50 protein-coding genes and 1 rRNA gene (1 of these 51 running past the window's edge) are annotated in these 57,671 nt (G+C 43.1%); 33 read left to right on the top strand and 18 right to left on the bottom strand.

The genetic code is table 11. From position 1 onward, the window contains the following. From BAE46_RS11700 to BAE46_RS11640, 13 genes are all read left to right on the top strand, one after another. Window positions 1-103 carry the final stretch of a TonB-dependent receptor gene (locus tag BAE46_RS11700; RefSeq protein WP_070112956.1) on the top strand. The gene continues 2,357 nt to the left of window position 1, outside the view, so only the last 103 of its 2,460 coding nucleotides appear in the window; its start codon lies beyond the left edge, outside the window; the stop codon is at window positions 101-103. Between the two features lie 160 nt (window positions 104-263). Beyond that, window positions 264-845 carry a gamma-glutamylcyclotransferase gene (locus tag BAE46_RS11695; RefSeq protein ID WP_006006030.1) on the top strand — a complete coding sequence of 194 codons (582 nt, stop codon included), beginning with the start codon at window positions 264-266 and terminating at the stop codon, window positions 843-845. 138 nt (window positions 846-983) lie between these two features. After that, window positions 984-3,881 carry a coiled-coil domain-containing protein gene (locus BAE46_RS11690; RefSeq protein ID WP_006006028.1) on the top strand — a complete coding sequence of 966 codons (2,898 nt, stop codon included), beginning with the start codon at window positions 984-986 and terminating at the stop codon, window positions 3,879-3,881. Window positions 3,882-3,883: 2 nt separating this feature from the next. After that, window positions 3,884-5,371 carry a hypothetical protein gene (locus BAE46_RS11685; protein ID WP_006006026.1) on the top strand — a complete coding sequence of 496 codons (1,488 nt, stop codon included), beginning with the start codon at window positions 3,884-3,886 and terminating at the stop codon, window positions 5,369-5,371. Next, window positions 5,364-6,002: a condensin complex protein MksE gene (locus BAE46_RS11680; RefSeq protein WP_006006023.1), complete on the top strand. Its 639-nt coding sequence runs from the start codon at window positions 5,364-5,366 to the stop codon at window positions 6,000-6,002. The genes BAE46_RS11685 and BAE46_RS11680 overlap by 8 nt, the downstream gene beginning before the upstream one ends. Window positions 6,003-6,053: 51 nt before the next feature. Continuing rightward, entirely contained in the window at window positions 6,054-7,196 is a 1,143-nt protein-coding gene (locus BAE46_RS11675) for an exonuclease SbcCD subunit D (protein WP_006006021.1), read from the top strand. Further along, window positions 7,193-10,252, top strand: coding sequence for an AAA family ATPase (locus tag BAE46_RS11670; RefSeq protein ID WP_070112912.1), 3,060 nt, complete (start codon window positions 7,193-7,195; stop codon window positions 10,250-10,252). The genes BAE46_RS11675 and BAE46_RS11670 overlap by 4 nt, the downstream gene beginning before the upstream one ends. A 542-nt stretch (window positions 10,253-10,794) precedes the next feature. Then, window positions 10,795-11,691, top strand: a complete 897-nt coding sequence (locus tag BAE46_RS11665) for a bacteriorhodopsin-like (protein WP_238528966.1) — start codon at window positions 10,795-10,797, stop codon at window positions 11,689-11,691. 83 nt (window positions 11,692-11,774) lie between these two features. After that, on the top strand, window positions 11,775-12,632 hold the full coding sequence (locus BAE46_RS11660; protein WP_006006013.1) for a polyprenyl synthetase family protein: 858 nt from the start codon (window positions 11,775-11,777) through the stop codon (window positions 12,630-12,632). Then, on the top strand, window positions 12,625-14,100 hold the full coding sequence (gene crtI / locus BAE46_RS11655) for a phytoene desaturase family protein (RefSeq protein WP_006006011.1): 1,476 nt from the start codon (window positions 12,625-12,627) through the stop codon (window positions 14,098-14,100). Before BAE46_RS11660 ends, crtI begins: the two co-directional genes overlap by 8 nt. Window positions 14,101-14,103: 3 nt before the next feature. Then, window positions 14,104-15,030: a phytoene/squalene synthase family protein gene (locus BAE46_RS11650; RefSeq protein WP_006006009.1), complete on the top strand. Its 927-nt coding sequence runs from the start codon at window positions 14,104-14,106 to the stop codon at window positions 15,028-15,030. Further along, window positions 15,027-16,223, top strand: a complete 1,197-nt coding sequence (locus BAE46_RS11645) for a lycopene cyclase family protein (RefSeq protein WP_070112910.1) — start codon at window positions 15,027-15,029, stop codon at window positions 16,221-16,223. Before BAE46_RS11650 ends, BAE46_RS11645 begins: the two co-directional genes overlap by 4 nt. A gap of 51 nt (window positions 16,224-16,274) precedes the next feature. Then, window positions 16,275-17,168: a Brp/Blh family beta-carotene 15,15'-dioxygenase gene (locus BAE46_RS11640; RefSeq protein WP_006006005.1), complete on the top strand. Its 894-nt coding sequence runs from the start codon at window positions 16,275-16,277 to the stop codon at window positions 17,166-17,168. An 8-nt stretch (window positions 17,169-17,176) separates the two neighbouring features. Here BAE46_RS11640 and idi read toward each other — a convergent pair whose 3' ends face one another. Further along, window positions 17,177-17,740, bottom strand: coding sequence for an isopentenyl-diphosphate Delta-isomerase (gene idi, locus BAE46_RS11635; RefSeq protein ID WP_070112908.1), 564 nt, complete (start codon window positions 17,738-17,740; stop codon window positions 17,177-17,179). A 338-nt stretch (window positions 17,741-18,078) separates the two neighbouring features. Here idi and BAE46_RS11630 point away from each other — a divergent pair, with 338 nt between their 5' ends. Next, window positions 18,079-18,435: a c-type cytochrome gene (locus BAE46_RS11630; RefSeq protein ID WP_238528970.1), complete on the top strand. Its 357-nt coding sequence runs from the start codon at window positions 18,079-18,081 to the stop codon at window positions 18,433-18,435. An 11-nt stretch (window positions 18,436-18,446) separates the two neighbouring features. Here BAE46_RS11630 and rep read toward each other — a convergent pair whose 3' ends face one another. Then, window positions 18,447-20,465: a DNA helicase Rep gene (rep, locus tag BAE46_RS11625; RefSeq protein ID WP_006005999.1), complete on the bottom strand. Its 2,019-nt coding sequence runs from the start codon at window positions 20,463-20,465 to the stop codon at window positions 18,447-18,449. 122 nt (window positions 20,466-20,587) lie between these two features. Between rep and ubiK the strand changes: the two genes are divergently transcribed. Further along, complete coding sequence (gene ubiK / locus BAE46_RS11620) at window positions 20,588-20,848, top strand: ubiquinone biosynthesis accessory factor UbiK (RefSeq protein ID WP_006005997.1); 261 nt, start codon at window positions 20,588-20,590, stop codon at window positions 20,846-20,848. A 60-nt stretch (window positions 20,849-20,908) separates the two neighbouring features. On the opposite strand, the gene BAE46_RS11615 is transcribed toward ubiK, so the two are convergent. Beyond that, on the bottom strand, window positions 20,909-22,264 hold the full coding sequence (locus BAE46_RS11615; RefSeq protein ID WP_070112905.1) for an amidohydrolase: 1,356 nt from the start codon (window positions 22,262-22,264) through the stop codon (window positions 20,909-20,911). Window positions 22,265-22,680: 416 nt separating this feature from the next. Here BAE46_RS11615 and BAE46_RS11610 point away from each other — a divergent pair, with 416 nt between their 5' ends. Then, complete coding sequence (locus tag BAE46_RS11610) at window positions 22,681-23,046, top strand: DUF4870 domain-containing protein (RefSeq protein WP_006005991.1); 366 nt, start codon at window positions 22,681-22,683, stop codon at window positions 23,044-23,046. 99 nt (window positions 23,047-23,145) lie between these two features. After that, window positions 23,146-23,856, top strand: a complete 711-nt coding sequence (locus BAE46_RS11605) for an SGNH/GDSL hydrolase family protein (protein ID WP_006005989.1) — start codon at window positions 23,146-23,148, stop codon at window positions 23,854-23,856. Window positions 23,857-23,949: 93 nt separating this feature from the next. Here the strand turns inward: BAE46_RS11605 and BAE46_RS11600 are convergent, their stop codons facing one another. The 8 genes from BAE46_RS11600 to BAE46_RS11565 form a co-directional block, all read right to left on the bottom strand. Next, window positions 23,950-24,711, bottom strand: coding sequence for a DnaJ domain-containing protein (locus tag BAE46_RS11600; protein ID WP_070112903.1), 762 nt, complete (start codon window positions 24,709-24,711; stop codon window positions 23,950-23,952). A 113-nt stretch (window positions 24,712-24,824) separates the two neighbouring features. After that, on the bottom strand, window positions 24,825-25,523 hold the full coding sequence (locus tag BAE46_RS11595; RefSeq protein ID WP_006005986.1) for a hypothetical protein: 699 nt from the start codon (window positions 25,521-25,523) through the stop codon (window positions 24,825-24,827). Between the two features lie 14 nt (window positions 25,524-25,537). Next, a complete protein-coding gene (locus BAE46_RS11590; protein WP_006005984.1) occupies window positions 25,538-25,804 on the bottom strand; it encodes an alternative oxidase in 267 nt (88 codons plus the stop codon). A gap of 358 nt (window positions 25,805-26,162) precedes the next feature. Continuing rightward, window positions 26,163-27,035 (bottom strand): 4-hydroxybenzoate octaprenyltransferase, encoded by an 873-nt coding sequence (gene ubiA / locus BAE46_RS11585; RefSeq protein ID WP_070112901.1) that lies wholly within the window; start codon window positions 27,033-27,035, stop codon window positions 26,163-26,165. 4 nt (window positions 27,036-27,039) lie between these two features. Next, a complete protein-coding gene (locus tag BAE46_RS11580) occupies window positions 27,040-27,636 on the bottom strand; it encodes a chorismate--pyruvate lyase family protein (protein WP_244885014.1) in 597 nt (198 codons plus the stop codon). Between the two features lie 169 nt (window positions 27,637-27,805). Continuing rightward, window positions 27,806-28,126 (bottom strand): thiosulfate sulfurtransferase GlpE, encoded by a 321-nt coding sequence (gene glpE / locus BAE46_RS11575; RefSeq protein ID WP_006005977.1) that lies wholly within the window; start codon window positions 28,124-28,126, stop codon window positions 27,806-27,808. Window positions 28,127-28,148: 22 nt separating this feature from the next. Continuing rightward, entirely contained in the window at window positions 28,149-29,177 is a 1,029-nt protein-coding gene (tdh, locus tag BAE46_RS11570) for an L-threonine 3-dehydrogenase (protein ID WP_006005976.1), read from the bottom strand. Beyond that, a complete protein-coding gene (locus BAE46_RS11565) occupies window positions 29,174-30,391 on the bottom strand; it encodes a glycine C-acetyltransferase (RefSeq protein ID WP_006005974.1) in 1,218 nt (405 codons plus the stop codon). The genes tdh and BAE46_RS11565 overlap by 4 nt, the downstream gene beginning before the upstream one ends. Before the next feature lie 436 nt (window positions 30,392-30,827). Here BAE46_RS11565 and BAE46_RS11560 point away from each other — a divergent pair, with 436 nt between their 5' ends. Together BAE46_RS11560 and coaD are read left to right on the top strand one after the other, a co-directional pair. Then, window positions 30,828-31,550, top strand: a complete 723-nt coding sequence (locus tag BAE46_RS11560; protein WP_158309270.1) for a 3-deoxy-D-manno-octulosonic acid kinase — start codon at window positions 30,828-30,830, stop codon at window positions 31,548-31,550. Between the two features lie 89 nt (window positions 31,551-31,639). After that, a complete protein-coding gene (coaD, locus tag BAE46_RS11555) occupies window positions 31,640-32,128 on the top strand; it encodes a pantetheine-phosphate adenylyltransferase (RefSeq protein WP_006005971.1) in 489 nt (162 codons plus the stop codon). A gap of 146 nt (window positions 32,129-32,274) precedes the next feature. On the opposite strand, the gene mutM is transcribed toward coaD, so the two are convergent. The 4 genes from mutM to radC all read right to left on the bottom strand — a co-directional run bounded on the left by mutM (window position 32,275) and on the right by radC (window position 34,701). Beyond that, complete coding sequence (mutM, locus tag BAE46_RS11550; protein WP_006005969.1) at window positions 32,275-33,090, bottom strand: bifunctional DNA-formamidopyrimidine glycosylase/DNA-(apurinic or apyrimidinic site) lyase; 816 nt, start codon at window positions 33,088-33,090, stop codon at window positions 32,275-32,277. A 392-nt stretch (window positions 33,091-33,482) separates the two neighbouring features. After that, on the bottom strand, window positions 33,483-33,638 hold the full coding sequence (gene rpmG, locus BAE46_RS11545; RefSeq protein ID WP_006005966.1) for a 50S ribosomal protein L33: 156 nt from the start codon (window positions 33,636-33,638) through the stop codon (window positions 33,483-33,485). 11 nt (window positions 33,639-33,649) lie between these two features. Further along, window positions 33,650-33,886, bottom strand: coding sequence for a 50S ribosomal protein L28 (rpmB, locus tag BAE46_RS11540; RefSeq protein ID WP_006005964.1), 237 nt, complete (start codon window positions 33,884-33,886; stop codon window positions 33,650-33,652). Window positions 33,887-34,026: 140 nt separating this feature from the next. Next, window positions 34,027-34,701 carry a RadC family protein gene (radC, locus tag BAE46_RS11535; protein ID WP_006005962.1) on the bottom strand — a complete coding sequence of 225 codons (675 nt, stop codon included), beginning with the start codon at window positions 34,699-34,701 and terminating at the stop codon, window positions 34,027-34,029. A gap of 74 nt (window positions 34,702-34,775) precedes the next feature. Between radC and coaBC the strand changes: the two genes are divergently transcribed. The 3 genes from coaBC to BAE46_RS11520 all read left to right on the top strand — a co-directional run bounded on the left by coaBC (window position 34,776) and on the right by BAE46_RS11520 (window position 37,124). Then, window positions 34,776-35,987: a bifunctional phosphopantothenoylcysteine decarboxylase/phosphopantothenate--cysteine ligase CoaBC gene (gene coaBC / locus BAE46_RS11530; protein ID WP_070112900.1), complete on the top strand. Its 1,212-nt coding sequence runs from the start codon at window positions 34,776-34,778 to the stop codon at window positions 35,985-35,987. 88 nt (window positions 35,988-36,075) lie between these two features. Beyond that, entirely contained in the window at window positions 36,076-36,666 is a 591-nt protein-coding gene (slmA, locus tag BAE46_RS11525) for a nucleoid occlusion factor SlmA (RefSeq protein ID WP_006005957.1), read from the top strand. 107 nt (window positions 36,667-36,773) lie between these two features. After that, window positions 36,774-37,124, top strand: a complete 351-nt coding sequence (locus BAE46_RS11520) for a hypothetical protein (RefSeq protein ID WP_006005956.1) — start codon at window positions 36,774-36,776, stop codon at window positions 37,122-37,124. 39 nt (window positions 37,125-37,163) lie between these two features. Here the strand turns inward: BAE46_RS11520 and BAE46_RS11515 are convergent, their stop codons facing one another. After that, entirely contained in the window at window positions 37,164-38,096 is a 933-nt protein-coding gene (locus BAE46_RS11515; RefSeq protein ID WP_006005954.1) for an ABC transporter substrate-binding protein, read from the bottom strand. Window positions 38,097-38,635: 539 nt separating this feature from the next. On the opposite strand from BAE46_RS11515, the gene cysD reads away from it, so the two are divergent. The 7 genes from cysD to BAE46_RS11480 all read left to right on the top strand — a co-directional run bounded on the left by cysD (window position 38,636) and on the right by BAE46_RS11480 (window position 49,640). Then, the gene (cysD, locus tag BAE46_RS11510; RefSeq protein WP_006005953.1) at window positions 38,636-39,547 is read left to right on the top strand and encodes a sulfate adenylyltransferase subunit CysD; all 912 of its coding nucleotides are present in this window, start codon (window positions 38,636-38,638) and stop codon (window positions 39,545-39,547) included. A gap of 293 nt (window positions 39,548-39,840) precedes the next feature. Continuing rightward, entirely contained in the window at window positions 39,841-40,173 is a 333-nt protein-coding gene (locus BAE46_RS11505; RefSeq protein ID WP_006005951.1) for a DUF1820 family protein, read from the top strand. A 76-nt stretch (window positions 40,174-40,249) separates the two neighbouring features. After that, complete coding sequence (locus tag BAE46_RS11500; RefSeq protein WP_006005949.1) at window positions 40,250-42,094, top strand: DUF885 domain-containing protein; 1,845 nt, start codon at window positions 40,250-40,252, stop codon at window positions 42,092-42,094. A 166-nt stretch (window positions 42,095-42,260) separates the two neighbouring features. Then, complete coding sequence (locus BAE46_RS11495) at window positions 42,261-43,673, top strand: DUF945 family protein (protein WP_006005945.1); 1,413 nt, start codon at window positions 42,261-42,263, stop codon at window positions 43,671-43,673. Between the two features lie 440 nt (window positions 43,674-44,113). Beyond that, window positions 44,114-44,866: a hypothetical protein gene (locus BAE46_RS11490; protein ID WP_006005941.1), complete on the top strand. Its 753-nt coding sequence runs from the start codon at window positions 44,114-44,116 to the stop codon at window positions 44,864-44,866. A gap of 3 nt (window positions 44,867-44,869) precedes the next feature. Beyond that, window positions 44,870-46,420 (top strand): Y-family DNA polymerase, encoded by a 1,551-nt coding sequence (locus BAE46_RS11485; RefSeq protein ID WP_006005940.1) that lies wholly within the window; start codon window positions 44,870-44,872, stop codon window positions 46,418-46,420. Then, complete coding sequence (locus BAE46_RS11480) at window positions 46,404-49,640, top strand: error-prone DNA polymerase (protein ID WP_006005938.1); 3,237 nt, start codon at window positions 46,404-46,406, stop codon at window positions 49,638-49,640. Before BAE46_RS11485 ends, BAE46_RS11480 begins: the two co-directional genes overlap by 17 nt. Window positions 49,641-49,648: 8 nt before the next feature. Here BAE46_RS11480 and BAE46_RS11475 read toward each other — a convergent pair whose 3' ends face one another. Next, window positions 49,649-51,907, bottom strand: a complete 2,259-nt coding sequence (locus tag BAE46_RS11475) for a winged helix-turn-helix domain-containing protein (RefSeq protein WP_070112898.1) — start codon at window positions 51,905-51,907, stop codon at window positions 49,649-49,651. A gap of 275 nt (window positions 51,908-52,182) precedes the next feature. Here BAE46_RS11475 and BAE46_RS11470 point away from each other — a divergent pair, with 275 nt between their 5' ends. From BAE46_RS11470 to BAE46_RS11455, 4 genes are all read left to right on the top strand, one after another. Further along, entirely contained in the window at window positions 52,183-52,779 is a 597-nt protein-coding gene (locus BAE46_RS11470; RefSeq protein ID WP_244885013.1) for a rhomboid family intramembrane serine protease, read from the top strand. 3 nt (window positions 52,780-52,782) lie between these two features. Continuing rightward, window positions 52,783-53,481, top strand: a complete 699-nt coding sequence (locus BAE46_RS11465; RefSeq protein WP_006005933.1) for an ABC transporter ATP-binding protein — start codon at window positions 52,783-52,785, stop codon at window positions 53,479-53,481. A 76-nt stretch (window positions 53,482-53,557) separates the two neighbouring features. Beyond that, window positions 53,558-56,077 (top strand): FtsX-like permease family protein, encoded by a 2,520-nt coding sequence (locus BAE46_RS11460; RefSeq protein WP_141567268.1) that lies wholly within the window; start codon window positions 53,558-53,560, stop codon window positions 56,075-56,077. Continuing rightward, window positions 56,065-57,231: a lipocalin-like domain-containing protein gene (locus BAE46_RS11455; RefSeq protein ID WP_070112896.1), complete on the top strand. Its 1,167-nt coding sequence runs from the start codon at window positions 56,065-56,067 to the stop codon at window positions 57,229-57,231. Before BAE46_RS11460 ends, BAE46_RS11455 begins: the two co-directional genes overlap by 13 nt. 254 nt (window positions 57,232-57,485) lie before the next feature. Here the strand turns inward: BAE46_RS11455 and rrf are convergent. Beyond that, window positions 57,486-57,601, bottom strand: a 5S ribosomal RNA gene (gene rrf, locus BAE46_RS11450). Between the last annotated feature and the right edge of the window lie 70 nt (window positions 57,602-57,671).

Raw genomic sequence — 57,671 nt, 5'->3', positions numbered from 1 at the left:
ATATTTCGTATCGGGATTCCCACCGCCCATTCAAACCGGTAGCTTCAATGGCTACCCTAATCAACCTAGAACCTTTGGTGCGTCTATTTCATATTCATTCTAAAACTAGGTACAGCACTTAAAAAAGGCAGCTCAATAAAGAGCTGCCTTTTTTCATATATCAATAATAAACTCCTCAATTGGGCCGCATTTTGCCGCGCACTTAGGTGTCTAAGTTTGTTCGCTAATGATAACGTTACGTGTCTAAATGCGGAATTAGGAGCATGACAAGCATAGTGTTTGATACACAGGCGATAAATAAACAAAGACAAAACTTAGCTGACTTTGACGAAATTTGGGTGTTCGGCTACGGTTCGCTTATTTACAAGGTCGATTTTAAGTTTATTGAGTGCGAAAACGCGCATATTAGTGGCTTTGAGCGCCGTTTTTGGCAGGGGAGTCACGACCATCGAGGCACCGTAGCACATCCTGGCAGAGTGCTTACACTTTCATCCATAGAAAATACCAGATGCTTTGGCAAAGCATTTAAGGTTAACCCAAGCGTGTTTGATCATTTAGATCACAGGGAGAAAAATGGCTACTTACGTCATAAGGTAACCATTAGCTTGGCTGACACGCGCACTGTGCAAGGCTTAGTGTATATTGCAAGTCCTGATAATGAAGCATATTTAGGCGAAGCAAGCACGCAAGACATTGCTAAGCAAATCTTTGATTCATCGGGGCCTAGCGGGCCTAATCGCGATTACGTTTACATGCTCGCCGATGCGCTAAGGCATTACGATGAAATAGACCAACATGTATTTCAAATAGAGCATGCGCTTAATCAGCTTTCAAAGCCACTTTAAGAGATAGTAAAGCGCTAGGTGTTTGAAACAGGTTTCAACGAATCTGATCCCTTGGTTTCAAATTTAGCAGTCCTTAGCAATAGCAAATTGCCGGATCAAAACGTAATATAGACTCCCACAAACAGGAAAGGAACATTCATGAGCAAGCTGTTTATTGGCGTGAAACGTATCATTGCCGTAGATTCAAGTGAATTTGCCTACGCCGAGCTCGACGTAGACGCTCACTGTATGCTGGTTGCAGAGGGAAATGTGGGTAAATCTAGCTTAATTAACGCTATTAGGCTGTTCTTTTTGCCAGAGTGTTCTATGGCTAAGCAAGCCATTAACTTTGGTTTTTGCGACAGCAACGGTGATACTTACGCGTCTGAAACAACTTTTAATCACTACTTTCCCAGTAAGTTTAGCTTTCTTATATTAGAGTATGAAAAACGCGTATACGACGGCCCGCACTGCTGCCAAATTTTAAGCGCTGCCAACAATGGCCGCTTAAAGTTTGAACGTATGTTCACCCAACTCCCTTTTGACAAACTGCGCCATTTGTTTTGGCAGCAAGGTAATGACCCCGACGGTATTGGTGAGCGCGTGAGCAATTTAAGCAAGCAGCGAGTATACGATTATATTCAAACCCATGACAATACCTGCGTACTGGCTAAAGAGCCCTCAAAAGTGGCGGCTTTGCTATATGAAAGCGATTTACAGTCGACCCGCTACACCCTATTTCCACTGAAGAACCAAGAGCCACAAACGATTAACTCACTGCGCGCGCTAATAAAGCTTTTGTTTGTTGCCTCAAGTAAGAATAGAAGGCCTTTTACCGATGCTATTGCGAATATTATTGAAGGCAGTAAAAAAAGTACCCAAGACCATTTGCGCTTTAGTATTTCTGAGTTTAAAGAACAGCACGAAAACTTAAAAGCGCAAGAACTGCAGCTAACCGCGGTTGTGAATCAAACATCACTTTACGATAAGCTACTAAAGCACAAAGCCAGTTTTGAAGAATACTTGACCGCGCTTGAACAAGTGAAACCGTCTATTGCATGGCTTAACGCCAGTAGCGCAAACTTAAGTATAGAGCTACAAGAGCTCGCTAGCAAAAATACCCTTGCCAAAGACAAACACGATAAACAGCAGCGGGTGCTGTCTGAGCTTAAAGAGAAAACCGCGCTAGAAAAACGCGCCTTAAAAGAAAAAGAAAAGGAACAAAAGCAGCATCAGGAGACACTGGATAGCTTTCGCCGCCTGCAAACCGAATATTCAGGGCAAACAAGTGAAGTCATACAGGCGTTCCTGCAAGACGATTTAGACGAAAAAGAAACGCAGCTAGGGGTGCAAACAGGTAATATTAGCCGCGCCGAAGCTCTGTCGAAACTCGAAGTTAAATTAGATATTCTCAAAAGCGAGCAGGCAAATTTTCAGCACGCTATTAACAATAAGCAGTTTGACTTAGAACAACAGATACCAAAAAAGCAGCTAGACTGGCTGCACAGCGTTAACCCATCGCTTGCTAATGCTAACGCAGGCCAAGCGCTTTCACAATCTCAGCAAGAAGCACTGCTAGGTTTTGCAGCACTGTTTGATACACAGGCAAGTCACTATCAGTTTTTCGACACGAAACTGCAGTTTAGGCCTTACAGCAAGACTAATCATAAAGCCCTACTTGAAAAAAACCTGCAGGAAATTCAAGCTTTAGAAAAGCAGAAGAACAACATTGACTCGCAGCAAGGCAATGCTTTGCACGCACAGCAATCCTTAAAACAGCTTCAGCGTGATATTGCACTGGCCCAAAACGATATTCAGGTCTTGGAAAACGTGCACTACGCCAGCAAGCGCAGCGACATTTTGTTAGGCGAAATAGACACTGCGCAAATCAATATAACAGCCTTTGACAAGACTACAGATAGCACGCAGCGCACATTAATAGATGCGACCACTCGCCAATTTAAAACGAAAAGCGACTATGACGACTGCCAACAGGGTATCACCCAAAACAAGCACTACTCACAGCAATTAACCCGCTTTACTAATCTTCACAGCAAATGGCTTAACATGCTTGATGACAACATAGAATTTGCTGGCTATTTAAACGACGACCATATTCAAATGTTCTCGCAATGCGCTCGTAATTTAGAGCAGCTACAATTTGACCTTATAAGTGGACTGCGCGATTTTATCGATCGCAAAATTATATCAGACAAACACGGCATAAAAGACGACACCCCGTTTTGGCCTGAAATAGTCGCCTGCTTTGACGATATTGGCGAAGTGTACGCCAATATCGACACCCAGCGAGAATTGCTAGGCAAGCAAATAGAAGAGCACAACCAAACCATCGGCAATAAAAAAGAAATTATTGTGCAAAACTACCGTGTGATTAAATCTTTTGAAAAAGATATTAATCAGGCCTTTGGCGGACTGAGCATTAACAATGTGGCGTCGGTAGAATTTGAAGTCGGTATAAACAAACAGTTTGAAACCTTGGTAAACGAGTTTGCTGAAACCAATTTATACAGCAGGCAAATGCAGTCTGATGATTTTTACGTGCGCTTAGTGGCCTTCGCCGAGCGCTTTTTCGATCAAGACGACAACTTTACCTTAACCATGAGCCAGGTAATAGAATCGTTCGAACCACGCGTTCAGATAAGCGGTAAAGCCGGTAAAGAAGATAAAAAGCAAAGCAATTCAACCAACGCCTTAATCAAAATTAAGCTAGTACAACTGCTACTTAAACGCCTAATTGACCATAACTGCGAAACCTCATTCCCCATTGTACACGATGAAATAGCCAATATAGACATAGGCCAGTTTGATTGGTGGTTGGCCGATTTAGCGCAAAACGGGTTTAATTTAATGGCCGCAGGCACGCACTCTACCAGCCCTGAATTACAGGCTAAAATAGGCAGAAGGCATGTTATGGACGCGCTGATTACCGCGCTACCTTATCATAACGAACGCCATCGTGTTTATTGGCAGGGCAGCGAGGAGTTTACACATAGCTTTGCAGGTGAAACCAATCAAGCACAAGAAAAGCTGATATAAATATGAAAGTAAGTACTTACAAGGGCAGTGTTGACTACAAGGCATTAGGCACAGTAGAAACGTTGAACGTGCTGCTTGAGCACCGTAAAATAATGTCGCAGTGCATTAGAGAGATGGACGCTGCCGCCATTAATTATATTCCCGAGTACGCTATCTTCACACGGGTCAAAAAATACACCGAAGATGTTAAGTCAGATACCCGAAAGCGCATAAACATCGCTTTTTCAACGAGTAATTTGCTGCAGGCACATATTGTGATGGACGTTGACAATAGCCAAGGCGAGAATAGGTTATATTTTCAAGATTCCGTACTTGCAGTAGTGAGACTGTGCGACGTCTCTCTATTTAAGAAACTCACTGATATACAGCTTAAAACCCATCTTCAAATACTTAATAAAGCACATCTGGGCATAGTAAGCGGTCACTATAATTTTGTAGACGACGATGATGATTTTGCTGAGTTCATTGATAACTTGTTTTTGCACATAGGCAGGTTGCTCAGCGATGTGCGTCAAAATATCGTTAAAATGCAGTCACTCAGTAAAGACTTAGAGGCCTTAACGTCCTCTAGTGCAAAAAGTAGCCTAACAAGCGCACAGTATGTAGAAGCTAAACAGCAGTGGCTGCAGCAAATAGTGAAGCTTTATGAGCGCCACATTATGCCGCTGCTGGTATTCCTAAATCCTGATACCACTTATCAAGACTTTGAAGGCCTGCATGGCGTTGTTTCAAAAATTCATGATGCTTTGCTTGCGCACAACAAAACTCAGATAGCGAATAATATTCAAAGCTATGCCTTGAGTTTTTTAAACTACTATCAGCCTATTGAGGCCACCGCCAGTACCATAAACCGCTTTATTCATAAGGAGCGTGATAGCATAAAGCGCTTTAACGCTATTGAGCATTTTTATCAGAATAAGCTAGTGCCAGAACTGCAAAGCACCCTAAGCGACAATTTAAACAAGCGTAGAATAGGCAGCGCAGCGATTATCTTACCTTCCTTTTCACCTAATATACTGGCGTTTGTGCGGCCCATTGGCTATGGTTTTAACGATTCCCCCGCTTACTTTAAAAATTTATTTAACGAACTTCAAGGGCGCACGCTAGATGTGTCCCATTTTAATGAGTTGTTAGGGGTTTTAGGAAAAGCGAGTACTAACCAACGTGCATTGCAGAGAATGCAAAGGCATAAGCGCCTGGTAGATGTATTAGAAAAGGTAACGCTGCGCGACACAGACGACTTAGTGAATATGCTGCACATGCGCCTGCAAGACAAGTTTAACGATTATCATTTGTATGACTTAATCTCAAGCATAGGTTTTATAAAAGGCAGTAGGCGCGGTTTCACAATAAAGCATACCAATTTATTTGGCTGGGTTAGCCATAACACTATAAAAGACACCTCTCAAATGCACGAAAACTATCGCTATCGTAAAGTTCGCTGTATTGCCAATCAATCACCGCTAAAGGCGCAAGACCCACATGACTGACAGCAACCAACATAATGACAGTGCTAACGCGACAAACAAGCCCGCTAGTCACGTGAATACAGCACACGGCGCCATGGATGAACTCAACCACAACATTAGCGCACGCATCTACCAGCGTTTTACCCAAGGTAGAGTTATCACCAAATTAAGCTATAACAAGTTGAAATCACAGCATGTTGAAGACAAAGACTACACGTATCTATTCAGATACGTAGACGCCTTCACCCTGCTGTACAAATTGATTGGCAAAGAGCTTGAATATAACGCGAAGGGTGAATTTTTTTACATCAACAACTTTGCTGACAGCGAAATTGACGAAGCCGATGAACACGCGCTAAGAACCCAATCCATATTGCTTATTTTAGGGCGTTACTTTGAAATGAGTGGCCGCAACATCGATAGCTTAAGCCTCGATTCATTAGGCTTCAATAACAAAGACATTGAAGCCCTTGGTGAAAGCGACGAATACAAAAGCATTTGCAGAGCCTTAAAATTCGCCAATTGGCAAAAAGCCATAGAGTATTTGGTCAACCGCGGTTTTGCCTTTGATACCAGCAGCAATCATTACTTTTTATCATCCGCGGGCAAAACGTTCTTAGACGCGGTCATTCAGGCGCACGAAAACCTGTAGCACTGCCCTTTATCTGTAAACAGGCTAAGCGCAAAAAAGGACAAAAAACACATGAAGTTTATTCATACCTCCGACTGGCACATAGGCCGTCAATTTCACAATGTGTCTTTACTTGAAGACCAGCGCCATGTGCTAAACCAGTTGCTAGATTACATCAAAACAGAAAAAGTAGACGCGGTGATCATAGCGGGCGATATTTACGACCGCTCTATACCGCCAGCAAGTGCCGTTGATTTACTTGACCAAGTGCTCACCGCAATAACCATGGATTTGGGCGTCCCCGTCATTCTTATTCCGGGTAACCACGACAGTGCCCAGCGCGTGCGCTTTGGCTCCAGGCAGCTAAAAAAATCAGGCTTACATATAATGGGGGATTTATCGGCAATTACAGAGCCTGTAGTAATTGCGTCGTCAACCGGTGACGTTGCTTTTTACGGTATTCCTTATACCGATCCTGAAACGGTGCGTAACGTGTGGAGCGAAGATGTAAAAAGCTTTGACGAAGCGCACACTTTTTTAGTCAATAAAATTAGCAAGGCCACCCTAGCTAATCAAGCAAATGTGTTAATTAGCCACTGTTTTATAGACGGCGCGCAAACATCAGACTCAGAAAGGCCCCTTTCTATTGGCGGCTCTGACCGAGTAAGTTATCAACCCTGTGAAGATTTTAACTATGTAGCGCTTGGCCACCTGCATGCGCCGCAGCAAAAAGGCGCCCCGCATATTCGATATTCAGGCTCTATTTTAAAATATAGCTTTTCTGAACAGCATCAGAAAAAAGGCATAACCTTAGTCGAACTAGACAAAGACGGCAGAGCCTCATTTACCCACCTGCCATTAGCGCCGCTGCGAAATATGCGCGTTATTGAAGGGGAATTTGCCACTATTATTGAACAAGGTAAATTAGACCCTCACAAGCAAGATTATGTGCTGATAAGAATGACCGATCGCCATGCCATACTAGAGCCCATGGCAAAGCTGCGTGAGGTATATCCAAATGTGCTGATGCTAGAAAAACCCGGCATGTTAATAACAGGCGATCAGGCAATGAACCGCGAAAAGCTCAAGCGAGGCGAACTAGAGATGTTTAGCGATTTTTTTGAACAGGTGTCAGGCCAAGCAATGAGCACAGATCAACAAAAGGCGGTAAAAGAAACCATCGTTTCGCTTATCAAACAGGAACAGCAAGCATGACGCCGCTTAAACTACGCCTGCAAGCCTTTGGACCGTTTGCTGGCAAAGAAGAGATTGATTTTACCGCTTTAGGCAGCAACCCGCTGTTCTTGATCAACGGCCCCACCGGCGCTGGTAAAAGCGCCATCTTAGACGCTATCTGCTTTGCCTTATATGGACAAACCGCAGGAGCAGATCGCGATCCCCAGCAAATGCGCTGCGATCACGCCAGTGAAGAGGTATTATGTGAAGTTAGTCTAGAATTTATGTTGGGCAATAAACGCTATGCTATTTGGCGATCTCCTATACAAGAACGCCCAAGAACCAGAGGTGAAGGCGTCACCATCAAAAGAGCTGAAGCTAAGCTTTGGTACTTAGACGGCTCTGATGAAGGCGTTTTATGGGTATCGAAAAGCGTTAACGACGCTACCAACCACATTAATACATTATTAGGCATTGGGGTTGAACAGTTCAGACAGGTCATGATATTGCCGCAGGATAAATTTCGTGAACTGTTAATGGCCGACTCAAAAGACCGAGAGAGCATTTTTAGCCAACTGTTCGAAACCCATATCTATAAGCAAATTGAAAACAAGCTCAAGGAACAAGCTTCAGGCATAAAACAGGCGGTCGAGCTTCATCAAAGCAAAGTGCGCGGCATATTAGAAGGTGCAAATCTAGACTGTCGTGAGCAGCTTAACATCGAAATTGAGAGCTTAATCCCTGCGCTTTTTCAGGCCAAATCTGAAAAAGATCAAGCGCATGGCGAAGTGCAAAAACAGCAAAGTGAAATAGATAAAGCCAAAACGATAAATCGGCAGTTTGATGAGTTAGACGCGAAGCGCACTGACTTGTCTTTAATAAATAAGCAAAATAATGATATTGAAGTAAAGAAAGCACTATTAAGCCAAGCACTTAGTGCACAAAAAATTTACCATTTATATACAAATAATGTGGAATGCCAGGCCGCCTATGTGAGTGCGAGTAAATATCATGAGCAAGCAAAATTAGCGGTTTCAAATGCGCGTTCTCAGCATAGACAAGCGTTAAGCAGGGTAGAAACAGCCAAATTAAATGCCGGTGCTCTAGATGATTTTAAAACGCAACAAATTGAATTAAAACGCTTTTCTCATCAGCTCACGAAACTTAGCGACAATAAAGAACGCGTAACAGGGGCAACAGCTAAGGTCGCAAGTAGCAGCCAAGCGCTTGAACAAAAAAAATGCAGCTTAGGTGCATTAGCCAGCGAGCTTCTCAAAAAAGAAGCACTCGTTATTTCACACACTCACACACTTGAACAAGTGACGCCGCTGCAGCAAGCTTTAGATAAACTCGCTCAAAAACATAACGAGCGCAGTATGCTAGATGCTATTTCAGCGGATATAGCAAAGTGCCTCAAACAGCAGCGCATTGACCAAGCTCAACTTGACAATCTCGCACAAGTATTTGAGAAGGCCTGCACTATTGCTACCCAAACAGAAATTGCTTGGCACATGGGCCAAGCCAGCTTATTGGCAAAAGAATTAAGCCATGACAAGCCCTGCCCGGTATGCGGCAGTAAAAATCACCCAAACCCAGCCCATGAAGACGACAGCAACATGTTGGTTTCTAAAGAACAAGTAGGCGAAGATCGTCAACGAGAAACTGTTTCTAGAGAGAATATGCAAGAGGCGAAAGACACGCTTGCTACCATAAGTAACAAGCTAGAAACGCAACAAAACAGATTTGCAGAACATTCACAGCAATTAGGCCAGTATGCACAAATGTCGCTTGCACAGCTTGAGCAGCAGCAAGCAGATATAAGCCGGAAGCTGGCGTCATTAACGAATCTGCAGCTGACAAAATCCAAGTTGAACAAACGCATAATACAAATTAAAGCGCAGCAGGCAAGCAGCACAGACGATCTGTTAGTGCTAGAAGCAAAAGCAAGTAACGACAACAATGCGATGATTGTGGCGCAAACAAGCGCGAATGAACTAGCCGCGCAAATTCCCAAGGAGCATCATGACGCCTGGCAGCTTTCACAAAGTTTACAACAGTTAAGCGCTACTATTGAGCAGCTCACAGTGCTGCTACGTGAAGCACAAACTGACCTGGCTAAGAAACAGTCAAGCTTTGATCAGGCAAGTGCCACCCAAAAGACACTGCTCAATGGGCTACATGGGCAAGAAATAAGAAGCAGCAAAGTAGCCAGTGATTGGCAGCAGGCATTGTTTAACAGCGAATTTAGCGATACCAAGCATTTTATGCAAGCGCAAGCGGATGAAAGCCAGCAGCACGCCTTAAAGCAAGCCATTGCTAGCTACCAAACTGAACTAGACAGCTTAAACGCGATTGTAAAGCAACTTTGGCAAAGACTCAGTAATAAACAACGAAGCGATGTGAGCAGTATTGAGCAAGGGTTAAACGCAAATACTAAAATATCTGCAGAAAAAGACAAAATATGGCGCGACTTAGAGGCTCGCTATATTAGCTTAGTCAATGTGAGTGACAAGCTGGTAAAAGCAGAGACCCAAAACGAAACGCTTAACCAACAATATTCGGTAATAGGCACCTTAAGCGAAGTTGCAAATGGCAACACAGGCAATAAAGTTAGTTTACAGCGATTTGTGCTTAGCGTACTTCTTGACGATGTGCTTATACAAGCATCACAGCGTTTACATATTATGAGCAAAGGGCGATATCAGCTTATTCGCAAAGAAGACCGTGCAAAAGGCAATAAAGCGTCTGGGCTAGAGCTTGAGGTGCATGATGGTAACACAGGCAAGCCACGTTCGGTGGCCACACTTTCGGGCGGAGAGTCATTTATGGCGGCACTGTCGTTAGCTTTAGGCTTGTCGGATGTAGTGCAGTCTTACGCAGGAGGCATACACCTTGACACACTATTTATTGATGAAGGTTTTGGCAGTCTAGATAGTGACTCCTTAGATGCTGCAATCAGAGTCCTTGTTGATCTTCAAGCCAGCGGGCGCATGATAGGGATAATATCGCATGTAACTGAGTTAAAGGAGCAGATGGCGAAGCGCATAGACGTTCACAGCAGTCGAGTTGGCAGTAGTATTAGCACAATTGCATAGTGGCGCTTAACCATATGTAAATTAAAAAGGTCAGCTTTAACGAAAGTGGCAGTAGCCACTAAGCCTAGCATCACTATCAATTTATTTAATTTCGTATGGTAATATTCTTATGAACATAGATTAATCGGAAAAGAGCATATTGTAATGTTTTCTAATGCTGTGAAAGCTAAAATCGTGCCAAGACTTTTAAACTACTGATCCATCTAAGAATACAGACCCAATTACTTTAAAATTTTAAATCGATTATAAAAAAACCTACACCCTTTCACTTAGAAATACGGTGATACACACTAATTTCGCAAAATCTTACTAAATTAACTGCTTAAAATATGATTGAAATATGCTTGATTATCAAACGTTACGCAAAGGTTACAAAAACGTAATGAAAATGTTTTATTCACTTGCAAACCTGAAAGCATCTGATTCCATTGGCCTGAAGCACTAAGTGTAATTTTTACTTTACATTATCTTCACGTCCTCAGCACCGAAAGAAGTGTACAAACACAACTAGTCACAGTAAAAAGGAGGGGTAAGGAAGTCCGATGTCGGATTACCCTTCAATCCATGTACATTTTAAAACACGTTTCACGAAGGACTACATAGAGAAAATTATGATGATAAAAAACGCTTACAAAAAGACAAAAGGCTTTTCGTTAAGCCAAGTCAGCGTTAAATTAAAATTAATCGTAACAGGATTATTTTTATTAACGTTTGCTGGTTTTGCAAATGCCGCAGCAGGCTTAGCTCAAGATGATTTCGTAGGTATTTCATTTTGGATAATTTCAATGGCTTTAATGGCTTCTACCGTGTTTTTCCTTTGGGAAACACAAGGCGTAACCGCAAAATGGAAAACGTCATTGGTCGTTTCAGCTTTAGTAACATTCATTGCGGCAGTGCATTATTTCTACATGCGCGACGTGTGGGTGGCAACAGGTGAGTCACCAACTGTATTTAGATATATAGACTGGTTATTAACCGTTCCGTTACTAATGATTGAATTTTACTTAATTCTACGCGCTATCGGCGTAGCATCTATTGGTATTTTCTGGCGCTTATTGATAGGTACTTTGGTCATGTTAATTCCAGGGTATTTAGGCGAATCTGGTTACATCAATATTTGGGTAGGTTTCGTAATTGGTATGCTAGGATGGTTCTACATCCTGTATGAAATATTCTACGGCGAAGCAGGCAAAGCAGCTGAAACACAAGCCACTCCGGCAGTTAAGTACGCATACAAAGCTATGTGCTGGATTGTAACCGTTGGTTGGGCTATTTACCCAATTGGTTATGTTGCAGGATACACGGGCGTAGGCAGTTCTGAAGCGCTTAACATTATTTATAACTTTGCAGACTTAGTAAACAAAGTAGCGTTCGGCCTATTAATTTGGTACGCGGCGACTACTGAAAGTCAAGCAGAACCAGTAGCAAGTAAGGCATAAACTAAAGCACTACTTACTATGACACTAGTTTGCGACCTTATTTTGGGGTTGCAAACTCTATTTCTTAGGTTAGAGTGACAATAATGATACAAACTAATTCGCACCCTATACCGCAGTTACCTCTCTTACTCAATCAATGTGAAGAGGAAATGGTTTTTAGACTGCAACATAGCGCACCTAGCTTATTTCACTTAAACAGCGGTGGGAACAGGTCACGGGCAAAACTGTGTATTGATGCAGGCATTGCTTTAGAATTACCCATTAAGGCCATTATTGCTTTGGCCTGCAGTATTGAATTATTACATAACGCATCTTTAGTCCATGACGACTTACAGGACTGCGAAACTACTCGCAGAGGCCGACAGTCGGTGTGGAAAAAATACGGTAAGTCACATGCCATATGCACCGGTGACACAATGATATCGGCTGCCTATGGTACTCTTGCCGATATAGGCGCGCATCCCGCGCTATCATCGCTTCTACTACATATAAATGAAGCTGTTTCCATCACAATTCAAGGCCAATCGCGTGATATCGACGCAAGTAGCGACATAAGCGAGCAGCAGTATGAAGAAATCGCTGCAATGAAATCTGGCCCATTAATTCAATTAACGCTGGGTCTCCCTCTACTTATGTCAGGCCACGAACATCATGTGAATACGGCAAATAAAGCATTACATAAATTTGCGATTGCTTATCAAATTGTAGATGACCTGAACGATTGGCAGCAGGATTTGCAGCATAAGCATCTAAATTTAATAAATTTATTGGCAACGAAGTGTAGCGTCGCAGAAGCCATTAGCTTTGCGCGCAAGCGCGCACAATATCTGCTCATGCAGTGTGAGAGAGAACTTAAATTACTTCCTGCTAACTGTGCCAATTCGGTAATCAAAGCCTCACAAAAACTGTTAGTAAAAGCGAACGAAGGCACCTATGAGTAATAACGCTATTGTAATTGGCGGCGGTTTTGGGGGAATAGCGTCGGCCCTTAGACTGCGAGCCAAAGGCTACGAAGTTGTGTTAATTGACCAAAGAGAAAGACTTGGTGGCCGTGCTCAGCAATTTAACAAGGACGGGTTTATTTTTGACGCAGGACCAACCGTCGTTACCGCTCCTTTTCTGTTGGAAGAATTATTTTCACTGTTCGACAAAAAATTAGAAGACTACTTTGAGCTTGTCCCAGTAGAACCTTGGTATCGTTTCGTTTACCCCGATGGCAGTCACTTTGACTATGGCGGCACAATTGAAGAAACGCTGGCACGAATAGACGATATTGAACCCGAAGACAAGGCTGGCTACTTGGGTCTTTTGGCGCAGTCTGAGGCCATATTTGACGTTGGATTCACACAGCTTTCCGATAAACCCTTTCATAAAATTTCAACCATGCTCTCGCAAGTACCTGCGCTTATTAAGTTAAAATGTCATCGTACTGTGTATCAAATGGTAAGTGCTTATTTAAAGAGCGACAAGTTACGCCAAGCATTTTCGATACAGCCTTTGCTAGTCGGTGGTAATCCTTTTGCCACTACCAGCATTTATAGCTTAATTCATTTTTTAGAGCGCAAATGGGGCGTTCATTTCGCGATGGGCGGTACAGGCGCCATTATAAACGGCTTAGAAAAGCTGATGCTAGAACAAGGCATTGAAATAAAGCTCAATACTAGCGTAGACGACATAAGTATAGTCAATAATGTGGTCACTGGCGTTAATACAAATAATGGGACTTTTTTGTGCGATAAGTTGGTCTCAAATATAGATCCTAAGTTTCTATATCGTAATCTCATTCCTAAACAAAATCAGAGCATGAGCGCGCGCATAAAAACAAAACATGCAAAACTGTCTATGGGTTTATATGTCCTGCATTTTGGTACCACTAAGCAATATACCGATGTGGTACACCACACTATATGGCTTGGTAAACGGTATGAGGATTTATTAATCGATATTTTTGATAAGAAAGTGCTGGCCGATGATTTTTCTTTATATTTGCATCGTCCAACTGCGACAGATCCCAACATGGCTCCGCAAGGCTGTGATTCATTTTATGTACTAGCGCCGGTTCCTAATAATCTGTCTGGTATTAACTGGTCTGAAAAGCAGGATGAGTACGGTGATAAGATAATTGAGGCCTTAGAACGCAGTATAATGCCCGACTTATCTAAGCATATTGTGCATAGATTTGCAAAAACACCAGCTGATTTTGAGCAAGATTTCAGCAGCGTCGAAGGCAGTGGCTTCTCAATTGCGCCTTCATTTCAGCAGTCTGCTTGGTTTAGATTTCATAACAAAGCGGAAGGGCCAGAAAACTTATATTTATGTGGTGCCGGTACTCATCCGGGTGCTGGATTACCAGGTGTGTTATGTTCAGCAAAGGTGGTTGACAGACTCATTCCCGCTACAGGTATATAAACAATGGTAGATGATCCTACTGCGCTGCTAAAAAAGCATGGCAGGTCATTTAATTTTGCGCGGCTGTTTTTAGGAGCTGAAACAGGTATTGCAGCGGCGCGTTTATATCGATTTTGCCGCATTATCGATGACATAGCCGACGAAAACGAAGATAAAATAGAAGCTGAAATTCAGCTTGCAGAAATTAGAAGTTCAATAATACAAAATGAAAAAGACCACCCGTTAATTGGCGATTTTTTATTATTGTGCGAAGAACACAGTATAGATAGACAAAACGGCATCATACTCATTGAAGGCGTTAGCGAAGATTTTAGTCTGCAAGCCTTAGTAAATGAGCAAGAAGTAGTCCAATATGCCTACAAAGTCGCTGGTGTAGTGGGTTTAATGATGGCACCTATACTAGGCGCAGATCAGCAAGGCCAAAAGTTTGCGATCGATTTAGGCATAGGTATGCAGCTCACCAACATAGCAAGAGATGTTATGGAAGATGCACGCATGAATCGCCGCTATATTCCTGGCATTTGGGTGAATTCAATTACGGCCAAGCAAATTGCCGCGAATCAAGCCCAAGATCAAAAAAATATTCAAGACGCAATAGTACAACTCTTACACTTGGCCCAAGAATATTATCAAAGTGGTTTAGCCGGACTTTACTATTTACCTAAACGTAATCAAAGAGCGATTGCCGTTGCAGCGTACGTGTATAGAGAAATTGGTAAAAAGCTACTCCGGCAAAACTGTCGATACTGGAATGGCCGGGTAATTGTATCAACACCTAGAAAAGTAACTCTCGCTTGCCAAGCATTATGGGACTTAAGTGCGCGTAACATTGCTGACGGTCATATTAAGCATTCCCAAGAACTGCACAAACATCTTACAACCATCCCCCTTGCAAAGGCTAAAGCTTCGAAGCTGGCAATTAGCACATGAAAACTGCACTCGTCAGCCAACAGACAAGTGACTTAATTATCATTGGCGCAGGCGCTGCGGGGCTATCCTTATTACTTGCCCTTGACGATATAAATTACCCTCACTCAGTAACCGTGCTGGAGCGCAACAGCGGCCCTCTAAATGATCGCATTTGGAGTTTTTGGAGCACTGATACGCAAAACATCTCATTGGGTTTACTGAATGTTCCACGTTATATCGCATCAATTATCTCCCACAGATGGTCACATTGGAGCTTGTCAACGAGCCAAAGTAATTATGTGATGCGCAGCGATGTTTATCGCTATTGCTGCGTTAGATCTGATGACTTAAGCCGCCTTGCGCAAAAGAGAATAGATCAAAACCCACGTTTCAGGATAATCTATAACAGTGACGTAACATTAGTACGTACACAAGACAATATTTGTACATTGACAAGCAATGGCTTTGCAATAAACGCTCGCAAAGTTCTTGATACCCGACCACCGCCGATAGATAAAAATCATACCGGTTTACTGCAGTGTTTTTACGGCGAAGAAATTACGCTCAGCGAGGATTTTTTTGAGCCGTCTTGTGTGCAGCTCATGCATCAGCTAAAAAGCGCTGCACTAGGGATTGAGTTTGTGTATGTTTTACCCTTTAATACTAAGCAAGCGCTAATCGAATTTACCTGCTTTAGTTTGCATGCTATTAGCAAAGATACCTTAAAGTTACGCTTGCATGGGGCTATAAAAGAGTTGCTTAAACAACGTAAATATACGGTAGAACGTTCAGAAAATGCGGTGTTACCTATGTATTTATTAAACCAGAACCATCATAAAAAGAACGAAAATATTTGCTATGGCGGCATAGCGGGCGGTGCTATGCGAGCATCCACCGGCTACAGCTTTCTCAACTCTCAGGGCTGGGCGACACAGTGCGCAAGGGAACTTATGGGCTTTAATAGGTTCTCCCCAACCGCCCCCATCAAACGAGTCTATTGTGTAGTGGACATGATCATGCTAAAAGTCCTGCGTGACAACATGTCTATTGGGGTAAGCATATTCGAACTTATGTTCAAAAAAGTAAAGCCAGCAAGGTTTGTGCGCTTTATGACTCAGCAGGCTACCATTGTAGATTTCATCAGTGTCATTTGGGCAATGCCTAAAAAACCTTTCTTGATAGCTGCTTGTAAGTTATTAATTAACAAAAAATAATAGTGCAAAAGCGCTAGCATCAATTCCAAAGAGCCAAAGGCATTTAAACCAGTGACAAAACTACGCTACACTCAAATTTACATTGGCACCTTGCTAATATTTGCGCTGTTAGTGGCAGCAAATTTTTCGCTCCCAGAGCAGTATTTAATTATTGGCTTAGCCGCAGCGGTAACTATATTAGGCCTACCACATGGCGCTTTAGACTTTGCCGTTGCAAAGTCGTTGAATTTGGTGCATAGCGTAAAGTCTGGCATCTTTTTTATTAGCGCATACACCACTATTGCCGTCCTTTCGATTTTATTCTGGCTCGGCTTTCCCGCAAGCGCATTAGTACTATTTCTATGTGTATCTATTTTTCACTTTTCGGCAGACTGGCGCACTTCAATGCCAAAGTACGCCGGTATGTGCTTAGCGGCTATTGTAATTTGCGGGCCTGCTGTTATTTATTCAGATGTTGTCACGAGCTTGTTTACTGCACTACTACTTAGTGTTGACGCAGCAAACCTTGTCATGCAGGGCATGCGCTTATTATTCTTTGCTACACTGGCCGTGTTCTTATATTTTTTAGCTAAGCTAGTAATGTCAAGGAAAGCCAAGGGTAAGTGGCGTCTGGCAGAATGGATCTGCCTGATTATGAGTAGCTTAGTACTGACCCCCTTACTGCATTTTTCACTTTATTTTTGTTTGCTTCACTCGCCTAAGCATCTGCATGATGTGAGCGCTAAACTCAATATTGATATAAGTAGGGCGGTTTTACTCAGTATACCATTTGTATTAGCAACCATGTTTATCGCCTTAGGCGTGTATTATGGGGTATCGCAATATAGGGGTGGGCTTAGTATAAATACAGTCATTTTGCGCTGGGTTTTCATCGGTCTATTTGGGTTAACCATGTCACACATGATACTAATAAGCGTATGGCATCGCCACGAAAAGGCTGCGTAATCAACTAGTCAAAGCTTGGGAATACTTAGTGAACGATCGTCTCTTATATAAGTAAATACCTCTTCAAACCAAGCCGTAAATACCTTGGGATTGTATTTTAGGGTCTTTATAATTTCATGCTCAGTCCACCAACGAACTTCCATGACTTCATCAGGATTTTGCCGCCACTCTATATTATCAACTTCAGCCACCACAATATTGTCAAACTCATGTTCAATCATATTGTTGTCAAGGCTATGGCGATAACAGATTTGTCCAATAATAGACAAACTCAACTTAGCCTTAATACCTAATTCTTCAGCAACCCGCCGCCGAGCAGCATCTTTAACAGTTTCGCGTGGAAGTGGATGGGAGCAACACGTATTTGCCCATAATCCTCCGCTATGATATTTATCAGCGGCTCGTCTTTGAAGAAGATACTCTACATAATCGCCTTGACGACGAATGATCATTAAAGAAAAAGCTAGGTGCAGATCACCACGCAAGTGAGCTTCAATCTTGTCCGCATATCCGGTAGTATTGCCATTGTTATCAACAAGGGTAACAAGGTTTACTGATTCATTTATATTCATATTATAAAAACTCAAAAAACGCTCACAAAGATCACCTCACGCGTTGACATCGTCTTTATTAGACAACAGCGCAAGTATCGCAATGGTCACAGTATTTCATCGCTCCACTTTTTACGGTCAAAATTATTGCCTTATGGCTTTTATGGCGCTGTAGCCACAGGAAATAAACGTAAACCTCACTGCCCAACTAAATTACCTAAATATAGCCAAACACGCAAGTAGGAGTTGTTAAGCATCTGTATGTGTTTATAATCGCGCAAGTTATATACTTCAATTATTCGGAGATTATCGTGAAGGTGAAAGCATTTATAGCAGTTATAGTGGCAAGTTGTTGTTTCATTGCCGTGAGTATTGCACAAGAAGACAACAGCGCGCTGTTGGAAAGAATAAAACCTGTTGGTAAATTACAAATTGCAGGGGCTGCGCCACCTCAAGCCGCAGTTGCAGCAGGACCACGCTCTGGCAAAGATATTTATGCAGGCGCATGTACTGCGTGCCATGCAATAGGCGTGCTTGGCGCACCTAAAACTCAGGTAAGCGCTGAGTGGCAGCCTCGCCTTGACGAAAAAGGCTTTGACCAGGTCTGGAAAAACGCAATTGATGGAATTGGTGCTATGCCGCCCATGGGCGCATGTGGCGACTGCACCGACGACGATATTAAAGCCGCTATTGAATATATGATTGAAGGTATATAAACGTCTAAGGTTTATCCTTCTAGTATTTTCTTCAAAGCCGCTATGCCCTTAGCGGTTTTTTCTTGGCGCACCTCTTCTGAATCTTGCTTTTTTTGCCACTCCCATTCAAGATCATCGGCGGGCAGCTCATACAAAAATCTAGACGGCGTTGGCTCAATACATTCACCGTACTGACGGCGTTCTTTTGCGATGGTAAAGTACAGCTGGCGCTGAGCGCGCGTTATTCCCACGTAAGCGAGCCGGCGTTCTTCGTCAACGTTGTCTTCGTCAATACTGCTTTGGTGCGGTAGCAAACCCTCTTCCATTCCCACCATAAACACATATGGGAACTCTAGGCCTTTGGATGCATGCAAAGTCATTAACTGAACTTGGTCGGCGTCGGCATCGTCTTCCCCGCGTTCCATCATGTCACGTAGGGTTAAGCGCTGAACTACTTCGGGCAAGCTCATGGATGCATTTAATGCATCGCCTTTTAACAAGTCTTGTACCCAGCCAAATAAGGTTGACACATTCTTCATAGCAATTTCAGCCGCTTTGGGGCTGGCCGATAGCGCGTACAAATATTCTTCATACTGCAAGGCCTTTATAAAGTCGCGCAGTACGCCTTGGGTGTCGCCTGTGGCGGCATTTTCGCTGGTGGTGGCAATGAGCTTGGCAAAATGCTGTACGCTTTGGCCTGCTTTGTCGCCTAACACAGCATTAATTTGAGGATGAACCATAGCATCAAAAAGACCGCAGCCGTTAAGATTGGCAAACTCGCCTATTTTAGCCAAGGTGACTCGGCCAATGCCTCTGCTTGGCGTATTGATTACGCGCAGTATTGCATTGTCATCGCTTTGATTGGTCAACACGCGCAAATAAGCCATGGTGTCTTTCACTTCAGGGCGTCCAAAAAATGATGTGCCGCCACTAATTTTATAGGGAATACGGTTTTTCATGAGGACTTTTTCAAACACGCGCGACTGATGATTCCCCCTATATAATATGGCATAGTCTTTGTAATGGGTGTTATTCATGAATTTTTGCGCCATTAGCTCGGCAGTAACCTTGTCAGCCTCATGTTCTTCATTTTTAGCCACTAGCACCTTTAGCTTATCGCCTTGACCGAGCTCTGAAAACAGGCGCTTATCAAATAAATGCGGGTTGTTTTGAATAAGAATGTTGGCACTGTGCAGTATACGCTGACTACTTCTGTAGTTTTGCTCAAGCTTGACTAATTTAAGCTGCGGATAATGCTCTTTTAGCAGACTTAAGTTTTTAGGCTGCGCACCACGCCATGAATAAATAGACTGGTCGTCATCGCCTACCACGGTGAACCTAGCGCGCTCACCCACCAACAGTCGTACCAGTTGATACTGGCTGGTATTGGTATCTTGGTATTCGTCGACTAACAAATAGCGAATGGTATTTTGCCATTTCTCTCGAATGGTTTGATGTTGCTGAAGGAGTACCGTAGGTAATAAAATTAGGTCGTCAAAATCAAGCGCATTATACGCGAGCATGTGGCGCGCGTATTCTTGATAATACTTAGCGTGCTCACTCTCTATACCCGTGCTTTTTTCATACATTTGCATCGCGTTTAAGGGCATTATAAGCTCGTTTTTCCAATTCGAAATACTGCGCTGCAGGTGTTTAAGCGCTTCTTTGTCGCCTGCATACTCATCATGCGTTAAATCGTTTAACAGCGCGTAGCTGTCTTTATCGTCAAATAAGGAAAACCCTGCTTTGTAGCCCAAGGTAGTAACATGCTTTTTAATGATATTGAGGCCCATGGTGTGAAAGGTAGACACCTTCAGCCCGCGCGACTCTTTTTTGCCAAGAGTGTGCGACACCCGCTCCTTCATTTCCCGCGCCGCTTTATTAGTAAAGGTAACCGCGGCTATTTGACTAGGCTTGTACTTGCACACGTTCACCAAGTAGGCAATTTTGTGGGTAATTACCCTGGTTTTACCGCTGCCGGCACCAGCAAGTACCAAACATGGTCCGCTAATATATTCTACCGCTGCCTGCTGGGCTGGGTTTAATCGCATGAAAATTTACACTGCTATGAGTTTATTAGACACGAATTATAACAAAACAATGGCAATAGAGACTGTTTTCTTTTAGCTTTGCGTCTACAATAGAGTCAGGTTAAGAATTAAAGGAAGCAAAAATGATTGATCCTAAGAAACTCGAAGAGATTGCTAAGAATATTTCAAACGTTATTCCCTCGGGCATGAAAAGCATGGCGGGCGATGCCGAAGAAAAAGTCAAACAGGTGTTGCAGTCACAGCTAAGCAAACTTGATTTTGTGAGCCGTGAAGAATTTGATGTGCAAAGCCAAGTCCTAATTAGAACGCGTGAAAAGCTGGAAGCTTTAGAAGTTCGCCTTGCTACACTTGAGGCAAATGATGATGGGTCTACCGATTTATAGGCTCTAATTGAAAAGGGGCGCTAGGCCCCTTCTTTTACCCCATTAAATTTCTAACCAGCACTATTTAGCTGGCATTAATTCCATCAAGGCATGAACAGTGCTTACAACACCCACCTTGACTGACTCAGGCTCTACTTTAAAATATGAACTGTGATGCGACGGAATAGGCTCACCACCATTTTGCGCCGCTGCCCACACCTTTGGGTTAGTGCCGCCAATACCCCAGTAAACGCTTTTAATAAGTGGGGTGGTGGTGAAATAGGGAAAGTCTTCGGCGCCCATACCCGTTGCTTCTTGGCTGGTCACAACACTTTCTCCCATATTATCAATCCACACTGATTTTAAACGCATCGCTAGTGCAGTATCGTTTACCGTGGGCGGGGTACTTGAAACAATCGTAACCTCTGGCAACTTATCCTCTGGCATACCGGCGACGCGGCCCATATTCTCAGCAATGCGCTTAACCCCATCAAGCAGTATTTTGCGGGTTTCTAAATTGGTGTTTCTAACCGTTACCTGCAGCACGGCTCTATCAGAAATAATGTTATGTTTGGTGCCACTGTGAAATGAGCCAACCGTAACCACACCCGGCTGGCGAGGGCTAAGCTCACGTGAAACCAAGGTTTGTAATGCCATTACAATTTGGGAACCAAGCACGATAGGATCTTTGCCTGCATGCGGGCTGGCACCATGAGCGCCAACACCATGTATAATAATATCAAGGCTGTCAGAGCCTGCGTAAGGCGCTCCGCCCACTACATTCACTATTCCCGTTGGCCCGGAGGAGCCCACATGAAACGCTAGTGCATAATCGGGTTGTCCAAATGTGTCCCATATGTTGGCATCCATCATTTGCTTAGCGCCTTTAAGACGCTCTTCTGCGGGTTGCCCAATTAGCATTAAGGTACCCGACCATTGATCTTTTGTAGCCGCCATGTAGCGAGCGGTGCCAACAAGGCTAGTAATGTGAACGTCGTGACCACAGGCATGCATTACCGATACTTCTTTGCCCGTTATAGGCGAGATTTGGGTGGCAGTTGAAGCATATTCCAAACCAGACTTTTCCTCTACGGGCAGGCCATCCATATCGGCTCGCATCATCACCAGCGGGCCTTCTCCATTTTTTATAATAGCCACAATGCCAGTTGATGGATTGCCTTCAACGGCCACACCAACACCTTGTGTGACGTCAAAGCCGGCCAGTCTTAACTCTTTCGCTAAGCGTGCTGCGGTTTTGGTTTCTACCAAGGACAATTCTGGGGTTTTATGAAAATGAATAAACAGGTCTTTGAGATAGCTATCGTAATCTTTTTCAACGGCGGTTTTAACGTCGGTGTTCGCGCTGTAAGCTTGCAGACTAAACGCCATTGCAAAACTTAAGCATAGTGCGGAGTTTCTCAGTAACTTTTTCTTCATTTTATATAGCTTTTGTTTATATATTAACTGAATAAAAGAGTAACAGAGAAACCTTCAGAATCAAGCGCTATTTAGATACTGCAAAAATCGTCATACGTCTCTTTGAGTAAGTCCTAATGTGAGTTGTGAAGAAGCCATTGTTTAGCGCGCACAAAGACTATAAGATTAACACATTCGCTGAAGACGACTGTCGCATTGTTGTGAATGAAAAAACCGCTCTTCAAAATAAATATAAGTGTTTACTCATCGCGTTAATAAAAAAACATCGAAGCGAGCACCCTGATTGACCTGCTTGTATCAAAAGCCGATAGGTTTCAGTGATTGTCGCGATGCTCACTATCATGGCCAATGCTGTCAATATTAGCCGGTTAGCGTTAAGCGTGAATTAAGTTCAGCTAGTGTAAAGAGGAAATACAATGGAAGACTTCAAACCTTGGGGCATGGAACTCAAAGTATATTTGATGCTTATGCATTTAAGCCAGTTAGCAGGATTTATTATTCCTTTTGGCGGACTAGTCGTGCCAATTATTATGTGGGCCACTAACAAAGAACATAGCCGAGACATAGATAACCATGGCAAGGTTATTTTTAACTGGATGCTAAGTGCACTCATTTATTTCTTCATCTGTTTTATTCTCACGTTCATCGTTATTGGCGTGTTAGGTTACTTCGCTCTCCTTATTTGTGGTCTTATTTTTATTGTTATGGGCGCAATTAAAGCTAACGGCGGCATTCTATGGCCTTATCCTTTGAGCATTAAATTCTTTAAAATTGAGGCGTAATCGTACTATTTATAGCCTGTATTTGATGGAAGACAAATAAGATGTTTTTTGGCCAAGTATTAAGGGCATTGCCAGTGCTTAGCGTACTCAAGGAGTTTCATGCTGTATAAAGTATTTGCGCTTCTGGTATTCCCCATATTGTTGATACAAGCGAAACAAGTGCGCAAGCGAGCGCTTAGGCTGCCCGAAGCAATAGGTGAGCGTAAAGGTACTGTTTATCGTAAAGATTGTCCCTGCCTTTCCATTCTTATAGTAGGTGACTCAGCGGCAGCGGGGGTGGGTGTTACGCATCAAAAAGACGCCCTGCTGGGTCAACTTATTGCCAATTTAAAAACTCAACGCAGTGTATCGTGGCAGTTAGTGGCTAAGACAGGCGCGCAAACCCAAGATATGATTGACATGATAGCGAGCGCCCACTGCAACCAGCGCATTGATGTTGTCATTACCGGTTTGGGCGTTAATGACGCTACGTCTTTGCAGCGCTCAACACATTGGATAAACGAACAACACAAGCTACATGAATATTGTTTCGAAACCCTGGGCGCCAAGCATATAATTGTGAGTGGCATGCCACCTATGCATGCTTTTGCTTTGCTGCCCCAACCATTAAGATGGGTCATGGGCTGCAGAGCAAAGCAGCTTGACGCACTTCAAAAAAGTAAATTAGCTAAACAAGGGCGCACATCTTACGAAGCTTCATCGCCTAATCTACAGAATAGCGCAATGGCCGAAGACGGTTTTCACCCGGGTATTGATATTTACAAAGAATGGGCGAGTGCCTTGAGTCAGCGTATTTTAACGCTTAAATAGTGTTTTTTACGACGCGCCTCGTTTGCTTATTTCAAGGAACCCCTACCCTTAGTTTCACGTCACCTTGGTTTCAAACGCATGAACGCTCTAAGTTTACATGCCATGGCGGCTTACCAGTAAATCCTTCGCCTGATTAATTTTTGCGGCTAAATAATTGTTGCCTCCTCGATCTGGATGAAGCTTTAGCATTAGTTTACGGTGCGCTGAAATGACCTCTTCCTTCGTCGCGTTTTGGTCAAGGCCAAGTACTGCATAAGCCTCACCTTCAGTCATCTTAGCGCCATCGGTTGCGCCTGCGTTTTGTTCACTGCCTGGTGGATCGTTCTCGGCATTAGCAGCTTCGCGCCAGTCAGCGCCATACTGGCGATCAAGATAGGCAGCCAAAACTTCGATTGAATCCGGATATTGCTTTTCTGCTAAAACATAAAGGGAAGTTAATTCTGACTGACTAAATTCAGATAGATATCTGCCCTTGCTAACAGTATCTAGTAATTCACCATTTAAATTTCCACTTTCGTGATCAAGAGTCATTCTGAGCAAGCTAGTTTCGACCGTAGAATGCTGCGCTGAACCTGAGCTGTGTTTAGCTTTAGCCTTTTGGTAAAGCCCGTTTAAAAACGGAAAATAGCGTAGAAATGGAAATAAGCGCTTAGCAAATACTACTAAACCTGTCCCCAGTGCTGCCAAAAGATAAAGCTTTCCAGTAACCGTTAGCAAGAGCAGTGTCGAGATAAACGCAAGCGCACCCACTTTTGCGCCCACTTTCTTTTTTTGTTTCAGTCTTAAGCCGCGAATATATCCTAGTGTAATATAGCCGATGGTGATAACCGCTACTAAAACAACAAGTCCTATCATAGAGTTTTCACTTATTTAAGGTATCAGTTAAGGCCTAAAGCCTATCACTATACATTTTACGATATTGGTATTTTAGTGAGAATAGTCAAATTGTTGCTCGCTACTCATTGCGACTACTTTAACTGCTGCAATAAGCGTTGCACGCTCGCATCATTGCTCAATAAATTACTTTTCAAAGCAGATTTACCGCCTGTTGCATATACTGCAACCGCGGCTAACAACTGACCTAACTGTTTGGCACTGCCTTGGTCAAATTGACAATGGGCGCCTCCACTCAATGTCGCTAACTGTGAGAAGATACTGCCAACGTTTGAGTCGTTTCCTTCTTGAAAAATAAACACAGGTAAATTGAGTATTCCCAACTGGCCTGCCAAGGCTCCTAGTGAATCTGGGTTTTCTTCAACACAATCACCAACAAATACCAGTGCGTTTACTTTTTTTGTGCGATTTTCACTCAATGCATGTGATAACACTTTGGCAATCTGGGTTTGTCCGGCTAGGCAGCGTACCGACAGCAAGGATTGCTTAATTTCATCGGCGCCGCTTGTCCAAGGAAGCGCCTTAAACTCTCCCATTCCCCGGTAGTAACAAAGCTGAACACTCAGTGCACTCACTTTATCGACTTGTGCAAACATGGCTGCATGTTGCTGACTAGCCATATCCCAGCAGTGCTCACGACTTGCTGTGGCATCCATTGCAAATATCAATCTGCCTTTACTTGCGCTCGTGACCAGCGCAGTATTTTTGACTTTGCCAATGAATGCCTGGATATCGTGAGCACTCGCTTTTTTATCAGGCAGGCTTGAGGTCATATCGTGCTCCGGTTTTATGCTTTTTTATCGAAGTTATCAGCAAATTGATGGTTTACATCTCTGATGCCGTCTTCATCTTCGAAATATCCTACTAATCTATGCGCCGTTCGGCCAGGGATTATGTATAAAATTACAAAGCTGGTAAAAAAAAGATTGGCAAAAAAACGTAAGAGCTTGGTTAAGCGCAAAACGAATCGCTCAGAAAATCCAGACGGCGTATGGTGTTTGCTTAAGGGATCTGCGAAATCTTTTTTCAATGAATATTCATGTGTTTGACTCATGGTAATCACTCCTTTAATAGACGTTTCTAAGCACTTCTATCATTAATATTGAAGCTTACTTCTGGGTATAGTTACGTGTGGAATATGCATTGTGACGATTAGCTCGCGCAACTTGCCCATCACTGTGTCAATATATATTCACAAAACGCCTTCGTTAACAAATTAGAATATAACCGGTCCCTTGCGTGTGACAAAATGCACACTTTTATAAGCAGGGCGAACGATATTATTCCTTTTCCGTTTGGCCGGTAATCCTTCGCTTTGCGTGATTTTGCAAGTGCTGGTTAACAGTCAGCTTTTTCAATAGTAAATAGGCCTTGATTTGCTAATGTTAGCATGGATTTATTAATAGTGGCTGTTACTCACTTATAACATAAGCAAGCGCGATGCTTATTGTAATTGCCATTCCCACCCAGTTATTGTTTAAAAAAGCGGTAAAGCATTTGGGTTCTTCTCGGGATTTGCATAGCGTAAATTGGTATATGAAAAGTGCTGCTGCGCACAATAAGCCCAAATAGCTCATTGCAGGTAAATTAGTAATATAATAAACCCATGCTAATAAGACCAGCGTAATGCATTGTAGCAGTACGATTAAAGTCACATCAAAGCGTCCAAACAAAATAGCGGTCGACTTAATGCCTATTTCTATATCGTCGGCTCTATCTACCATGGCATATTGCGTATCATAGGCCACAATCCAGCATAAATTAGCCGTGTATAACAGCCACATCCAAGCCGGCAGTGCTGCGGTAACCGCCATAAAGGCCATGGGAATAGACCAGCCAAACGCGGCGCCTAAAACAACTTGTGGTAAATGTGTGTAACGCTTCATAAAGGGATAAATACTGGCTAAGAACAGCGCTACCACCGACAGTGCAATTGTTTGAATATTTAAGAATAATACCAGTACAAAAGCGATAATGATGAGCATGGCAAAGAGATGTTTGGCTTCTTTAGTGCTTATATCGCCCGAAGGTAAGGGCCTGTTTTTAGTACGCGTCACCGAGCCGTCTATCTTGCGGTCAGCAAAATCATTAATAACGCAGCCTGCGCTTCGCATAACGATTACGCCCAGCACAAAAATAAGGGTAATGTGCCAAGGCGGCAGGCCTTTCGCTGCAAACAATAAGCCCCAAAGTGTTGGCCATAAAAGTAAGTATGTACCAATAGGTTTGTGAGCACGCATAAGTTGCCAATAATGGTGTTTGTTTACGAACTTAAGTGCAATCATGCGGCTACCAGTAGCAAGGGCTGTCAGGCAAAAAAGCTTCAGCCACCAACAGCTCGTAGTTTTCAATGGTAAATTTTGAGCGTCTTGCCCAAAAGTCTTGAGTAGGGCTAAAAGCCTTATGGTTGAGTGGATGATAAGTAAGTTTACCAATTTCAAATTCACCGCGCACAAATTTATCATCGTTGAAAATGCGACTGCCTAAGGGTTGATTACCTAAATTCGCCCATGTTGAATTGCATAAATTATCAGGTAAAACACTTCTGGCGAACACCCAATCTTGGGGCATAGATTGACGTTTGACAGTACTATTAGTGCCTACTTTACTGGCAGTTTCCAGCGGCACACCCTGCAATAGAACTTCGCGTATTTGCCAAGTATTGTTAGTGTTTTGAGATAAACGATGGCGCTCCGATTCATCCGGGCAGGCCACTTTTTGCCCCAAAAGTTCTACTTTAAAATGACTAGTGAGCGCTTGCAAACGTTCAGTAAGCGAACCTGTATTAAGCAGCCAATCAGCCACCGATGGCCGCAGTTCTGTTACGTCGCGTAGTGATTGCCACTTTACAGGCATAGAATAAGGAAACATTTTTGGCGTAATCAATACTACAGTTTTTGCTAAGTTGTCCGATAGCTTGAGTCTACCACATTGAATTTGTTTTTTACCACGGGTAAACAAAAATGCTGAAGCGATTTCGTGAACTGCGCGACCAGACCGTCTAGCAGCGTTTTATAGAAGTGAATAAAGCAGCCAGCGCTGATATAAGTATACCTTAGCTTGTGGTAGTAAACGCAAAACTAGTGCGCCAAACTTCAAACCCACCATCCATGCTGTACACTTCTTTAAAGCCTTGATGAATCAGGTACTGCGCCGCCTGCTGACTGCTAATGCCGTGGTAGCAACATACCACCACCGGCGTATCAAAATCGTTCTCATTCATAAACTGAGTAATGTTGCCGTTGCTTAAATGAAAAGAATTGGGAATATGGCCAGATTCAAACGACTGATCGTCCCGAATATCAAGCACTTTTATCTCGTTTTTGTCTAACCTAGCCTTGGTGTCCTGCGGCGAAATATGCTGAAACTGTTCCATTAGCGCTCCTAATAAAAACTAACTACGCTGTCCAATCAAGTATTACTTTACCTGATTGGCCAGAATCCATTATCTCAAAACCTGTTTTGAAATCGTCTACCGGCATTGAGTGCGTGATGATAGGGCTTAAGTCTAATCCACTTTGTAACAAACTCACCATTTTATACCATGTTTCAAACATCTCTCGGCCATATACGCCTTTAATCGTTAAGCCCTTAAAAATAACCTGATTCCAATCAATTGCGACACTTGCAGGCGGAATACCGAGCATGGCTATTTTGCCGCCGTGATTCATTTTGGCTAGCATACCGCTAAACGCGCTTGGCACCCCCGACATTTCAAGACCCACATCAAAACCTTCCGTCATGCCGAGTATTTTAATGGTCTCATCTAAATTTTCGTTGTTAATATTTACCGCGCGCGTAACGCCCATCTTTCTGGCTAAGTCTAGACGATATTCGTTTACATCGGTAATGACGACAAAGCGTGCCCCTGCGTGTTTTGCTACCGCAGCGGCCATAATACCAATAGGCCCGGCGCCGGTGATAAGCACGTCTTCTCCGACCAAATCGAAAGAGAGGGCGGTGTGCACTGCATTGCCAAAGGGATCAAAAATAGCCGCCATATCATCGCTAATATTCGCGGGAATTTTAAAAGCATTAAAAGCGGGAATAACCAAATATTCAGCAAAAGAGCCTTGGCGGTTAACGCCTACACCAATAGCATTGCGGCATAAGTGTACGCGCCCTGCCCGGCAGTTACGGCAATGTCCACAGGTTATATGACCTTCACCGGACACTCTGTCGCCTAGGGTAAAGCCTTTTACTTCGCTGCCAATATCAGCCACCTGCCCCACATACTCATGGCCCACTACCATAGGCACGGGGATAGTTTTTTGCGACCATTCATCCCAATTGAAAATGTGCATGTCGGTGCCGCAAATGGCGGTTTTACGAATTTTGATCAGCAGATCGTTAGGGCCAATTTCTGGTATTGGGCTGTCGATCATCCATATGCCTTTTTCACGCTGTGTTTTGGCTAATGACTTCACGCTATTTCTCCACTTTTTTCAGAAATGACGCCAAGCTCAAGACCGACTTCAATAAAGGCATCTACCGCTTCGTCAATTTGCGCCGTGGTGTGTGCAGCAGACATTTGGGTGCGAATTCTGGCCTTATCTTTTGGCACTACCGGGAATGAAAACCCAATCACATATATATTCTTTTCGAGCAGTTTATTGGCCATGCTGCTAGCTAGTTTTGCATCGCCTAACATTACTGGAACAATGGCGTGGTCTTTGCCCGATAGCGTAAAGCCAGCATGTTCCATGCGCGTTCTAAAGTGCTTAGCGTTTTCAGTTAATTTTACGCGCAGTGCGTCGCCCTGCTCCATCATTTCAAATACTTTTAATGAAGCTGCGACAATGGGCGGCGCCACTGAGTTGGAAAACAAGTAAGGTCGCGAGCGCTGACGTAACCATTGTACCACTTCTTTTTTGGCCGAAGTAAATCCGCCTGAAGCGCCACCAAGGGCTTTACCTAAGGTCCCGGTAATAATATCTACCCGGCCCATTACATCGCAATATTCATGGCTGCCTTTACCTTTTTCACCCACAAAACCGGTGGCATGGCAGTCGTCAACCATTACCATGGCGTCGTATTTGTCAGCCAAGTCGCAAATGCCTTTTAGGTTGGCAATAACGCCGTCCATTGAGAACACGCCGTCGGTGGCAATTAGTTTAAAGCGAGCGCCATCGCTGGTGGCTTGTATAAGCTGTTCTTCAAGCGCCTGCATATTGTTGCTGTCGTAGCGATAACGCATGGTTTTAGACAAACGCACACCGTCTATAATGCTGGCATGGTTTAGCGAATCTGAAATAATGGCGTCTTCTTTGGTCAATATTGTTTCAAACAAGCCACCGTTAGCGTCAAAGCAAGAAGGGTACAAAATGGTGTCTTGCATGCCTAAAAATTCACTTATTTTACTTTCAAGCTGCTTGTGAATATCTTGCGTCCCGCATATAAAACGAACGCTGGCTACGCCAAAGCCGTGGCTGTCTAAGCCGTCTTTAGCAGCCTTAATTAAGTCTTCATGATTGGCCAGCCCTAAATAGTTATTGGCACAAAAGTTAAGCACTTTTTGGCCATTAGCAATCGCAATTTTAGAACACTGCTGTGAAGTGATAACTCTCTCTTCTTTGTATAGGCCTTGAGCTTTGCTCTCATCAATTTGTTGCTGTAGTTGCTGAATAAACGCCTGTGACATTGCGTACTCCATATCTGTGCACACTTGTTTCTAAACAACAAGATGCTAAGTGAAACGTGAAAAAAAGTGCTTCTTTGCGTTATAAAAAGGCACGTTTTTATGTGAGTAAATTGTATACGACATAGTGTAAAACACAATGTTAATAATCGCTTTGATACCATCAAAATAGGCGGTTTATTGCGTAAACTTTGCAGCCAAGTTGCTTTTTATGAACGTTTTGTTGATTTTATAAGCAGTTGAGTGAATTTAGTGTTCCCAGCGCACATAAGCGATATCTTATTCACAGCATGGTGTGAGGTAAATGTGCACATAAACACCACCAAATAACCAGCTTATAGGCTGACAGCCCATCGCAGCAGGTGGGGCCACTATGTGATCATGCGCTTTTTTGATATATTAGCGCCACATTGTGTAAATGAAGCCTGTTAATGAGCAAATGACGATACAAGTTACTGAATTAAATAAGAGTACATTATTGCTCACGCCTAGCGCTGAGGCCTTAGGCCTATGTGACGATCACTTCGACAATGACTTTTTAAAACGAAAAAAACTCATCACACAGATCGCAAAAGGCAGAGGTATTGTCTACTTTTTTACCTTAGGCAATACTGAATTAGTGCTGCGCCATTACAAAAGAGGTGGCTTAGTCGCGAAGGTGTCAAACGATAGCTTTATATTCACCCGCATTTCGCACACTCGCTGCTATGAAGAGTTGAGCGTGCTGCAGCACTTACGTGATAAAAAAGTGAATGTCCCTAAGCCAATCGCTGGTAAAATTACCCGCAAAGGTCTTTTTTATAGCGCTGATATCATTACCGAAGTTATTTCAAACGCCGTTGAACTCAACGAAATACTATTATCAGAAGGCGTCGTGGCGGCTACGTGGCAAGCAATTGGGCTACAAATAAAAAAAATGCACAACGCGCAGGTGTATCATGGCGATATTAACGTGAAAAATATATTACTGAGTCGGCAAACTACACCGCCAAGCATTCATTTGCTCGATTTCGATAAGTGTGCCATTAAACGCGGTGATGATTGGAAAAACGCTAACTTACTGCGCTTTAAACGCTCACTTCTTAAACAAGTGAGTAAATCACCGCACTATCATTATCGTCAACGCGATTGGGACGCCTTACTAGCAGGCTACAATAAATGATGGATGCTCTCTAGCAATTGCTGGGCAAAGGGTCTACGATTATCAACTATTAGTTATTTATCGCTGCCGCTAGCAAAGGAATTAAGCTTATGTCGAAGCAACGTGCAATTTATCCGGGTACGTTTGATCCAATCACCAACGGCCATGCCGATTTAATTGAACGTGCTGCCAGTATGTTTGATGAAGTTATTGTGGCGATTGCCGCTAACCCCAGCAAACAACCGCTGTTTTCTTTAGAAGAGCGAGTGGCGCTCATTACGCAAGTATGCGCACATTTAAAAAATGTTAAAGTGACTGGCTTTACTGGCCTACTTGCCGCATTTGCAGATACTAACAACGCTCACATTCTGATTCGAGGCTTACGCGCGGTGAGCGACTTCGAATATGAGTTTCAGCTAGCCAATATGAACCGGCGCTTGAACCCTGATTTAGAAAGCGTGTTTTTGACGCCTTCAGAAGAAAATTCGTTCATATCCTCTACCTTGGTAAAGGAAGTGGCCTTGCACAAGGGAAGTGTTGAGCAGTTTTGTCACCCACTTGTATATGCAGCTTTGAATGAAAAATTTGGCATTAAATAATGACTTTACTCCCATGACAGGGAAACATCATGTTCGCTTCACTATTTAAAAAATCACACTTTGCAAGGTAAGACAAAGTCTTTGTTTACAAACAGTCATGAAGGCTATGGCCTTTATTTTCAATCCCATAAATTATGAATAGTTGCTTAGCGCTGACACATCTTGCAGAAGAAGGTGTTGCGCTGACCAATCACCTTTGAGAATATTGGCGCCTTACAAACATCACACTCTTCCCCCACTCGCCCATACACATGTAAATGTTGGGCAAAGTAACCCGGACTGCCGTCGGCTTGGGCAAAGTCTCTTAAAGTAGTACCACCGTGCTCGATTGCTTTTGCTAGAACTATTTTAATTTGCTGGGTGAGCAACTTATAGCGTTTTAGACTAACGCGCCCGGCCGCCCGACGTGGGTCGATGCCGGTGTTAAATAAACTTTCGTTTGCATAAATATTACCTACGCCTACCACAACGGCGTTGTTCATAATAAAGCTTTTTACCGGCACTTTGCGGCCACGACTTAAAGCGAACAGGCGCTTGTTATCAAAATCATCGGTTAATGGTTCAGGACCTAAGTTATCGAGCATCGCAAGGGCTTGGCTGTTGCGAACATCTTGCCATAAACAACTGCCAAAACGACGGGCATCGTTGAGCACCAGCTTCTTGCCCGAGTGCAGTTCAATTTCAATATGATCGTGCTTTTTACGCGCAAGCTGCGCGTCGACTACCCGCATTTTACCTGACATCCCTAAATGCAGCACCATTTCGCCTGCGTCGGTATGAATAAATAAATATTTAGCGCGGCGGGTCACGTCGTTAATGACTAAGCCTTCGCTTAGATGCACCTGCAGCGGTACTTTCCATCTTAGTTGACGCTGATGCACATGCACCTTTTTAATGGTTTGATTGATTAAATAGGGAGATATACCCAGTCGTGTGACTTCTACTTCAGGCAGTTCTGGCAAAGTGTTCTTCCATTGGTCGTGTAAACGCATCGCCACTCGAGTAAAAAAGACAAAACGCGCGCTATAAAATAATGCTAGTGCTTGCTACTGCGTTACCTGCACTATTAGTTCAAGTAACTGTTTAATAGTGGGTGAATTTAACACATAAACTTGTTTGTCGATGACAAAAAACAACTGATTTTCGATTATAGTTAAGGCGACAACGGTGGGTTTGTAGTATAAAAAACGATATTAGCGAACATAAAAATCCCAGCCTTTAGCTGGGATTTTTTTATGCATTTGAGCTTACAAGTATGAATTTTGTGACGCTACGGGTCAATCTGGAGACAAATCAATTAATCCGCGAAACTAGTACTTTTTTCATTACTTGGTGCTTGTTACATGAATATCAACTACTTGATTTTAGCTTCTTTAAACATAACGTGCTGGCGAATTGTTGGGTCAAACTTTTTGATCTCCATTTTGCCAGGCATGTTGCGTTTATTTTTGTCTGTGGTGTAGTAAAAACCGGTACCCGCAGATGACACTAACTTAATTTTATCGCGCATGATCAGATTCCTTAGATTTTTTCGCCACGTGCACGGATATCAGCTAATACTGAATCAATGCCGTTTTTATCAATAATACGCATACCTTTGGTAGATAAACGAAGCTTAACAAAACACTCTTCGCTCTCAACCCAAAAACGGTGTGTGTGAAGATTTGGTAAAAAGCGACGACGAGTCGCGTTTCTAGCGTGTGAACGGTTGTTACCAACCATTGGACGCTTACCGGTTACTATACAAATTTTAGACATTTTAGTCTCCAGAACAGCTGTTATTCCGTTTAACATCTGCAAAGAAATTGCAGTTAAACGTAGTTAATTAAGAGGGCGCATTTTATACAGTAAATAAGCACAAAATACAAACACTTTCGATCACAAGGGCGTAACTATTTTCATAGTAATCCTCTTTGAGCGAAAGACACCGCGCACGAATGACCAATCACGAAGTGGTCAAGCACGGTCACATCAACCAGCGCGAAAGCCTGCTTTATTCTTTGCGTTATTTGAATATCGGCTTGGGATGGTTCAGCAACGCCGCTGGGGTGATTATGTGCAAGTATAACAGCTGCGGCGTTATCATCCATAGCTTGTTTGACTAATTCTCGCGGATAAACAGCTGCGCTGTTAATAGTGCCTTTGAACATTTCTCGATACGCAATTAGCTGGTGCTGACTGTCAAGCATGAGCATGGCAAATACTTCACGCTTTTGCTGCGAAAGCTGGGCGCGCAAATAGTCAGATGCGGTGTCGGCACTGGTGAAGCTGTCTTGCTGGCGCAGTTTCTCGGCCAGACCCCGCTTAAAAAGCTCTGTGCATGCCTGCAGTAGCGCAAACTTGGCTTTGCCTAAACCCGGTAATTTAAGCAACTGTGGCTGTGAGGCAAACAGCAAAGCCTGCACGCTGCCAAACTGATTAATGGCATTGCGCGCCAACTCTACTGCCGACTGCCCTTTAATACCGGTATTAATCAATATCGCTAAAAGTTCAGCGTCGGAGAGTGTTTGTGAGCCAAATTGCAATAATTTTTCACGCGGGCGCTCATGTAAGGGCCAATCTTGAATTTTCATGTTTCCATTCCTTGGTTAACAGTGGTTTAATAACAGCATTAAACCTCGTTTATTAATACTTATCTATGAGCAATATGCAACTTGTACAAAAGAATGTTTTATTAGGGGTAAGTGGCGGAATAGCGGCATATAAAACCCCCGATTTAGTGCGTAAATTAACCGCTAAGGGTGCAAATGTAAGAGTCGTACTTACCAATTCTGCCACGCATTTTGTAAGTGCCTTGTCACTGCAGGCTGTTTCAGGCAACAAGGTAAGCATCCACTTATTAGACGAAGACGCCGAAAACGGCATGGGCCATATAGAGCTAGCACGCTGGGCCGATTACTTTTTGGTCGCGCCCGCCACAGCCAATACTGTCGCTAAATTGGCCTTGGGCTTAGCAGACGATTTACTCACTACCTTAGCGCTCGCTACCACGGCCCCTGTGTTTATTGCTCCGGCCATGAATCAACAAATGTGGGCAAGTGCCGCCACCACGCACAATATGAACACCCTAGCACTCAGAGGCGCTCATGTTCTTGGCCCAGCGGCTGGCGAACAGGCCTGCGGCGACATAGGCTACGGGCGTATGCTTGAAGCACACGAACTAGCCGACGCCATTGGAGAATTTGCCGACGCTAATCGCGCTGTTGAAGCTTTATTCAAAGATAAACACATCATGATAACTGCAGGTCCTACCCGTGAAGAAATTGACCCCGTGCGCTATATAAGTAATCACAGCTCGGGCAAAATGGGTTTTGCCATTGCTGCAGTTGCACAACAGCTGGGCGCGAAGGTCACTTTGATTGCTGGACCGGTGTCGCTTCCTACGCCGCCAAATGTCATTCGCAAAGACATAAACAGCGCACAAGACATGCTAAATGCAGTACACGAAACCATTGCTACGCAGGATATTTTTATCGCTTGCGCAGCAGTTGCTGACTATAAAGTAGATAAGATAAGCGCGCAAAAATTAAAAAAACAGAGCCAAAATATTACGTTAACCTTAAGCCAAAACCCTGATATATTAAGTAGTGTCGCGTTTTTAGAAAAACCACCGTTCACAGTAGGATTTGCTGCAGAAACACAGCACGTTGAATCTTACGCAAGAGCTAAGTTAGAAAAGAAAAAATTGAACATGATTGCCGCAAATGATGTATCAAATTCTACTTTAGGCTTTAATTCTGATCGAAACGCGCTTATAGTTTTAACGAGTAGCAGCACACAGCATTTAGCGCCAAATAATAAAAGCTTACTGGCAATGGAATTGATGAAACTAGTACATAAAGAATACAGCCGTAGCTAACGTCATGTTGTCTATTTAATAAATAATACCACTGTTTAAGGTTTGCGTAAAAGCTCGCCGTGACGCACATAAGAAGAAGACTTTTATCATGCCAGCACCCAAAAAAACTAATCGCAAAGCGCAAATTCTGGAGGCGCTGGCGGGAATGTTAGAGACCCACCACGGTCAACGCATCACCACGGCTAAGCTAGCCGCTACTGTAGGCGTGTCAGAGGCCGCTTTATATCGGCACTTCCCCAGCAAAGCGCGTATGTTTGAGGGTTTGATTGACTTTATTGAAGAAACGCTTTTTTCACGCATCAATAAAATTATGGCGGATGAAAAAGATGCCGCTAACCGCTGCCAACTGGTACTACATCTTATTTTGGGCTTTGCAGAAAAAAATCCCGGCATAACACGCATCCTAAACGGTGATGCGCTTATGGGCGAACAAGAACGCTTACGCGAACGCATCGCGCAGCTCTTTGACCGTCTAGAAATACAAATTAAGCAAATACTACGAGAACGCAAACTGCGCGAAGGTAAAGAAGCCATAGTAGATGAAGCCCTGCTGGCTAACATGCTAATTTGCTTCGTTGACGGCAAAATTAACCAATACGTACGCAGCCAATTCCAACGCCGCCCTACAGCACAATTTACCGAGCACTGGGCCCATATTCGTGAGCACTATCTAGGCTAAAACTAATGGGAGCAGGTCTACTTAATATCTATTAGTCTTGAACCCTTCACTTAGCACATCAACCAGCGAAATGAGCACCGTCTCCTTACATCTCAAAGGCAGGCAATATGAATAAGACAGTTAAGAAATTGGAAAGTAACTTAGTGCGAGCGCTCACTGTAGCCTGCGAGCAAGCAAAGCTAGAGGTAAGCGGTTTCGAATGGCTAACTCATACCGCCGAATACTCGAATTTTCCTAAGAGCTTACTGATACGATGCATTTTTGATGATGACGCATCACTGCACAAAGCTAAAGATTCAGCCCACGACCTAACTATTATTAGGTGCATTCACAAGGCCTTATTGAACGCCGGCATTTTGCTGCAAAATCCGAAAAAACATGTGCTGTTTGACACTGAACAAGCGTGTGAACGCGAGCATGAAGGAAATTGGAAGAAGCGCATTCAAACTCGCCATTAAGACTCTTTTACCTTTCTTAGCCATGATATTGTTCACCCCTCAGTGGATAGACTTTGTGTCAAAAACGTTCAGCAGTTCGTTTGTGCAGATGTCGGCCGCAGTAAATGGCGCTATTTCTAAGCTTCTTAACCTAAGCCAATCTAAAAAAGCACTTACCTTTTTTTCATCCATAAGGCCCCACCGGCCTTTTTCGGTAAATGCACTAGATGACGCCGTTAAGGCTTTTTTTAGATCAATGTTGGCATCTTGTTTTGGCACAAATTGAGCAAAAATATCGACCGCTTCCTCAGGATGCTTGCAGGCAAACAAAAAACCTTGCTCGGTAGCATGCAGAAACTGCCGATACGCATCTTTTTTTGTTGTAATGAGGGCTTCATCGGCAACCAGAACGGGCGAGTAACTGTAAGGAATGTTGTAATCTTCCAGTTTAAAATAGCGCATATCGTACTTGCTGTTATTTATCGACACTCCTTCCCAATTCAAAAAGATCCATGTGGAATCTGCGCGGTTATCGAGCAGGTGCTCCCAAATTTCTAGTTTGTCAGGGTAGCTGATCTTAATATCACCTTGCCCACCGTCGTTACGGATCATTTGACGCACAATTTCGTCTTCATACTTGGCTTCGTATGAGGCATATAAGGTATGGTCTAAATCTTTGGGAGTCACAATATTACTGCTTGTTTTCACCACAATGGCGCTTAAATCTTGCTGTAAAATTGCCGCTACAGCTTTGAGGTTAAAGGGCACTAACTTGGTGCGATAGCTAATCACGCTTTCAGTTGGGCACAGCGCAAAATCGGCTAGCCCCAATTCTACTTTTTTAGCCGGCGTTATTGCATAGTTATCTTCACGGGGATCGGTAATAGTTACCTGTAAATCATGTTCAGAATAATAGCCTTTGGCTTGGGCAATAAAAAATCCAATATGATTGATGTTGGGTGTCCAGTCTAGCGCTAAAGTGATAATAGACATCGCTTTTTAGTCCCTGTGAGTATTTAAGAATGGGCGAAGTATTATTTATACCAAAACTGACGGTGTCAATATTATTAAGCGCAATAGCCGTTTTAACTTGGTCAAACAGTTGATCATTTTCAATTTGTTTTGTAAATAGGTTAAGGGCTAGTGCTAGCTTTGTGCTGTGCAGTTTGTCAAACCTAGCTAGTACTGCGCACGACCCCTGAATTACCCATTGGCCAATCTTGAGGATAAAGTCATTCAGCATCATAAAACCTAACTCAGGATGCTGCCACCTTATGAGTGCCTTGGCGCGAACCGGTGGTGCAGTATTTAATTTCCGAACTAGTCGCTCGTAGCTGTAGCGCGGTAGACTGAGCAATTGAAAGTTCTTTGTTATTTAGTGCGATATATTGGGCGTTACATAAGAAAAAAACGGGTAAAAATACTTTGTCTGGGAAAGCGGAACAACAATGGTGAAAATAACGACTTACTAAAGACTTTATTTACTTATATTATTGCCTTATGTTTTTATAACTTACCGGTAAAGGGATCACATGAACCATCTTCAACTCTTAGAAGCAGAAGCAATCCATATAATGCGCGAAGTAGCCGCTAGCTTTGAAAACCCGTGCATGTTCTATTCTATTGGTAAAGATTCCACGGTAATGCTGCATTTAGCCCGCAAAGCATTTGCCCCTAGCAAAGTGCCATTTCCTCTTCTGCATATAGACACCACATGGGAATTTCACGAAATGGGCGCTTTTCGCGATAAGCTGAAAAAAAAGCTTGGCGTAGATGTTATTGTGCATATTAATCAAGAAGCGCTCGATTTAGGGGTTCACCCAATTACCTCAGGTTCGGTCAAATACAATGACCATATGAAAACCATTGCGCTAAAGCAAGCGGTTGACAAATATAAGTTTGATGCCGCGCTAGGCGGCGCACGTCGCGATGAAGAAAAGTCGCGTGCGAAAGAGCGTGTGTTTTCCGTTCGAAACGCAGACCATCAGTGGGACCCCAAACAACAGCGCCCTGAATTATGGTCTTTGTACAATACTAAAGTAGACCAGGGAGAATCGATACGTGTGTTTCCATTGTCTAATTGGACTGAATTAGACATTTGGCTATACATACTGCAGGAGCAAATTGACATAGTGCCCCTTTATTTCGCGCAAGAACGCATGAGTTGGATAGATGGAGACAGCGGGCAAATTCTTGGCTTAGACGACGATAGAATGCTGCCCCACTTAAGTGCAAAAGAAAAAGACAGTTTACAAAAGCGCTGGATACGCTTTAGAACTTTGGGTTGTTATCCGCAAACCGGTGCCGTATTAAGTAAGGCCATCACGCGAGAAGAAATTGTCACAGAGATGATCTTGAGTAAAACGAGTGAACGAGAGGGGCGTCTTTTAGACAAAGATCAAACTGGCTCAATGGAAAAGAAAAAACGCGAAGGGTATTTTTAGGGTTTCTATTTAATGTTGTGCCGGCATTGCCCGCCGCTGCCGCTACTTTTTCACTCATTGTGCTGTGGCTCACGCCAAAGGCAATTACATCTGCAAAATACTAACAGTGCCGATGCACTAGTCTGCGCATTTCATGGCCTCATGAACCAGTGTCACGCCCTTCTAAAAGAGCATGAGCAAGAAAGTCCTCGCTGCAAAGTGCTTGAGACGTAATTGTGCCTGAAACTTTATTTGCTGAACTCGCCTAATTAATGCTATTAATACTTTCTTTTACCCAGAAGTACAAACCTATCATGAATAAGCAAAGCACGCTCTATAGAGTAGAGTTTATCAGTGGCGGCGAACGCTACGAGCTATATGTAAAGGAGTTAATGAGCAGCTCTATTTTTGGCTTCATCGAAATAGCCGATTTTGTGTGGGACACCCGCACCGGATTAGTAGTAGATCCAAGCCACGAGAGGCTAAAAGATGAGTTTCTCGGCGTAGACCGAACCTTTATTCCGATGCATAATGTGCTTAGAATAGATCAAGTAAAAGAAAAAGGCAGCGCCAAAATTCGACCTTTTACAGATAAGACAGGCAAAGTCATATCTATTCACAGTCCGATTTACACCCCCAGAAAATAATGCTACGAAATCGCGATTGATGTAACAAAGAAGCAGCCGCTCAGCCTAGCGTCAGTTAATTACCATGGAGAAAAGCATGTTCAAAACCTTTCCTTTAACACTCACCTTTACCGCCTTTACCTTAGCGCTGATGGGATGTGCACAGCAAAATGTGTCATCTACTGCCTCGACAAGTCCAGCGCTTAGCCTTTCTTCAAACCAAATAGCGCCTCAGTCAGCAGCATTTACCAAGCTGATTGACGAAATCTGGCAATATGAGCTTAGCCAATACCCAAGCCTAGCAAAGTCGAAGGGAAAAAAGGCCCTTGAGTTAACCAGACAATTTACCGATATTAGCCTACCTGCCCTACAGGCCAGACACCTTCGCTTTGTGAGTTTTCGTGAAGCACTTGCAAAAATAGATGAAAATACATTAAATAAAAGCGAGCGTATTACGCTGTTAATGCAAATGTATCGACTTGACAACACCATTGCTCAGTTTGAATTTAAAGAATACAGAGTGCCTATCACGTCAGAATTTGGTTTTCATAGTAGCTTAGGCTCATCAGTGGGCGGTACGCGTATTAATAACGCAAGCGATGTACTCGTTTATAAACGAATGCTGCAAGAGCTGCCCGAGCAATTTGCGCATAATATTATGTATATGAAAGAAGGCATTAGCCTAGGCCACACTCAGCCCCAAGTAGTGCTTAAAGGCTACGAAGACACTATTAGCGCCTATATTATTGAGGGCCTTAGTGCTGCTAACATCGAACAGCATCCGTTTTATAAGCCAATTGCTAACGCTAAAGAAGGTGTGATGTCAGCCACGGATAAAGCCACACTTGCGAGCTTAGTTATGCAAGCAAATGATGTATATAAAGATTTCTACACCTTTTTTACACAAGAATATGTACCTAATGCCAAAACCGACATAGCGGTTAATACGTGGCCCATGGGCATGGAGTTTTATAACAATCGCATACTGCACTACACAACCACCTCGTTAAACGCGCAAGAAATTCACGACATTGGTCTTGCAGAAGTGGCACGTATTCGCGCCGACATGCAAAGCATAGTCGATAGCTTAATTGCAAAAGGCGAATTCTCGGGTGATATAAACGAGTTTATTGCGTTTTTACGGACTGATGAGCAGTTTTATGCAAAAACACCCAAAGACCTTATTATATATGCGTCTTATGTGGCAAAAAAGATGGATGCAAAGCTACCGAAATTATTTTATAAACTGCCTCGTACACCCTATGGGGTTGCCCCTGTTCCTGACGAAATTGCGCCTAAATACACCACCGGCCGTTATATTTCACCAAGACGCGACGACCAGCCTGGTTATTATTGGGTGAATACTTATGCGCTTAACAAACGCCCACTTTACGCCATTCCCGCGCTTACTTTACACGAAGCGGTGCCGGGCCATCATTTGCAAATCTCACTAGCAGCAGAAATGATTGAACTACCAGAAGTCCGCCGCTCAACCTATATTTCAGCGTTTGGAGAAGGCTGGGGCTTATATGCAGAGTTTTTAGGCTTAGAAGTTGGTATGTATGAAGACCCATACGATGACTTTGGCCGCCTAAGCTACGAAATGTGGCGTGCAGCTCGCCTTGTGGTCGACACCGGTATGCATGTATTTGGCTGGAGCCGGGAGCGCGCATTAGACTATATGTTTGAAAATACCGCCTTATCTGAACATAATGTACGCACCGAAATTGACCGCTATATTTCTTGGCCTGGGCAAGCCCTTTCATACAAAATTGGTGAAATTAAAATTAAAGAGCTACGCGCAAAAGCAGAGTCTAGACTAGGTGATGCTTTTGACCTGCGCGCTTTTCACGACGCTGTGTTAGCGAACGGTTCTATCCCTCTTTTTATACTCGAAGAAAAAATTGAGGCCTTTATAGTGTCGCAAGAAATATCGCAATAAAGGGCGCAAGAGAAGACGCAAAAACTTGCGCTTAAGGCGCTGCGTTATAGTGAGATATAAGCAGCGCTTTTGTTTGTGTATCGACTTGGGTACTATACGCGCTGCGTGATGCAGGCCAAAGCTGTATTGCGACACCTATATCATTTAAGTTAAACAAGGAATACTCATGAAAAAAGTCCTTATATTCGTAGTAGTACTTGTGCTTGCCACAGTACTTATTGGACCTAAAATTGTGAGCGTACAGCTTGCAAATGGTATTCAAAACGCGGTGAACGCGGTGAATAAAAACCCGGCTTATACAGCCTCGGTGATCAGTATTCAAAGCGGCTGGTTTAACACGCAAGCACTAGTCACCGTGGGTATGGATATACCTGATATGTCTGGTATGACTGGCCAATCACCACCCGTTTTTTCAGTCAATATAGAAGTAACAGGCAGTCACGGTCCTTTCATTATAAACGACGGATTTGCGATTGGCTGGCTGCGCAGTGTTGTGCAAACACAATCAAGCGAGCTGCCAGCAGGCTTAGTATTATCAAATGCTGAGAATCTGTATAAGTTTGAGGGTTTAACCGGCATATTTGGCACCACCACCTATCAAGACGCGATAGCGGCGCTGACCTACATCGATCCTGAGACCCAAGGCAAGGTCAACTTTACCGGTTTGCAAGGTAAGGGCGAACTGTCAAATAGCAAAGTAATGTACAACGCCGTATCGCGAGGCTTAAGTATGAATGTAGAAAACATCTTAAATTTTGACATTCAAGGCCTAGCGCTGAGCATTGAGTCGGGTGAATCTATTGCCACTATGATGTCTCAAGGCTTATACGATTCAAATTCGCGTATATCAGCCAGTGCCATGATCTTTGACGATTTAAGTAAAGGCACACAGGTGCGCGTTACTGATACTGAATTAGAAGGTCTTACCCGCTACGACAAAAGCAGTGACTTAGGCGGCATAACAATCACCAGCAAAGTGGCACAAATTGATGCGACGAAAATACAGCTTAGCGATTTGTTAAGCGTGATTGAAATTAATAATATCCAAGCTAAATTTTTGCTCGCCTACCAAGATTTCTCAAACAAAATGATAGAAAATATTTCAAACCCAGAGCAGGTACAAATTGATTTGGACACGTTTATCAGCACTTATTTACTAGACCAACTAACAGCAAAACCGGAATATAATTTCAGTAACATTAGCGGTAAGATAAACGACAGTGAATTTAGCGGTAACATTCTAGTCTCCATAGCTGAGCTTACCCAACTGCCTAGATCATTAGAAGACACTGCCTTTTGGATGCAAAATGCCGTCGTCACTAGCGCCATGCTAATAGAAAAAAACGCGGCTGAATTTATTGCGGCCACCATGATGGCTAGGCAGTTATCGATGAATCCCAACTTTGCCGCCTTAAGTGAACAGGAACAAGCCGCTATAATAAGCCAGCAGGTACAAGGCACATTAGAAGGACTGGTGCAGCAAGGTATGGTGACACGTGAGGGCGAAAACTATCGTATAGCATTTAGCCTGCAGGAAGGCGTGGCAATGTTAAATGATAATCAAATTCCTTTGGGCTAATACTATCGAATAAGGTAACAGTTTTTCTTACTCTTTGGTGAACGCCATGACGTGCTGCTGCGGTAAATAGTCGTGGGTACGTACCCACGTTAAGCCGACAGGGCTCATTTCTTTTTTAGCTTGTACTTGGGTCATTTTATGCAGCCGCTTGACTGTTCTCTTTATCACAGAAAATACACGCATTGCTCAAGCTTAGTGACCACCTTGGCAATGACTTATTCTGCCTGTTCTTAGTAGCTTATTAATGACTCTACTAAACACATGTCACCTTCAGCCGTGAACGACGGCCACCATTATGTCTCATTACGCTCAGGCTTCCACAAAAACCCATTCCAAAACAAACAATTAAACAGCCACATCAGCAAGGGGTACATTTCGCGCTTGCGTCTATTTTAATTGTATTTATACTGTATATCCATACAGTATAAATTAAGCTAATTATGAATCCTATTTTGCATGATTTACAAAATAAGCAATGGATATGGACAGCCGCAAATGCTAAGCATCAAGCTAGCCCTAACAGGCTAGGCACAGGCTATGAAAGCCTTGATAATGTGCTATCAAGTGGGTTTCCCCCTGCAGGTATGATCCACCTACAAAGTGCACTAGGCTGCGGTGAAATACGCTTCATGCTGTCTATTTTACAGCGCCAGCACAGCGAAAATGGCCCGCATAAAATATATATGTTTATTGATCCGCCATTTAGCCTGAACGCCGAGTTTTTGCTGGCGCAAAACATTTCACTGGCGCAACTGGTGGTTGTAAGAACGAATAGGATAGATGACGCGCTATGGAGCGCTGAACAGTCTGCTAAAAGCGGTGCTTGCTGCGCTGTGTTTATATGGCAGCAAAAACTTAGCCACATTCAAGTGCGTAAGCTTGAACATGCCGCGCAAAAAGGAGGCGCTTACTGTGTTTGGCTGCACAATGCTTCACAAGCGGCAAGCTCAAAAGCCCAAAACGAGGGAAATAACAGCGCTCATTTGAGCAATTTACCGCTCAGTCTATCCTTAAGTATTACTAGGCGGGCCGACAATTTAAGTATTACCGTTAATAAACAAAAAATAGGCTGGGCGCAAAAGGCCGTTAATATAGCCTTACCTTTTGCTTGTCGCACACATAATTCGATTAAGCAGCGTAAATATGATGTGCACGGCAGCGATAAAGTTGTGCCTATTCAAGCCAGTAGCTAAAGTATGCAGTTTGACACTCGCTCACTATGGATTTACCTGCATTTTCCTAGGCTACAGCTCGATTTAATTGAGGCTGCGCAGCTTAAGTCTTTCAATGTGGCTAAATCTTCGCATGCCCAGGCTTTACCGCAGAGCAAGCGAAATTCCCAAATGGACACCTCAAATAAAGCGAATGATGCCCCAAGAGCCATAGTAGATGCGCGCACAAATACTCTATGTCAACTCAATAAAAAAGCGCTTGAACAAGGTTTAAATGTGAATATGGGCTTAGCAAGTGCCAGTTTAAGCTGCAGCAGTCTTCAACTGCATGAATACAGTGAAAACATAGAAAGTAAGCATATTGTCAATATTGCCGATAATTTGTACTTAGTCACGTCTGACATTGTGTTAGCGCCGCCTAAAGCGATTATTTTAAGAGTGCAAAACATGCTGAGCTTATATGGGGGCTTAGGCCAATATTGGCAAATTATTAAACAAGTGCTTATTGCTCAGCAAGTGCAATTTACTGCGGCAGCAAGTTACTCAGTGCAAGGCGCAAAGGTACTTGCGCTAAATAATAGGGCGATAATAAGCGATGATCGTAAATGTATTGCCACCCAGCTTGATGTGTGCGCGTTAAGCCACAGCGATATTGACCCCAAAGATCTTACAAAACTCGCGCGTATTGGGGTAAAAACATACGCCGATATGCGCGCCCTTGCGGTAGCTGAATTAGCCAACCGCGTATCACGTTTTAGCATGAGTATTATAAATGAGCTGCAGGGGAAACAAGCCGCGCGCGTTAGCTTCTACCAGCCTAAAACACGCTACTATGACTATATGGAGCTGCTTTACGAAATAAGTCTTACGGCAAAATTACTGCCCGTAATAGGTTTATGCATTGACAAGCTAAGCGAGTTTTTACGCTTACGAAACGCGCATTGTTTATCTATCGACATGCAGTTTTTCCAGCGCGATCACGCGCCACAAACGCATACTTTTGCCAGTATTAGGCCCATATACAAAAGCCAAGACTGGCTCGATATAATTGGCCTGGGGCTTGAGTCGGTCAAATTTGAGTCACCGGTGTACGCGCTATCGTTGAGCTGCAAGCAGTATGAAATAGCGGAAGTGGCAAACGACGACATGTTTGCGCAAAAATCGACACATTTGGCGTCGCTTACTTTACTCTCGCGCCTGCAAAGTAAATTAGGCAGTAAGGGCGTTAATCACCTTCATTTTGTGGGCGACTTTAGGCCAGAGCATAACACCGAGACCTGCGCGATTGATTCTGGAAATCGTCACAAAAACGCACAAAACAGCGCACAAAAATATAAGAACGATTATTCTTCTACAAGCATATTTGCTGATAGGCCAGGCCTGCTGTTGCCTACGCCTGAGCCTTTACGCTTAAAAGTGCAGGTTATAAAAGGGCCTGAGCGGATACAAACGGGCTGGTGGGACGACCGCCCTATCAATAGGGATTATTACATAGGCCAAAGCGAAGACGGTCAACAGGTATGGATATTTAAGACACCTACGCAGGAATGGTTTTTACATGGCTATTTCATTTAACGGCTCGCCTACCGATAATGCGTCCTTATTGGGCTTTGCAGAATTGGTTTGCCAATCTAATTTTTCTTTTTTAAAAGGTGCCTCGCATCCTGAAGAGCTAGTGCGTCAAGCTTACTTCTTAGGTTATCAAGCTATTGCAATTACCGATGAATGCTCCATGGCTGGCGTGGTGCGTGCATATGCTGAAATCAAAAACAACCACCTGCCGATTAAGCTAATAGTCGGCAGTAAATTTGTGTTTGAGGAGCAAGAGCTTGTGCTCATTTGCCCTACCCATGACGCTTATAAAGAATGCTGCCGTGTCATTACCAATGCCCGCAGGCGTGCTGAAAAAGGCCAATATGCGCTATCTAGATGGGACTTAACGTCTATAAAGCACTGCTTTTGTTTATGGATACCTGCGCTGCCTGCTCATACGAAAAGCGCAAAGCCTAGCAGTGATGGCGCTTTATCCAAGCCAAACCACGGTTTTGCAAGCTGGCTATGCAAGCATTTTCAAGAACGACTTTTCTTAGTGGTAAAGCGTTGGTTAGGCGCAAACGAGCTTGACTACCTTGCTCACTGCCAAGATCTTAGCGAGACCTTTGAATTAGACATTATTGCAAGCTCAAATGCACTTATGCACGACGCTTCTCGCCTTGAAATACAGCATTGTTTACAAGCCATTAGTATGGGCTGTTGTATTAACGAGCTTGGCAGGCACGCCCAAGCTAACGGCGAGGCAAGCCTGCGCTCTATCAATAAACTTAAATCTTTGTATCCTGTGCAGTGGTTAAACAATGCCTGTTTATTAGCGAGTGCCTGCACTTTTGATATGAGCGACCTGTCTTATAAATATCCAAGTGAAGTGGTCGCAAAAGGCATGACTCCTACCCAATATTTACGCTTGCTGGTTGAACAAGGTATCAAAAACAGGTTTGCTCATGGCGTTTCTCACAATATTCGAGACATTATAGAAAAAGAGCTACTGCTTATAAAATCACAGCGCTATGAGCATTTCTTTTTAACCATTCATGACATTGTTATGTTTGCCAAAAGCCAAAATATTCTATACCAAGGACGCGGATCAGCAGCAAATTCTGTGGTGTGCTACTGCTTAGAAATAACAGCGGTAGATCCCCGTCAAATAAACGTTTTGTTTGAGCGGTTTATTTCAAAGGAACGCAACGAACCGCCCGATATAGACGTTGACTTTGAACATGAACGTCGCGAAGAAATCATCCAGTATATTTATAACAAGTATGGCCGTGAACGCACCGCAATTGCCGCTACCGTGGTATGTTATCGCTTTAAAAGTGCGCTTCGTGAAGTAGGCAAAGTGTTGGGCGTAAACACGACCGATCTAGATTTTTTCATCAAAAATGTAAACCGGCGCGACAAAGCAATTAGCTGGCAGTCACAGCTTGGAGAGTTAGGCATAGATCCCGACTCGTCATTGGGCAATAAATTTGTGCACCTGGTGGAACAACTCATTGGGTTTCCCCGGCATTTATCACAGCATGTCGGCGGCTTTGTTATTTCACAGGGGCCTTTATACGAATTAGTGCCCGTTGAAAATGCCGCCATGGCGCAGCGAACAGTGATTCAATGGGATAAAGACGATCTTGAAACCCTTAAATTACTCAAGGTCGACGTGCTTGCCTTAGGGATGTTAAGCGCCATTCGAAAATGTTTCGACATGCTTAAAGACGAATATAAGCAAGACTGTAGTATCGCTTTTATTACCGCATTAGGCGACGATCCACAGGTGTATAAACAAATAAGAAGCGCCGATACCGTGGGGCTTTTCCAGATAGAGTCACGCGCACAAATGTCTATGCTGCCGCGCTTGAAACCAAAATGTTACTATGACTTAGTGGTGCAAATTGCGATAGTTCGGCCTGGGCCCATTCAGGGTGACATGGTGCATCCGTATTTAAAGCGCCGCGACGGATTAGAGGCAATAGACTATCCCTCTCAAGAAGTAAAAAACGTATTAGAGCGCACCATGGGTGTGCCTATTTTTCAAGAACAAGTGATTCAGCTTGCCATGGTTGCCGCGGGCTTTAGCGGTGGCGAAGCCGATCAACTACGTCGTGCAATAACAAGTTGGAAAAAAAACGGCGAGTTAAACAAATTCAGGCAAACACTCATCAGCGGTATGACTAAACGGCATTATTGTCAAGCCTACGCCGAGCGCTTATTTGAGCAAATATGTGGCTTTGGCGAGTACGGTTTTCCAGAATCTCATTCGGCGTCTTTTGCGGTACTTGCATATGTGTCTGCTTGGCTTAAACATTATTATCCCGCAGTGTTTTATGTAGGCTTATTAAACAGTTTGCCTATGGGTTTTTATACTGCTTCCCAGCTTATTCAAGATGCGAAACGCCACCACATTGCAATACTGCCGGTGTGTGTTAATCAATCTAACTACGATCACACGCTCATCAGTATTCATAACACAATTACATCGCGCGCGTCTGCGACTAAAAAACAAGCTGCTAGTAGTACTTACGGCATCCGTTTGGGACTAAGGCTAGTTAAAGGACTTAAATCATCTTCAATTGACACACTACAGCGCGCTCGACAAGCGAAACTATTTACCAGTATTCAAGATATTCGCTGTTTAAAAATACCAAAGCCGTGTTTACAGGCGCTAGCCAGTGCCAACGCATTTGCTTGCTTTGGGCAAGACAGGTTTAACAGCCGATGGGAGCTTATGAATGATATTCCCGATCTGCCTTTGTTTAATCAGGCAATACATAAAGGTTCAAGCACAGTTCAAACACCTAATAGGCCTGTTGCTATACGTCAGCCTACTCTTTTCGATGACCTAGTAGAAGATTATGCAAGTACAGGCTTATCGGTTAAGCACCATCCCGTTGAAATGCTAAGCAATGCGGGTTTATTACCTAAATTTACGCATGCTAAAGAAATCGCACTTGTAGCCCATCAGTCATATATTTGCGTGATTGGCGTGGTAGCCTGCAGGCAAAGTCCTGGCACTGCAGCAGGCGTTACCTTTATTACTTTAGAAGACCATACTGGCAATACCAATGTAGTCATTTGGCAGCGCAGCGCACGCGCGCAAAAGAAAGCTTACTTAAACGCCAAAATACTCCAAGTGAAAGGTATTTTAGAACGCGGCAACGGCGGTGTTGAACATATTATTGCCGGTAAACTGGTCGATTTAACGCCCCTTTTACAAAAGCTCGATGTGAGCGCCCGTGAATTCAGATAGCGCTTAGATTAATATATTTGTGATAAGCCCTCAATTTTAGTCAATTGCGTTTGCAGCTGTTGGCGTGACGTCAGCACCATTTGATGGGATGAAGGATGCAGGCTGAAGTGGTTCTCCACGTCATTAAACAACAGTGATTGCTTTCGCTGCTGGCCTGTTAGCAAACTGGTCTGCACTATTTGTGCCGATGCTTTCGTGTTTTTATTTGGCTGTAACTGATATAAATAATTGCCTTTGATCCGCCAACAGCTAATGCAATCAAGCATATTCACCTTAATCGCAGGCTTATTGCTTTGAAAATTGACGCTTGCAACATCGTTATCATACAAGGTGAACAGTCCTTGGTTGCGAGTTGCACCCTGACTAGTCTCATCCACTAAGGCCAACAATACTTGCGCCTTAACGTTTTCTTTTAGCAGGCTAATTTGCTGCGTGTTGATATTATACTGATAAAGTCCGTTTGGCTGGCGTGCATTAGTGGCTTCCCCAAACACATTACTTTGCGCATAAAAAACAATATTCGTGCTATTTGACTCATTATTAGCATTATTGGCATCACTGCTTAGTGCTTGGCTAAAGGCTATGTGGCTAAGCTTTGGAAACTTAAGCAAAATATACTGCATTTTCAGGGTGTTCAAGTCCAGTACAAAAAGACGCTCGTTTACAATGCCAGCAATTAGACTGTCATCAGCATCAATTGTTAGTTCCTCTACACTTGCCTGTTCAGCGAATGTATAAAGTGTACTTTCAATGTTTTTGTTGTCTCTAAATAAAATACTGGCGCTGTCGTTATGCTGACTCACAAAATATAATCCGCGCTGCGTATACTGCGGTAATGATTCGTTTCTTACCATTAAGTTAGTCCTTATTACTTGCGCATTCTGCTCACTAGCAAAAACATTTAGATTAAAGCCTGTCTCATTGTGCAGTGCATCAAAAGTAAAGGTAATCTCATTAAGTTTAGGCATACCTTGGGTGTTTGAAATCACAAAGCAATTAGGACCGCAGTCAGCCACGACTTGATTAATTAGCTCACCGTTGGTATTGAAGGTTGTAAGTCGTCCCTCCTCTGCCTGAAAAGCAATAAGCCCAGCGTTATTGTCGGTAAAACTAAAGCGATCGCCTCGGGTATTCCACACCCCGCTTTTCAGGCCATTAGGAAGAGTAAGCTCGCTTGACGCTACTTCATCAAGGGATGATTTATAATAAATAAGAGAGCTATGAGCTTCACTGCTTAAATTTACTATAAAAGCACTAGACACAGGCGACGGCCAAATTTGCACCGACAAGTCTGGTATGGCGTTTTCATCTTGCTCTAACAATTGTTCCATTTGCTGAGAAATATTTAACAGCGCGGGTGGCAGCAAAGCGGGCGCAATTAATACGCTATTCTCTAAATCAAACATACCGATTTGATTTAATGCATTAAGCGCAACAAATAGCATATTGCCTGTAAAATCCAGTGCCAGTATTTCACTATCGCTTGGCAAGCTTGTTTTGTATTCATTAATAACGGGTTCATTGTCTTGCGCCATAAACGTAATGGCATAGAAACTTTGCTTGTCTATGCGCTGCACTAACAGTCGCTGGCTACCCTGTGAATACCAAAACTTACGCTGCAGTGGCGCAGGGAAAACTATTTTCTGCTGAGATTTTTGCTCAATATTTTCAATTATAATCTGGCTTGCATCATGAGTATCGGCGCTTTCAACCCAAACGTTATTTACAACCTTATTAATATAGTGAGTGCTCACGTCATTGTTTTTCAGCACGCTTAATTCAGTCTTTTTTATAATGGGTGCTTTACCTATGTCACTAGCACCTGAATAAATTAAGGTATACCAAAGCAGTAGCAATAACATTGAAGTTACCAGTACCACTATTGAACCGACCAGTTTAGCGTGTAGTTGCCACCAGAACTTAGGTCCTGGAGAAACCAAGTTAACAGGTGGAATGAACAAATATCCTTTGGTAGGCACAGTCTTAATATAGCGAGGTTTACGTGCATTATCTTTAAGTGCTTTGCGCGCTTTTTTGACCATTGCACGTAAAGTGTCATCACTAGGTTCTTTGTCCGGCCAGAGTGTTTTTATTACTATTTTTTTGCTGACTAACTCGCCCTGATGCTGAATCAGCAATGACAAAAATTGATGCACCATAGGCTCTAATTTTTGCGCATCGCCATCCACACTCAAGTGGCCCGAATTGCAATCAAGCTTACAGTTTAAAAAGCCCGCGATTTTGTTTTGTAGGCTAAGAATAGACATTGAACACCCGCCTCATTATTTTCACTTCCATCACGCTAGAATCAAGATAATCTCTTGTGATTTTATGTGAAATACCACACAAGCCTCTAAATACCTCAGCTAAGCAGATACTACTTATAAGCCATGTAGTTAATCATCTACAAGGTTTATTTTCTATCCAACAGAATTTATTTGATTAACTTATCACTAGGTTTACACAGACGCACGTTTATTAATGGCTTATCGTGCTTGGTTAGGCAAATGAGATGACGATGCTATGCCCAATGAGGTAAAGTGTGTCTACGTTCACTCACCGCATGCCTTTTTACTCAATGCCACAGTCAAAGTCCTTATTAAAAAAACGCCTTCTTATTGTGGGCTACATTTTTGTAGCGCTGCTGATAATAGAAGTAATCAACATTTTCACAGGCCGACTGCTAAATCAATTTAGCATAGTACCGCGCGCGCTTTATTCACTGCCTTTTATATTTACGGCGCCCCTTCTACATGCAACCCTACAACATTTCTTATCAAACATAGCGACCTTGTGTGTATTTGTCTTTTTAGTACTGCAGTTTGGCGAACGCAAATTTGTCACGCTATCGCTTGGTCTCGTTATTGGCACTGGACTATTGGTATGGCTATTCGGCAGGAATGCCTTTCATCTTGGTGCAAGCGGCGTAATTTACGGATACTTTGGATTTCTATTACTGGCGGGGTTTTTGAGTAAGAAACTCGTGCTAATCCTTATTTCAGTGTTGGTTGCCATTTTTTACGGCACAATGGTGTGGGGAGTGTTGCCAAACCAGCCTTACATATCGTGGGAGTCGCATTTGTTCGGATTTGTAAGCGGCTTATATTTAGCATGGCTTTTAACTAAAAGGCGGCAATGAGTCATGTTAACAATAGACGCTATCTCAAAATCTTACCTAGATGGAACAGTACAGCAGCATATCCTGAGCCAACTTTCCTTTTCAATTGAAAGTGGTGTAAGCGTGAGTATAAGAGGCGCATCAGGCTCTGGAAAATCAACCTTATTGCATTTACTCGCGGCGCTTGATACACCCGACGAAGGGCGTATTTGGTTTAGCGATAGCACCATACAAGCCAGCAAGCTAGACATCGCGTCATTTTCAGAAGCCCAAGCCAACGCTTATCGAATGTCTACTATAGGCATTGTCTTTCAAAAATATAATTTAATTGATGTAATTTCAGTCAAAGAAAACATTTTTTTGCCAGCAAAACTCAATGCCCAAAAAGGCGTACCTTTAGATACAGACTACATTACAAAATTAATGGCCGACTTGGGTGTATTAAAACACGCCGACAAACTGCCGCATCAGCTTTCAGGAGGTGAGCAGCAGCGCGTTGCAATTGCTAGAGCACTCGCGCACAAGCCAAGGTTACTGCTCGCTGACGAGCCTACGGGCAATCTTGACAGCGTCAATTCTGAATTAGTCAGCAGCTTATTGATAGATACCTGCAGCAAGCACAACACCACCTTAATCTTAGTCACTCACAGTGAAAAAGTAGCAGCGCTGACTTCCCAGCAGGTCTTTTTAGAACAAGGCCGTTTGGTCTCAACAAGTGGTTAACGATACTGTGAAAACGCACTTCTTATTTTTTACTTTACTCATGCAAAGCTACAAAGCCACAAAGTTTAGTGTGCTTATGCTGATAGCATCGTTGATCATTGCAAGCTGTGGTTTGTCAACCGTGCTTATTATTAATGCCAGCGCTAAGCAAAGTTATTCCAATACCAACACCTTATTAATTGATAACGTGCAGTATCAGGTACTGGCAGAAAACCCTAAAACACCGCTAACCAAGCAAGATTATGTGACACTTCGCCGGCAAGGTTTTAGTCAACTGATTGCCATTGCACAGTCTTCTGCGCATATTTATCAAGACGATATTAGGCTGAGCTCAAGGCGCGTGATGATTACAGGTATAGATACCGTGTCTTTATTGGGGGCGTTAAATGATAATTCTGCGCAAAATTCAAATAACGCGAACTCTACAGTAAATCAATCAACCCCATTTCTTGGTGCAATGCCTTTCTCTGCACCTGTGGGTATTGTTCATCCTAGTTTACTAAAGCAGCTAAATGATGATGCAAGAAGCAGTAGGCAGGTTGGCGGCACAAACAAGCTGTCTATTTATATAGATAGACAAAGTAGCGATAATAGTCAGCAAGGTGCAGCTACTACATTCTTGCCTGACTTGGTATCCTTTGAAGATCCAAGCTTAGGCAATGATGTAATTACCGATATTGGTGAATACTTCAGACTGTTCCCAGCTAGTAAACTAAGCAGTTTACTGCTGGTAAGTGATGCATCAGGCGAGTCGCTTGAACAATTAGTTAATATGATTAAAGGCTATTTGCCTGCTCATTTAACGCTGATGCCGTTAAGCAACAATAATGAACAAGGAGAGTTAACCGATAGTTTCCATATGAACTTACTTGCTATGGCGCTGTTGATGTTTGTTGTGTGCCTATTTATCGTCATTAATGCAGTTAATTTAGTGATAAATGCGCGCATGCCATGGTTTAAAATTTGTCGTCAATTGGGCATATCGCGATATAAAATATTCATAAGCCAAATAGTAGAAATTTCGCTCATTACATTTATCGCTTGTTGCCTAGGCATTTATGCTAGCATTCATTTATCTAACCTAGTTGCTCCATCAATTCAAGCGACTCTTGAAGGTCTTTATGGTGTACAAGTGGGTTATGGAAGCAGCGCTTTAGTGGTTCTCTTTGTAAAAGTATTTGGCATTAGCCTATGCGGAAGTTTATTGGCAACGCTTGCTCCTTTTAGTATCAGCAACAAGTCACTTAGCACCACAAAAAGCAGTGATAATTTCAAACAAAATGAAAGAATGTGGTATCGCACCTTTTGGCTTTTGAGCGTAGGTTTTGCATTATTAGCCTTTTCAATCTTGCATTTCTCGTCCACCTTATGGTTACTACTAGTCGCCACGGCGGTATTGATACTTTCAGGATGTAGCTTATTGCTGGCCAACTATCCGCAGGTGATAAATGGCCTATACCGGCTAATTCCCACGCGTTTTGTTTTATTAAGATTAAGCACAAAACAAAGCATTGCCTTGTCAGGAAAAACGAAAGTAGCTTGCTGCGCATTCTTTATTGCCGCCACTAGTAATATTGGTATGAATTTAATGGTCGACAGTTTTAGAGGGGCAACAGTAAACTGGCTAGAATCGCGCCTGACTACCGATTATTATTTGTATTACGAGGGCAAAGAGAACATCGTAGCGCTGGCTAATACTGCTGATGTAGAAATTTATCAACGCTTTGAAAATACAATTAGCTTTAGGGGGCAAAAACTACAGCAGTATAGTTACCCAACGACTCAGCAATTTAAGCAGGCGATGGTTTTTTATCAGTTAGGAAATGAAGATGCTTTATGGCAACAGTTTGAAGCACAAGAGGCGATATTGGTTAATCAGCAGTTCGCTTTCGCATTTGATTATAGTCTTGGTGATGCCGTTAGTATGGCTAATCCCGCAACGGGACTTATGCAATCGTATTCTATACGGGGGATTTTTTATGACTTTGGAAATCCTAGCAAGCAGGTTTTATTTCCACTGTCCTCGTTTGATAGTGCTATAGCTAAAAGCTCAATTTACTCTATTAACACAGATGAACTCGGTCTAGAGCGTTTTAAAATTGTCTTGGCTGGGGCGAATATTGACTATGAGCGTTCTTTATTAAACAGTGCAGAATTATTAGCAATATCCAAAGAGACCTTCGACCGTACTTTTGTGATAACCGATGGTCTAAATATCGTTACTTTGCTAGTGGCTGCATTGTCATTGGCATGCGCTATTGTTGTATTAATGAATGATGTAAGACCACAAAATATGTTAATTAGAAGCTTAGGCGTGTCCGCTTTTAAGACACAGGTCCTCGCCTTGTTTCAATATTTGCTACTTTGTTTAATAGCCCTTATTTTTGCCACACCCTTTGGGATACTGCTTAGCTGGGTGTTAATTTATGACATCAACCTCACCGCTTTTCAGTGGACTTACCCACTGCAAATTAACTTTTTCAAAATTGCGTTCATTTATGCCTTGAGTTTAGCAGTGGTGATAGTAGTTATTTGTATTCCTATTATACGTGCAGGCAAACGGCCGCTTATTGAGGATATTCGATGGTTAAATTAACACGAACAACATGGCTGTTATTTGCCTGTGCGCTAATAATATTAATATTAATCGCGCTTTTCACTTATAAGCCCTTAGTTGATGAGGCCACTTCTTCGATTTTTGGGCGTAACGTTTATAGCGCTGATGGTCAAATAGGACAAGTTGCTGATCCAGATTATGTTATTAATTTGCCGCAAGATCATGGTTCACATGCACTATTTGATATTGAATGGTGGTATTTAACTGCTAACTTGAGGGATATTGAAGGCAATCCCTATGGCGTGCAGTGGACTTTGTTTAGGTTTCGTAATCCAAGTGCGCCGGTAAATAATGAGGCAAGTGAGATTTCTACTTGGCATAACGATCAAATGTTTATGGCGCATGCGTCTGTTCATTCTTTGCAAGATCATTGGTTTTCCGAAAAATTTGCCCGTGGTGGAGTAGGCAATGCTGAGGTATCTTCGTTCCCTTTTACCTTAGCTATTGATGATTGGTCTTGGGTTAATACTATTAACACTAGTGGTTTATTGCCTGCTGCACTCAATTTTTCTGCAGTGGGTAAATCAAAGCAAAATTCGACAATTACCGCATCGTTAAATCTGCAGCAGACAGGGCCATTTGTTCTGCACGGAGATAATGGCTATAGCATTAAATCCAACGCTGGCCATGCATCTCATTATTATAGTGCGCCATTTATAGATATAGCCGGAAAGCTTGTAATAAGTACTCAAGGAGCGCCTCAAAAAGAGGTGGAGGTCAGTGGACAGGCTTGGTTTGATCAAGAATGGACGTCGCAACTCTTAGATGACAATACCTTAGGTTGGGACTGGGTTTCTTTACATCTAGATAGCGGTGAGAAGGTTATGGCTTTTAGAATGCGTTTAAATGATCAAAAAGATTATATTACAGGCTCGTATATGGATGCTGCTGGTAAGCAGACCACCTTATTACCTAGCGATTTGGATTTGAGGCCTGTTAATACTACTATTGTTCGTGAGAAAGAGTTTCCGTTGAAATGGCGCCTATCGATCCCTAGTAAAAGTATTGACATTACCATTACTTCTATTAAAGATGATCAATACAATGATGCTTCTATTCCCTATTATGAGGGAATGGTTAGGATTGAGGGTAGTCATAGAGGTGAGGGATTTATTGAGTTGACGGGATATTAAGTGCAGATTTTTAGTGTCCGCCCTTGTCACTGAAAATACTGCGCGACCGTTGGTAGGCTTAACAGCGGGGACGGTGCGACATCCTTGATCCCTTTTTTGCTTCCATAGCCTCATCAAATTTAAGCGGCGTGTTTTTGACCAAGGTTGATGTTGCTACATGGTATCTTTCTACATTGTCTCTTTCTCACAGGCACAAAAAAAGCCCGTTGCAACCAAGCAACGGGCTTTTTGTGTCTTTCTCAAGACGAATAGGAGTCTGGCGATGTGCTACTCTCACATGGGGAAACCCCACACTACCATCGCCGCTAATACGTTTCACTGCTGAGTTCGAGATGGGATCAGGTGGGACCGTATCGCTATTGTCGCCAGACAAAAAGGGACAATTTGGAATAGCTGATATGCTTTCTATACTTAGGATGAATTCACTACTCAATCTGTCT

This window comes from Glaciecola punicea (assembly GCF_001756615.1).
GTDB classification, from domain to species: Bacteria; Pseudomonadota; Gammaproteobacteria; order Enterobacterales; family Alteromonadaceae; genus Glaciecola; species Glaciecola punicea.
Note: the sequence above shows the minus strand (reverse complement) of the source record. Positions and strands in the feature narration are given on the sequence as shown.

What these genes read in the sequence shown, in the direction of transcription:
- BAE46_RS11675 (WP_006006021.1), top strand. Translation starts at nt 6,054, where the DNA reads ATGAAGTTTATTCATACCTCCGACTGGCACATAGGCCGTCAATTTCAC.
- BAE46_RS11520 (WP_006005956.1), top strand. Translation starts at nt 36,774, where the DNA reads ATGAATAAGACAGTTAAGAAATTGGAAAGTAACTTAGTGCGAGCGCTC.
- BAE46_RS11565 (WP_006005974.1), bottom strand. Translation starts at nt 30,391, where the DNA reads ATGTCACAGGCGTTTATTCAGCAACTACAGCAACAAATTGATGAGAGC.
- rep (WP_006005999.1), bottom strand. Translation starts at nt 20,465, where the DNA reads ATGCGATTAAACCCAGCCCAGCAGGCAGCGGTAGAATATATTAGCGGA.
- BAE46_RS11695 (WP_006006030.1), top strand. Translation starts at nt 264, where the DNA reads ATGACAAGCATAGTGTTTGATACACAGGCGATAAATAAACAAAGACAA.
- radC (WP_006005962.1), bottom strand. Translation starts at nt 34,701, where the DNA reads ATGAAAATTCAAGATTGGCCCTTACATGAGCGCCCGCGTGAAAAATTA.
- BAE46_RS11480 (WP_006005938.1), top strand. Translation starts at nt 46,404, where the DNA reads ATGGCTATTTCATTTAACGGCTCGCCTACCGATAATGCGTCCTTATTG.
- glpE (WP_006005977.1), bottom strand. Translation starts at nt 28,126, where the DNA reads ATGGAACAGTTTCAGCATATTTCGCCGCAGGACACCAAGGCTAGGTTA.
- rpmG (WP_006005966.1), bottom strand. Translation starts at nt 33,638, where the DNA reads ATGCGCGATAAAATTAAGTTAGTGTCATCTGCGGGTACCGGTTTTTAC.
- BAE46_RS11600 (WP_070112903.1), bottom strand. Translation starts at nt 24,711, where the DNA reads ATGATAGGACTTGTTGTTTTAGTAGCGGTTATCACCATCGGCTATATT.
- BAE46_RS11475 (WP_070112898.1), bottom strand. Translation starts at nt 51,907, where the DNA reads ATGTCTATTCTTAGCCTACAAAACAAAATCGCGGGCTTTTTAAACTGT.
- BAE46_RS11595 (WP_006005986.1), bottom strand. Translation starts at nt 25,523, where the DNA reads ATGACCTCAAGCCTGCCTGATAAAAAAGCGAGTGCTCACGATATCCAG.
- coaBC (WP_070112900.1), top strand. Translation starts at nt 34,776, where the DNA reads ATGCAACTTGTACAAAAGAATGTTTTATTAGGGGTAAGTGGCGGAATA.
- BAE46_RS11505 (WP_006005951.1), top strand. Translation starts at nt 39,841, where the DNA reads ATGAATAAGCAAAGCACGCTCTATAGAGTAGAGTTTATCAGTGGCGGC.
- slmA (WP_006005957.1), top strand. Translation starts at nt 36,076, where the DNA reads ATGCCAGCACCCAAAAAAACTAATCGCAAAGCGCAAATTCTGGAGGCG.
- BAE46_RS11645 (WP_070112910.1), top strand. Translation starts at nt 15,027, where the DNA reads ATGAAAACTGCACTCGTCAGCCAACAGACAAGTGACTTAATTATCATT.
- BAE46_RS11650 (WP_006006009.1), top strand. Translation starts at nt 14,104, where the DNA reads ATGGTAGATGATCCTACTGCGCTGCTAAAAAAGCATGGCAGGTCATTT.
- rpmB (WP_006005964.1), bottom strand. Translation starts at nt 33,886, where the DNA reads ATGTCTAAAATTTGTATAGTAACCGGTAAGCGTCCAATGGTTGGTAAC.
- ubiK (WP_006005997.1), top strand. Translation starts at nt 20,588, where the DNA reads ATGATTGATCCTAAGAAACTCGAAGAGATTGCTAAGAATATTTCAAAC.
- BAE46_RS11515 (WP_006005954.1), bottom strand. Translation starts at nt 38,096, where the DNA reads ATGTCTATTATCACTTTAGCGCTAGACTGGACACCCAACATCAATCAT.
- crtI (WP_006006011.1), top strand. Translation starts at nt 12,625, where the DNA reads ATGAGTAATAACGCTATTGTAATTGGCGGCGGTTTTGGGGGAATAGCG.
- BAE46_RS11680 (WP_006006023.1), top strand. Translation starts at nt 5,364, where the DNA reads ATGACTGACAGCAACCAACATAATGACAGTGCTAACGCGACAAACAAG.
- BAE46_RS11665 (WP_238528966.1), top strand. Translation starts at nt 10,795, where the DNA reads ATGTCGGATTACCCTTCAATCCATGTACATTTTAAAACACGTTTCACG.
- BAE46_RS11610 (WP_006005991.1), top strand. Translation starts at nt 22,681, where the DNA reads ATGGAAGACTTCAAACCTTGGGGCATGGAACTCAAAGTATATTTGATG.
- BAE46_RS11490 (WP_006005941.1), top strand. Translation starts at nt 44,114, where the DNA reads ATGAATCCTATTTTGCATGATTTACAAAATAAGCAATGGATATGGACA.
- BAE46_RS11615 (WP_070112905.1), bottom strand. Translation starts at nt 22,264, where the DNA reads ATGAAGAAAAAGTTACTGAGAAACTCCGCACTATGCTTAAGTTTTGCA.
- BAE46_RS11495 (WP_006005945.1), top strand. Translation starts at nt 42,261, where the DNA reads ATGAAAAAAGTCCTTATATTCGTAGTAGTACTTGTGCTTGCCACAGTA.
- BAE46_RS11590 (WP_006005984.1), bottom strand. Translation starts at nt 25,804, where the DNA reads ATGAGTCAAACACATGAATATTCATTGAAAAAAGATTTCGCAGATCCC.
- ubiA (WP_070112901.1), bottom strand. Translation starts at nt 27,035, where the DNA reads ATGATTGCACTTAAGTTCGTAAACAAACACCATTATTGGCAACTTATG.
- BAE46_RS11485 (WP_006005940.1), top strand. Translation starts at nt 44,870, where the DNA reads ATGCAGTTTGACACTCGCTCACTATGGATTTACCTGCATTTTCCTAGG.
- BAE46_RS11500 (WP_006005949.1), top strand. Translation starts at nt 40,250, where the DNA reads ATGTTCAAAACCTTTCCTTTAACACTCACCTTTACCGCCTTTACCTTA.
- BAE46_RS11690 (WP_006006028.1), top strand. Translation starts at nt 984, where the DNA reads ATGAGCAAGCTGTTTATTGGCGTGAAACGTATCATTGCCGTAGATTCA.
- BAE46_RS11560 (WP_158309270.1), top strand. Translation starts at nt 30,828, where the DNA reads ATGACGATACAAGTTACTGAATTAAATAAGAGTACATTATTGCTCACG.
- BAE46_RS11465 (WP_006005933.1), top strand. Translation starts at nt 52,783, where the DNA reads ATGTTAACAATAGACGCTATCTCAAAATCTTACCTAGATGGAACAGTA.
- BAE46_RS11455 (WP_070112896.1), top strand. Translation starts at nt 56,065, where the DNA reads ATGGTTAAATTAACACGAACAACATGGCTGTTATTTGCCTGTGCGCTA.
- BAE46_RS11670 (WP_070112912.1), top strand. Translation starts at nt 7,193, where the DNA reads ATGACGCCGCTTAAACTACGCCTGCAAGCCTTTGGACCGTTTGCTGGC.
- BAE46_RS11605 (WP_006005989.1), top strand. Translation starts at nt 23,146, where the DNA reads ATGCTGTATAAAGTATTTGCGCTTCTGGTATTCCCCATATTGTTGATA.
- coaD (WP_006005971.1), top strand. Translation starts at nt 31,640, where the DNA reads ATGTCGAAGCAACGTGCAATTTATCCGGGTACGTTTGATCCAATCACC.
- cysD (WP_006005953.1), top strand. Translation starts at nt 38,636, where the DNA reads ATGAACCATCTTCAACTCTTAGAAGCAGAAGCAATCCATATAATGCGC.
- BAE46_RS11685 (WP_006006026.1), top strand. Translation starts at nt 3,884, where the DNA reads ATGAAAGTAAGTACTTACAAGGGCAGTGTTGACTACAAGGCATTAGGC.
- BAE46_RS11660 (WP_006006013.1), top strand. Translation starts at nt 11,775, where the DNA reads ATGATACAAACTAATTCGCACCCTATACCGCAGTTACCTCTCTTACTC.
- idi (WP_070112908.1), bottom strand. Translation starts at nt 17,740, where the DNA reads ATGAATATAAATGAATCAGTAAACCTTGTTACCCTTGTTGATAACAAT.
- BAE46_RS11460 (WP_141567268.1), top strand. Translation starts at nt 53,558, where the DNA reads ATGCTGATAGCATCGTTGATCATTGCAAGCTGTGGTTTGTCAACCGTG.